We start from the raw sequence: 50,161 nt of genomic DNA, 5'->3' as shown, positions 1-50,161 counted from the left end.
CACCTCCGAGTTGAAGACGGCGTTCCAGATCGGCTTCCTGATCTTCCTGCCCTTCCTCGTGATCGATCTGGTGGTGGCGACGACCTTGATGTCGCTTGGCATGATGATGCTGTCGCCGACGATTATCTCCATGCCGTTCAAGCTGTTGCTGTTCGTTCTTGTGGACGGGTGGGCGCTCACCATGGGCAGCCTCGCGTCGAGCTTCGGATAGCGCCATGGAGCCCGCCGTCGGCACCGACTATTTCATCGGGGTCACGCAGCAGGCGCTGTGGGTGCTGGCGCTCGCCTCCGCGCCGATCCTGATCCCGGCGCTGGTGGCGGGGCTGATCCTCGGCATGGTGCAGGCGGCGACCTCGATCAACGAGCAGACGCTCGCCTTCGTGCCCAAGCTGCTGATCGTGGCGATCTGCATCGCGCTGTTCGGCGGCGCGATCCTGACGCTCCTCGCCGACTTCACGCGCGAGATGTACCACCGCATCCCGGACCTCTTGCAGTAGCCATGTTCCCGACCGGCCTCGTCGGACTGGAAGCGCAGCTCTGGGTCTTCATGATCGCGATGATCCGGCCGGGCGCGGCCTTCCTCGCGGCGCCGGTGTTCGGCGCGCAGAACACGCCCGTGCAGGTGCGCATCATCATCTCGCTGGCGATCGGCATCCCAGCGATCCAACAGGTGCCCTTCGACCTTCCGGCGGGCGGCATCGCAAGCTTCGCGGGCGTGTTCCTGGTGGCGGGCGAGGTGATTGCCGGCCTCGCGCTCGGCTTCGCGGTGCAGCTCGGCTATGCCGCCGCGATGATGGCGGGGGAGGTGATCGGCAACTCGATGGGCCTCGGCTTCGCGCAGATGGTCGATCCGCAGTCGGGTGCATCCTCGCCCGCGCTGGGGCAATTCCTGTCGATCCTCGGCACCTTCCTCTTTCTCGCCATGAACGGCCATCTCGCGCTCGCCAGCGTGGTGGTGGACAGCTATCGCGCGCTGCCGCCGGGGCAGGCGTGGCTCGGGCAGGGGAGTTTGAACGATGTCGTGATGTTCGGCGGCGACATGTTCGCGGCGGGCGTCGCGATCGCGCTGCCGGTGGGTTTCGCGCTGATCCTCGTGCAGGTGGTGATGGCGATGCTGGCGCGCTCGGCGCCCGCGATGAACCTGTTTTCGGTGGGGATGCCCGCCGCCATCCTCGCGGGCGTGATCCTGATGGCGGTGGCGGCGCCGGCCATCGGCGACGGGATCACCAGCTCGATCCAGCGCGGCCTCGATCTCTCCCGCCAGCTCGCGCTCGGGAGGGGCTGAGATGGCCGAGGGCGAAGGCGGCGAAAAGACAGAAGAACCGACCCAGAAACGCCTGAAGGAGTCGGCGGAGAAGGGCGACGTCCTCCAGTCCAGGGAGCTGGGTACGGCGCTCGTCATGATCGTCGGCGCCGGCTGGATCGCATTGGGCGGGCCACTGCTAGTGCAGGGACTGGCGGAGCTGCTTCGCGGCTCGCTGAGCTTCGGGCGCGGTGCGGTCGACGATTTCGAGCCCGGCGCGACCCTCGCCGCCCAGCTCGGCCGGATCGCGCTGCCGCTGGGGCTGCTGTTCGCCGCGACGATCGTGGCGGCGGTGGGGGCTCCGGCGCTGCTGGGGGCGTTCGGCTTCCGCTGGGGCGCGATCAGTTTCAAGCCGGACAAGCTCAATCCTTTGAACGGGTTGAAGCGCATCTTTGGTGCGCAGGGTTTGATCGAGCTGCTCAAGTCGCTGGCCAAGGTGACGGTGATGGGCGGCATCGGCTGGTGGCTGCTTTCCTCGCGCCTCAAGGGGCTGACCACGCTCGGGCGCGGCGACATCCGCGGCACGATGATCGAGCTGGGGCACAGCTTCGTCTTCGCGGTGATCGTGATGGCGATGGGGCTGGTGCTGATCGCCGGCATCGACGTGCCCGCGCAGATGATCCGCCGGACCTCCCGCCTGCGCATGACCAAGCAGGAGGTGAAGGACGAGCACAAGCAGAGCGAAGGTTCGCCCGAGTTGAAGGGCGCGATCCGCCGGCGGCAGATGGAGGCCTCACGCCGCTCGGCCCGCTCGGCGGTGATGGAGGCGAGCGTGGTGCTCACCAACCCGACCCACTTCGCGGTCGCGCTGCGCTACCGCCCCGGTCAGGATGCCGCGCCCATCGTGGTGGCGCGGGGGCGAGGTGCGACGGCGGACGCGATCCGCTCGCTGGCCGAGGAGGCGAAGGTGCCGATGCTGCGTTATCCGCAGCTTGCCCGCGCCATCTATTTCACCACGCGCTCCGGCCACATGATCCGGGAAGATCTCTACATCGCGGTGGCGACGGTGCTGGCCTTCGTCTTCAACATCGATCGCGCCATGGCGGACGGCATCACCCAGCCCGTGGTCGAGGTGCCCACCGAAGCCCGCTTCGACGAGAATGGCCGCCCCGACGCCTAATTCGCGTGTCGGGCCTCAAGAAAAGCGGATCGCTGCCGTTCTAGCCCTTGGGACAGCCCGAGGGAGCGTGCAGGCGATGATCGAAGGGGTCGAGGCGATCGGTGCGGTGGAGCCGGTGGCGCTCTCCGTGGCGAGCGCGCTCTCCACCCGGCAGGGCGTGGTGCGGCGGGAGCGCCGGCTGCGCTGGCTGAAGTCGCTGCACGCCGCGCAGGGCGGGCCGGCGCTTGTCGACGAGGAAAGTGCCGCCGAGCTGGAGCGCGAGGAGGAGGAGCGCAGGCTCTCCGACATGCGCGCGCGGCTCGCCACGGCGGTCTCGCTGGTCGAGGCGATGGGCAGCCTGTCGCGCGGGCCGGGAGAAGCCATGGCTGAATCGCGCGACACGATCACGGCCACTGAACTGGCGCAGCGGATCGGTGCGGCGGGCGATCAGTCGCTCCGCGCGCAGGCCCGGCTGGGCTCGGCCGCGGTTCGCCAGCTCGTCGGCTGGGTGCGGTGAACGGCCTGTAAAGATTTTCGCGGCATGGTCGTTCTGGGATCCGAAGGGACAAGGGCATGACGACGACTTCAGCAACAAGCGGCAGCACGGCGGCGTCGACTTCGACGACCTCGTCGTCGTCGTCGACCTCCACCAACGCGTCGCTTGGCCAGTCCATCCTGAGCGGGCTCAACGCCGGCGCGGGCATCGATACCGACAATATCATCACCAGCCTGACCGCCGCGCAGAAGGCATCGCTGGAAGACGGCATCACCGCGAAGCAGGCGACGAACACCGCGCAGCTTTCGGCGGAGGGCTCGATCGCCAGCGATCTCCTCACCTTCTCGCAGTCGCTCCAGACGCTGATCAACGGCGGCTCGCTCCAGGTGCAGCCGGTGTCGTCCAACGCCAATGTGATGAAGGTGACGGCCAAGGCGGGCGTGCCGCTGGGTGACCTCACCTCGACCATCCACGTCGATGCGCTCGCCCAGGCGCAATCGATCAAGTCGACCACCTTCGCGTCGGGCCAGACCTTCAACACCGGCACGCTGACCCTGACGGTCTCGGGTGGCTCCCCGATCACGATCAACGTCGACAGCAGCAACAACACGGTCGCCGGCATCGCTCAGGCGATCAACGCGCAGGGCGGCGGCGTCACCGCCAACGTCGTGACGGCGGCGGACGGCAGCAGCACGCTCGTCCTCAAGGGCAAGACGGGCGCCGCGCAGGCCTTCACCGTCTCGGGCAGCGACACGGGCACGGGCGGCCAGTCGCTCTCCAGCCTTTCCTATGGCGGCGGCGCGACCGGCGGCATGACCCTCACCACCGCCGCGCAGGACGCGAGCATCACGGTCGACGGCGTCACCGTCACGCGTCCGAGCAACAGCTTCGACGACGTGATCCCGGGCGTCTCCATGACGCTCACGGGCACGGGCGACGTGAGCCTCAGCTCCTCGGTGCCGACCGACGCGATCAACGAGGCGGTCAACGACTTCGTGACGGCCTACAACAGCCTGATGGGCGAGATCACCACCGCGACGGCGGCGGCTTCGAGCACGGGCGCTGCGGGGGCGCTGTACGGCAACACCTCGATGCGCCAGTTGAAGGACCAGCTCTCCAAGCTGACGACGACCGCGCTCACCGCCACGGGTTCGGTCCGCACGCTGGCGGAGCTGGGCGTCGGCACCAACCTCGACGGCACGCTGACGGTCGACCAGACCAAGCTGTCGAAGATGCTGACCAGCTATCCGAACGACGTCGCCGCGATGTTCCAGACCTCCCAGTCGAGCAGCTCGGGGCAGGTGCTGATCACCAACGCCGCCGGCGCAGCGGCCTCGGGCGTCTATACCATCTCGGGCATCACGCCCGCCCTGAACGGCGGCAACGCCACGGGTTCGGTGAACGGCAAGCCGATGAACGCATCGAGCTGGAACCTGACGGCGCCCGTCGGCAGCGGTGCGGACGGCCTCGCGCTCCAGATCCTGTCCGGCGCGCCGGGCACCGTGACGATCACGGTCAACCAGGGGCTGGGCGGTGTGCTCCAGACCCTCGCCAATGCGATGACCAATAGCTCCAACGGCGTGCTCACGGCGCTGAACAAGAGCCTGACCACGCAGAAGAGCAGCCTCGCCGACGCGCTCGCCAAGGCGGACACGCAGGTGCAGGTCTATCATGACCGGCTGGTCTCGCAGTTCACGACGATGAACACGCTGGTCTCGGGCTACAAGGCGACCCAGAGCTATCTCACGCAACAGGTTGATCTCTGGACGAAATCGACGAGCTGACCCGGTGCTGACCGGCCCCGGAAACGACAGGATTTAGAGGAAGAAGACGATGTTCGCGACAGCGGGATACGCCGCCGCCAAGGCGCGCTACAGCACGATCGATATCGCCAGCAAGGTGGAGGGCGCGACGCCTCACCAGCTCATCGCGGTGCTGTACGAGGAACTCATCAAGTCGCTCGACACGCTGGTGGTCGGCCTGTCCGCGAACGGCACGCTGACCCGCGCGGGCGCGATCCAGCGCAAGGCGCGGGCGAACGCGATCCTGTTCGGGCTGGAGGGCTGCCTCGATCATCAGCAGGGCGGCGAGCTGGCGCGGGGCCTGTCCGCCATCTATCGCGAGGCGCGCCGGCTGCTGGAGCAGGGCGTCGGCGGGCACGATCCCAAGCCCGTGATCCAGACGCGCGAGATGATCTCGGAGATCGCTTCCGCCTGGGCCAGGATCGGCTGATGCCCGGGGGCGATCGGGATCGCTCCGTTTTGGATTTGTTTCCGGGATGACCTATCTCCGTTCTGGTGCAATACCGGAACGGAGATGGAACGGAGGTCTCCCGATGAACGCCCAGCCCGCTGACATTCTCTATGACCGGTCGTGCGCGCCGGCCGTGCTGTTGTTCGGGGACGATGCGGCGCGGCGTGCGCGTCTGGCGGATCGCATCATCCTGTCGGGGGGCAGGGTGTCGGCAAGCGAGCCGATCGACACGGCCGCCGACCGGCTCGACAGTCAGTCAGGCGCGCGGATCGTGGTCGATCTGCGGGAGGATGGCGGCGCGGCGCTGGACGGGCTGCTGATGTGGCTCGATGCGCAGGCCGGGCGGGTGGGGAGCCTCTCCACACTGATCCTGACGCCGCCGGGGCTCATCGACGTGGTGACGGCGCGGATCGCGGATATCGGCGTGCGCATCCTCGTCGATCCCGAGCCCGGCGAACTGGAGGCCGCGCTGGAGGATCTCTTATCACCGCCCCCGCCGCTCACGTCGGACAGCTCGCGGGAGGAGGATCAGCGGCTGAGCGACGAAGTGGGGCTGATCGCGCGCCGCCTGCCGCCGTCGGCGCAGGAGGTGGAGCCGATGGTCGAAGGCTCGGCGGCGGATGCGCGGCTGGTGCAGGCGATGCTGCGACTGCGCCGCTTGCGTGGGCAACATTTCGTGCCGTCGCTGTTTGCCGATCCGGCGTGGGACATCCTGCTCGACCTGATGGGCGCGCGACTCGGGCGGCGCTCGGTGTCGGCGTCGAGCTTGTGCATCGCGGCGGCGGTGCCGGCGACGACGGCGCTGCGCTGGATCGCGCATATGACGAAGCAGGAGCTTCTCGTCCGCCGCCCCGATCCACGCGACGGGCGCCGGGTGTTCATCGCGCTTTCCGAGCAGGCGGCGGCGGTGATGCACAATTATCTGGCGGCTGCCCGGCGGATCGTGGCGCCGGCCGGCTGACCGGCGGCATGGCGAAACAGGCTTGCCGGAATGCCAAAGCCCGCTAAGAGGCGGCTTCCGGCGCATGTGGGCGGTTAGCTCAGCGGTAGAGCGGCTCGTTTACACTGTCGCTGTGTTCAACGATCATCACGTTGAAATCACTTCCCTTTTTTGACCGACTTAGCCGGGACTTCGGGAATAGTCCGGGACTCTGATGCATCGAGCGCCCGGCGGATGTCGTCATCGCTCGCATGGGCATAGCGCAGCGTCGTCTTGATCGACCGATGCTTGAGCGCCTCCTTGGCAGCCGCCAGATTGCCCGTCGCCCGCAGGATGCGCGTGCCTCGCGTATGGCGGAGGTCGTGAAACCGGAAATTCTCCACCTCGGCGGCCTTTTTCGCGGCGGCCCAAGGGCGCCTGAGCACCTGCTCGGTCATGGGATAACGCTCTCCCCTCCGCCTCACTGGGTGCACGCGGCCGAGCTTGTCGGTGAAGCCGGGCTTGGTGCGCTGAGCGACATAGGTGAAGACGAAGCCGGCGGCCGGCAGCTCGGTCGCACGAGGCTGGTTCGCTATCGTGACAACCATCTCTTGGGTGAGCGGCCGCTTCACGACGTCCCCGCCTTTGATGCGGGTGGTGGCGATCGCCGCGTTCATGTCGACATCGGACCAGCGCAGCCCCATCACCTCGCTCATCCGCCATCCGGTCTTCAAGGCGAACAGACAGAAATCGTAGAGGTCCGGCCGCAGATCATCGATCTGCTCGAACAGTGCAGTTTCTTCGGTCGCGCTCAGCTCGCGCGGGTCATTGTTGGGCACGTGGAGGCGCAGGGCGCCCCAATCCGGCATCTCGCCTACATCGAAGCGGCTCTTCTGCGCGTGGCGCCAGATCGCACGCCAGTCGTCGATTTCGCGGTTGACGGAGGCATTCTCCCGTCCGTCGCGGCGACGCGCCACCAGGCCGAGAAGGTCGCGCTGCGAGATCTCCGACAACAGCGTCGCCGGGGCGAACTCGGCGAGTAGCACCTTGATGCGGGTTTCGACGTTTCGCCAGGACGGCTTGGCACCCACCTTGTCTTCATAGAGCCCGGACGCTTCGTCGAGGGTGATCGGCGGGCGCTCCTTCCCGCCGTTTACCGCCTTCGCGCGTTCCTTTTCCTCATAACTCAGCGCAGAGCGTTTGGTCTTGAGCCCCGTCGAGCCGTGAAAGCGACGACCTTTCCAGACGAAGTCGAAGTGGAAATACGGCGAGTTTTTCGGCTTGTAGACGGACATTCTGGAGCCTTCCGGGCGCGGCTGGCGACAAATTCGTCACAGTCCTCGGGCCGGTATCTGATTTTTCGGTCGGTGATGGCAACATAGCGGATGGACCCTTCGCGCCTGAGCTGGCGAAGGGTCTTCGTACAGACATGGAGCCGCTTGGCCGCCTGTTGGGGAGTGAGAAGCTCCATCAGGCATTCACCGCGAAGCGGTCGACGTCGTTGCCCCAGACGTCCCAGCCTGGACGCCGCTGGCGGCCGAACAGCTCAGCATAGGGGCCGGGATAGAGGCGCTCGACGTCTCCATGGAGCTGATCGGGCTTCCGGCTGTGCTCGCGCACGGGCGCCACGATCAGGTTGCGGATCGATCGAGACTGGACGCGAGGGCGACCCCGCGTGCCGAGAAGGTAGAACTCGGCCGCCGATCGGAAACAATATCCTGTGCCGAACGCCCAGGCGGCGCCAGTCGACGACTGCTTCGCCCATGATCCCGCGCTCTTGAAGGCGAAGCCCCATGCGTCGAGAAGCTCGAACGCCTGGTCGAGCATCGGTGCCGTCGCCCACATGAACAGGGCGCAGTCCGGCGCGGCGAGTTCGGCGACCGGTAGCTCGCGGAGGTCCGCCGTCGGCATGCACGGATAGTGATCGATCGCGTTCTTCTTCGATCCCGCAACAGACCAGTTGTCGTAACGCCAAGGCGGATCGGCGATGATCGCACCGTAGCGGCGTCGTCCGAGACCGTGAAACGGCCATGAGGGCGGCGCAGCCAACGCGAGGTCGGGGAAGAGATCGTCCTGCCCGACGAGCATGGTCGGCGCGCTCCTGCGGCAGCGATCGCTCATGCGACGGCCCTCACGTCGAGAAGCTGGCCCCACTGGTCCGCCAGTGCGTCAGCGAGGCCCGGATAGGTTTCGCTCCGCTTGCGTGCGCGATCCTGCGCATGACGCCCCCAGCCACTATGCCGATGCACGCGGCTCCATGCCTTATGCTCGGAAGTGCCGGGCTTTGGTGGTGTCAGGCGCTTGGTAGGCACCAGCTTGGTGAGGTTGATCAACTCGAAACCGGTCGCCTTAAATGCCGGCTCGCCGAACCACCACGGCTGAACGAACTGCGTAATGCCTCGTTTGGTCAGCTCGATCGCATGGCCATGCATAATCGGGTTCTCGATGGCACGGCGCGCGATCTGGCGCGCGTCGCGCAGGTGACGATAGAACGCCGCTGCCTGACGCAGCTCATGCCAGCGATCAGGATCTGGCCCGTTGACCTTCTTTCCCCCGATGTAGAGCCACTTCGCGCCGGAGTTGCACAGCACCGTGCAGGGAGGGTGCATCACCGCGAGCAGATCCCAGCCGTCGTCGAGATGGTCGCGAAGATCGCCGCGAATATGGCGGTTGCTGCGATCGTCCGCCGGCGCCAAGTCGCAGGACCATGCATCATAGCCCCGAGCCTCGAAGGCGCGCCGAACGACACCCGAGCGCTCGCAGCCTACAAGTACGCGCGCGTTCATTGGCCAACCGCCTCCGCACGAATGTAGGCGGCATCCTGCGCGCGCATAACAATCTCGACGGCCTTCTCGATCGTCTCGATCCGGACGCCGCCGTACCGGGCGCCATCGAGGAGGCCGGCGGCGTAGCGCGCAGCTTGATCTCCGGAGAAGGCGGTGATGGCCTCTACCGCCTGAGTGGCGGCCGCATAGATGGCGGTCTCGAAGTCGGCGCCCGTCACGCGGCGCCTCCCACCACCCGCCATTCGGTGTGGCAGCCCGGTCCCCAATTCTTGCTGGCGACGATGCCGGTCGCTTCGAGGCGGAGCAGCCGCCGGCGTACGGACGCCGTCGTGATTCCGAGACACCCGTGTTCCAGTTCGAGGATGTTCTTGATCACATAGGTAAAGATGCCAGCGGGCCGCGCACGCATGGCTATCAGGATCTGTTCGTCAGTGGGCCTCACGCCTGATCTCCGGTGATCCGGTCCGCGAGCGCGGCCGGGCTGTTCTGGAAATGGAATTTTCGGGCTTCGAGGACGTTGGTCGACCACGGGCCGAGCCCGTCCTCCCGGCGACGCGCCCATGTGTCGGTGATCGCCTCGCGCAGCGGTTTCGGCGTCGCGAACCAATGAGCGCGGCACATCAGCATGCCGCGCCTAATCGGGACGTCGCAGCCGGTGACGGCGCAGGCGTTCGGCTCGGCTGCGCGCTTCATGCCGCCACCTCGAACAGGTCGGGTTGCGCCATCGCAGCTTGAGCAGCTGGATTGATCCAGAGCACCTCGGTGCGTTCTCGAGCTCCGTCGGCGAACGCGGCACGCTCGATGCGACGCCATCCGATTAGCTGCTCGTCATAGAGGTTGGACGGATATCCCGAGAGCACCACCATGCCTTCGAGGCCAGCAAGGGCTGCAAGGAGCGGCAGATGCTCCTCGGTGCTCATGTCGTGGACGTAGACGTGATATCCTTGTCCGCGACGCCGGTTCCCGCTCGATCGCGTTTCTGGGAGATAGGGCGGATCGACATAATGAAGGGTGGTGGGTCCATCGTGCGCCCGCATTACCTCCACCGCGTCGCGGTTTTCGATGACGACGCCCGCGAGCCTGTCGACTAGATCTCGCAGGGCGCTCGGATAATTCACCCATTCGTGCGCCGGCGTGCTCCCCGAGCGGTTAGAGTTGGCGCGAAAGCCCGTCCGATAGACACCATTCGTGCCGTCGCTGCCGAAGCCCATGAAGCTCCGCACGATAGTGCGACGTGCATCCTCCACCGGATCGCCGGCGGGCTGATATGCTTCGAGGAACTCGTCGCGCGCGAACGGAGTGAGCTCGAGCGACTGAATAAGCCGAGAGGCCGCCTCGCTGTCCCTAAGCACGCGGAACAGATTAACGAGCGTCGCGTCGAGATCGTTGTAGATCTCCGCATAAGTGCGGGGCTTGCGAAGCAGGACGGATGCGGCACCACCAAACGGCTCAACATAGCAGCGGTGAGGGGGCAGATGCTCGATGATCCAGGGCGCGAGCCGCCACTTGCCGCCATGCCACCGCAGAAGGGGCCGCTTCAGATCGTCTTCGCGCTTGGTGGGAGGGGCGGCGATCACGCATTGCCTCCCAACTCGTCGACGATCGCGATCGTCGCGCGAAGCCCGTTCGCGTTGCCCTGCTGGCGGCGGCCGGAACCGGGCTTGCGGCCGTCGCGCTTCAGCCCGAGTTCGGTCGCTGCCGCGTAGATCGCCGTCTTGCTGCGACGGCGCAGCAGCGGAAGGCACGCCCTCACGCCGCCGGCCGGATAGTGTTGCGCGAGAATGCGCAGTTCGGGATAGGTCCAGAAGGCCCGAGGGGTCACAGGGCGCCTCCCACGAAGGCGACGATCGAGGACCAGTTGTCGGCGATGCCGACGAACAGGCACAGGGCGATGCCGAGCCAGAGGCCGACCTTGAGGGCCATGAAATCGCCGGGTTCCGCCGCGTCGGCGAAGCGTTGGCCGAGCGAGCGCGTCTCCGGGTGGCAGCACTTGCACCAGGCGGGATGGACGGAGGCGGAGGGGAAGCGTTCGTGGCGCATTACATCCTCCCCCCGTTCGCGAGATCCGTCTCGCAGCGGGTGCAGAAGGCCGGCTGCTCTTCCGACCAGCGCAGGTCGTTGCCCTGCCTGTCGAAGCCGCCGGCCCACTCGTCCCAGCCGCAGCGCCGGCACAGGCGCGGGTGCTGCTCGGCCGGATCGTCGGCGAGCTGGGTGTAGATCCCCGGATCGAAGGGGAAGGCGCGGACGAGATCGAGGTCGCGCACCCGCTTGATGCGGACTCCGGGCCGCTCGAACATGCGCAGGTTGTTCTCGACATCCTCGCGATGATCGTGGTGCTGGTAGAAGGGCTTGGCGGCCTCCGCGATCGTCAGGCCGGCCGAACGCCGGCGCATGCGGACATATTCCCATGGGCGGATCGGCGCGGCGGGCTGCTCCGGCACGCGCTGAACGACGGCATGCTTCATGCTCATTCTCCTTCGATGAGACGGATGGTTCGGCGCGCGGCGAGCTGGCGCAGCTCGGCGCGGTCGAAGGGGACGGCCTGTTGCAGGCGGTCCAGAAAGGCGGGGGTGGGGACGTGCTTGTCCTGCTCGATCAGGTCGATCAGCGTGTGGTTGAACCGCACCCAGCTCTCGTTGAGCGAGATCGCGCGGGCGACATCGAGGGCGCGGAGTCCGGCGGCTTCGCGGCAGCGGCGGAAATAGTCGCCGGGCGTCGCCGGAGGCGCGAGGACGATGCGGGAGGCCATCAGTTGAGCCCCAGCGCCGTCTTGTAGGTGTCGAGGATCGCCTCCTCTTCGTCGCGGAGATTCTTTTCCTTCTTCAGCAGCGCGATGATCGCCTGCATGCCCTTCTTGTCGTAGCCCTGCGACTTCGCCTCGAGGAACACGTCGCTGACGTCCGCCTGCATCTCGGCGATCTCGTCCTGAAGGCGCATGATGCGTTCGATGAACAGCTTCAGCGCCTGGGCGGCGGCCTCGGGGTTGGCGTGGATCGGATCGGGCGCCGGGCGCGCCTTGCGCTTGACCTTCCGCGCCGGCGCGGCGCTGACGGGAACCATCTTGTGGACGACACCGCCCTTGCCATCGGGAACGGCGGCCATTCGCATCGGAACGGCGGGCGAGTTGGGGTGTGGCTGCATGGCTGCGCTCTCGGAAATCAGTCGTTGAGGAGGTGGGCCGGGCGTTCGAAGCACCAGCAGTTGACGGTCTTGTTCGTGCGGGAATTGACCGGCTTGTTGTCGATGAACTTGCGGGTGCGGCTTCCCTTGAGGAGCCGCTTCAGCTCGGTCATTCCGCCCTGACCGGGGAGGCGGAGATTGTTCGCGGCGACGCGCTGCTCGAACTGGACGAGGTTGATGGCGATGATCGTCCGCACGCGGCTATGGTCGAGCGGCATCGCCGTCTCGGCCGTCTCCATCGCGAGGAGATGGTCGAACAGCTCCCAGAACTGATCGACGTGCGGATGGTCATGCTCGACCAGGCGCTGCCGGGTGGAGAGCATGTCGCGGATGAAGGCGTGGGTGGCATCCGCCGCCGCGTCCGGGATGTTGGTCACCACCAGCCGCATCGCGTCGAACATCGCGGCGAGCTGCGCGTGGTTCTTCGCCAGACGATCGTTGCGCACGCCCTTCTGGACGAGCATCTCGGCATAGTGGTGGCGGAAGCGCGTGGTGTAGCGCTCCAGCACCTCGGCCTCGCGGCGGACGGCGTGGACGATGAAGCCCGACACGTCGTCGCGCTCGAACCGCGTGATCTGCTCGGCCGCCGTGCGGGTGTTCGGCCCCCAGCCGGCCTTGTCGAAATGCACGCCCATGATGCGCTCGCGCATCGCGTCGGAGGCATCGACCGGATGATTCTGCACGATGGCGATCGCGCCCCGGAAGGGTGGCTCGAACGTCTCCATGCCGCCGTTGGCGATGGCCCGCGTGCGCACGGCGCGGCCGTTATAGGCGGTCTTCAGCTCGTCCCACTCGAACCGGCGGCTATGCGGCGCGTCCTGATTGCGATCGCCCTCGATCAGCACGACGGGCAGGTTGCCGACCTGCCCCAGCGTGCGGGCGATACCGGCGTTCGTCGCCTTGGTGGGGTCGAAGCCCTCATAGTTGCCGACGCGGCCGAGCAGCTTCCAGAGGAAGGCGATCAGCGTGGTCTTGCCGGTGCCCGGCGGGCCGGTGACTTCGAGGAACCCGAGGCTCTCCTGCGCCGCGCGGATCTGCTCGGCGAACAGGGAGGCGAAGTAGAAGGCGGTGACGACGAGGCCCTTCGGCCCCCAGGCATCGATCAGCGGAGCGACCCAACCGAGATTGAGCTTGTCGGGATCATAGGCGATGCGGAGCAGGCGATCGGCGGTGCGCAGCTTCACCGCCTGTTTCCCGAAGACGAAATAATCGTCCTCGTTGAGCTTCGCGACCTTGCCGTTCGACACGCCGACGTCGCCGAGCAGATAGGCCTTGTGCTCGATCGAATAGCCGGTGAACTGGATGGCCTCGACCATGCGGATGGTCGCCCACTGGCGCTGCATCAGCTTGTCGAGCTGGCCTGTCGAGCCGGTCCACTGCGCACCGGGGGCGACCGACGACAGGCGCTTCTTGAACTCGGCGCCGGCCGAGCAGGCGGCGCCCGAGAAGGTCGCCTTCACGGCATCGCGGCGCGGCCGCCCGGCCTCGCGCGGGAAATCGACGCGGAAGAAGTACGCGCCCTCGTCCATGTTGGCGTCGCGCTGGAAATAGAGGGTGCGGAAGGTGCAGTTCGCCAGCTCGGAGATGTCGGCCGCCTGACGCGCGGCGGCGTCCCACTGCTCCTCGTAGGACAGGGCCGCGAAGTCGGCGCTGGTGTCGACGAGGCCTTCGCGAACCTGCTCGATCCGCTCCAGCGAGAAGGTCGCCCACAGCTGCCGCTGGTTGTAGATCAGCGGGAAAGAGGCGGTCTTGTGCCGCTTGTAGATGAGGAACGCCTTCTCGTCGGCCGATGCCGCGATGGTGACGTCGCCGTTCCAGCGATATTCCTCGAGCTGGTCGGCGCCGAGCCGGCCGGCGAGATGGAGATCGTTCCAGTCGCGCTTGTCCCCCTCGCCATCGGGGCGGACCTGCGCCGCGCCGGCGGTCCAGCCATCGGCGCGCGCCTGCTTCACGAACTTGCGCGTGAACTCGACGCCGGCGGCGCCCTGGTCGAACGCGAAGATCAGCTTCGGCCCGGCGCCGCCGGCGTCGGCGACGGCCTTGCGCAGCTCGGCGAGGCTCGCGGCCGGATAATTGTTGCAGGACATCGCCGAGACGGCGAGCACGCCGGCCTCGTGCAGCCCGATCGCGTCGAAGATGCCCTCCGCGATCCAGATCTCGGACGCGGCGGCGAGCTGGGCCATGCTGACGGCCGGGTGCTGCCACCAATGGCCGGCGAAGCTCTTGCCGTAGGCGAAGGTGGCCTTCTTGTCGCCGAACCGGCCGGGCTGGTCGATCAGGCGTTGCCACCATCCGCCGCCGGGGAGCGGAAAGCGGACGGTCGCCGAGCCGATCCGGAGATCCGGATCGCGATAATATTCCTGCGTGTAGGAGCCCTTCAGCGGCGCGATGTTGAAGCCGCGGGCGCTGCGCAGATAGGCGTCGGCGGCGGCATTCGGTTCGCGCTCGGTCTGCTTGTGGCGCTTGGACCAGTCGTCGAAGATGTCCGGGTAGAGCTTCTTCGTCTCGCCTTCCCAGGCGCATTTCTCGATCCGGCCGCAGCGCAGCACCCACGGATGGGACGCCGGGGTGAAAAGCGAATCCTTCGCCTTGCACTCCGGGCAGCGGCCCTTGCGGAGATACTGGCCCTGCTCCTTCAGGCCGTAATCCCGCTTCAGCCGGGCTGTCACTTCGTTGAGGAGATCGTCGCGCAACGGGCACACTTTCGTCAGGCAAGGCGGGGGCGTTCCCGGCAGCGGGGGTGCTGCTGCCGGGCGGGGCGTTCAGTCGTGGGGTCCGGTCAGTGCCGGCGGGGATCAGCCGGCTTCGGTCGATCCGGGGCTATGGCCCGCGTCGTTCGCCGCCGCCGGCACGTCCGGCACGGCCGGATCGTTGGCCGGCGCCGGCGTCTTCACGCGGGGGCTGAGGGGCAGGTTGAGGTCGGCGCGCGGCATGGCGCTGGGCGAGATCGTATGCACGAAGCACAAGCCGGCCTTCCAAGTATGGCCGCACAGGATGTTCGTGCACTGGAAGTAAAGCTCGTCGTAGACGGGCTCGATGGTCTTGCGGTCTTCGAGGCGGGCAGTGCTTCTGCAATGCGGGCATCGGGACCGGAGGCGGCGGACGCGGGAACTGGACTCGGACATCAAAGCGGACCCCCAAAGGACACGTCGCTCCTCCGCCCACTACGGAGGGTGGCGATCGTGTTGGTGAGGGCGTCAACGGCTTCGACGGCTTCCTTCTCGGCGATGGCGCGGTCGGCTTCTGTTGCACCCGGTCTCGTTGCGGCGACGAGGGCGGCATGCGCCTCCCCGCCTTCCCTGATGGCGATGACGGTCTTGCGCGCCAGCTCCTCCGTGGAGGCCAGCGCGGCGATGTTGTCCGCCTGAAGGCGGAGCGCGTAGCAAGACAGGAAGGGGGCGCCATCGCCGCCGGCCTTCGCATAGGCGGTATCCAGCGCGAGCGCGGCGTACATGCTGATCGCGGCGGGAATTTCCACCTCGCTCCAGGCGCGCACCGTGCGCTGCGAGCGGCCGCAGATCCGCGCGACGGATCGCCAGCCGATATGGCCGGCGACCTTGGCGATCGCCGCCTCGAAGGAGAGGGTGGGGCGGGGCTTGGTCATGCGTAGACCTCGCTCGATCCGTCGTCGATCTCGCCGCGCTGGACGATCGGCGCGTTGCCTATCAGCGCGCTCACGAAGCGGAGCCGACTCCGAATGTCGTCGACAGCCTCAGCAGGCGAGAGTTCACCCGCCGTGCCGAACACCGGCTCGCGAGCGGAGGTCGGCGTCCCGGCTTGGTAGAGCACCATCATCAAGGTGAAGGACGAGCCTACGACCGAGGGCGTTTCGACCAGGCGATAATGCCAGCCGTCTGAGACCGGAGCGCGGCTCATTGATCGTTGTCCGGCTGCAAAATGTCCGGCCGATCGCAGGGGACGGAGTTCGGCTGTTCCGCTACCGAAATAACCGAGGCAACGGGAGCAGATTCACGTGGGTAGAGGTCGGGACGGAGATCGTGGCGCGAGACACCTGTCGCTGCTTCGACAGTGAACACATCCTCCGCCCAAAGAGCGAGGCCGCTGCGCAGGCGATCGGAAATCGTTGATTGTCGGCGGCCGATCAGCCTGCCGAGGGCAGACTGTCCACCGGCAGCTTTGATTGCGAGGGTGAGCCCCCGATCACGATGTTCTCGTTCCATGCCGCCTTCTAACGAGAAGTCGTTAGATCGTGCAAGCGAAAACTACGAGGTGCGCTCTAACGATTATCCGTTAGGTATTCAGTTGTGAGCTTAGGGGATCGTATCGAGCGGCGTCGCATTGAGTTGGGCCTTTCGCAAAGCGAGGTCGCCCGGCGGGCGGGGCTGCGTCAATCGACGTTTGCATCAATCCTGAAGAGCCCCTCCCAGACCTCGAAGCATATCCATGCCATCGCGCAGGCCCTGCAAACGAGCACCACATTTTTGGCGGGCGAAACTGACGATCCGAGCTTTGGCGCATTGCCCGCGCCGACGGCCGATATGGTCGCTGAGCAGCTCGACGCCGTGCGGGTTCCGCATTTGTCGCTGTCCTACGCGATGGGCGGCGGGGTGCTGATTGAGGAGCCAGTCGTGCTCGGTCACTTCGCCGTGCCGCGCGAGTGGCTGCGCGGCCGCATCGCCGGGCGTATCGAGGATGTCGCGTTCATTATGGGCGAGGGGGAGTCGATGTTCCCCACCATCAAGGATGGCGACATGCTGATGATCGACCGAGCCCAGCGCACAGTGCGCCAGCAGGATCAGATTTTCGCGCTCGTCAAGCACGACGTCGGCATGGTGAAGCGTCTCCGTCGCACCCGCGACGGCTATGAAATCCTCTCCGATAATCCGTCCGTTCCGCCGGATCGCGCCGACGACGGCGAGATGACGATCGTCGGCCGGGTCATCTGGGTGGGTAGTTGGAAGTAAAGGCTGGGTCCGGCCTGTAGGGGGTGTTGTTTATGCACGACGTTACGACGCCGGCGCGCAGGGCTGCGCGCGGCGCTATTCTTGTTGCCGGCTGGATTTGGTGCGGGTGCCTCGCCCTCATCGCGATCGCAGCCTGTACGAGCGGATCTTGGAAGCCGCCGGTCCTGATCGCACTGGCTTCCGTTCTAGCCGCTCCGCCGATCGGCGCGCGTCTCGCGGCAAAAGGGGTCGCGGGCTGGATGCGGATTGTCGCGTCGATCGTGCTGATGATCGTTGGTATCGTGCTTGCTCCGGATTTCGGAAAAACGCCGGAGAAAGCCAAGTCCGACAACGCCCCGGCGTCCGCGCCCGCCCCGGTCGCGCGATCCTCCGCGGATGATAAGAAGCTGCTCACGGCGCAGACCATCCATCTCTATCGGGATTTCATCGACCAAGCATCGCAGTGCGACAAGGCGTGGGGAGTCGCCTCGGACGCGCTTCAGGGTGGGAACCCCTATAGCGCCTATGCTCCGGTGAAGGAGGCAAAGGAGACCTGTTCTTCGGCGAGTGATGCCATCGGCCGCATGTCCCCGCCGGAAGCAAGCAGCGGGAAAGCGCGGGATGAGTTCGCGAAGGCACTGAAAAGCTGCTCCGATGCCTACATGGTCGGCAGCATGGCGTTCGATAAAACGCTCGGTGTCTTGGACGGCAATGGCAAGCCTTCGGCTGTCAACGACGTGACCGAGACAATGAAGGCGGCCTTCGGAGGCAAGCTGATGTGCATCACCAGTTTCATGGGCGCGGCCGGCGACGCTGGCGTGCCGCTCGATACGCTGGTGAAAGCGAAATAGCGCGTAATGCCAATCAGCGGCGGGGCCAGCGCACTGCGAAGCCCTGCCGCACCTGCTCCTCGCCCAGATCGATGCCGTTGACCGTGCAGCGGACGACGGACCGGCCATAGCGGTCGGTCGACTGGAAGCCGGGAATGCGGGGATCGGCGTCGACCACTCCGCACCGCACCGGCCCGAGCGACACCAGGCGCCGGAGATTGTCCCGTGCCGCGATCGCGCGGCCTTCGTCGCAATCCGCATAGACTCTGGCGGCACCCCGGCAGCGAGGCGATCCCGACAGCTCCGGCGCGTCGATCCGGGCGAGGCGCATCGCCTTCATGCCCTCGCATCGGATGTAATCGCCGTCGTGGACGAACGGGGCGGGGCAGGCGAAGGCCGGGGGAGGAGCCGCGATCATGCCGTGGCGAGCGCCGCCAGTTCGCGTCGCGCAGCCGCCGCAAGAAAACCGGAACGATTGCCGGTCACGCGGTCGATCGCGGCCACCAGCCCGTCATCCATCGTCACCTGAATGCGAACCGACTTGCCCGGCCGATCGGCACGAACGAGGATGCGGGCGACCTCGTCCACCTCGGGATCGCGCTCGATCGCATCGAGGGAAGACGGGTCGGCGATGGGATCGCCATGCTCGGCCGACACCGCGAGATGGCCGGCGATGGCCTCCTCGGCGTTGAGAGCGGCTTCCTGCACGGTCGCGCCGGCGGAGGTGCAGCCGGGCAGATCGGGGAAGAAGACGCTGAAGCCATCGGCGGCACGCTCGATGATCGCGGGATAGTGAACGGTCGACACATTGCCCTCCATGGCGTGTGTGGTCAGGGCGCTCCGGCTTACCGGAGCTTTACCCCACTTTGCTTCTCGATGCTTTTCAGCGTTCCGATGGCCATCTCCGCCTTGGGGTGGGGGACGGTGACGGTGCCGGGCCGCGTCGGGTGGCGGAACTGTTTGTGGCTGCCGCTCTGCCGCACCTCGGTCCACCAGGCCTTTTCCAGCTTCTTGATGACTTCGGCACTGCGCATCGGTTGCTCCGCTCTTATGTGTGTATCAATACACACTGACGAACCGGCTTGCAAGTGGCGATGTGTATCGGTGTGTATTATTTAGTCTCAAGGCGGAGGGAGGTTTCCAGCCCGGCGTCAGCGCTCATGGTGTGGGTCGCCTCGACGATCAGCCACTTCCGGGACTGAATGGGGGGCGGGAAGCCGACCAGCTCGGCCGTGCGGTCGGGGAAGATTTCCGGGCGGCCGAGTGCGAGCGCGAGATCGAGCGACGCCGCGCCGCGCTGGATGCGGTTCCATTCCGAGGAGACGGCGGCCTTGGCGTCGGCCTTGGTCGCGAAGGTGCGATGGAGCCGCTTGTGGGTGCCGTCCGCCTTGCCGGCCGTCACGGTCTGCCGCTTGGCGCCGTCCTGATCGTGCCACGCGGCCGCGACGCCGTCATAGGCATCGCGGTTCACCTCGCCCATCCGGTAGCGGTCCTGATCGCTGGCGGCGATGGTGACGGCGGTGATCGGCTTGCCGCCGGCGGTGGTGCCCGCGCCGATCGGCGCGAAGATCAGCTTCCCCGCCTTGACCGTCGCGACCGCGTCGTATCGCCGCCCCAGCTCGCGGACGAGCGCCATGTCGCTCTTCGCCGTCTGGCCCAGCACCGGCACGGGGATCGACGCCAGCTCCGGGGTGATGCTGGGCGCGAGCTTGTTGGCGGCGGCCACCTTGCGCACCACCTCGCCGAGGGTGGTGTCGTGATAGGCGGCATCCTTGCGGACGCGGAACGCCGACGACATGTCGGCCGAGCGCGCGCGCACCGTCAGCACGTCTGGCGGCCCTTCGAGCGAGACCTCGTCGACCTTGAAGCTACCCTTGTCGACCATGCCGACGCGCACGTCACGCCCCTGCGCCCAGCCGAGCTGGACGGTCAGCAGCCTGCCGGCCTTCGGCCATGCGATGCGGCCGTCCGCGTTGTCGATCTCCAGCTCCAGCTCGTCGGCCTCGCCGCCGCGCTTCTCGGTGAGACGGAGCAAATTGAGCCGTGGCTGGATACGATCGGTGAGATCGGTGCCGTCCAGCGTCACCCGCATCTGGGCGATATTGGCGATGTCGGTCACGGCACGATCATCAGATCGATGGCGAAGTCGATCTTGCGGGGCAGGCCGATGTCGATCAGTTCCGACTTGCGCTGCTGAAGGCGCAGGATCTTGTAGTCGCCGCGCACTCGGCCGGTGCCCTCGACCAGCGCATAGGCCTCGCCGGTGTCGGCCATCTGCTTCAGCAGGTCGATCGACGAATAGGAGCCGGCGATCTCCGGCACGAGCGCGCCCATGATGCTCAGATCGGCCTGCCCGATGCCGAGGAACTGCGAGGCGGGGCGCGCGCGGAAGCGCGGAGTCGACGAGTGGCGCCACTCGTCGCGCTCCTCGATCTCCGCGAACGGCAGCGTGGTCATGTCGAACACGAAAAGGCCGAGGGCGGCGAGCATCAATCATCGTCCCGATAGGAGGAGCGGCGATCGGCTGCTGCGAGCCGCTGAAGCTCCTGATGGAGACGGCGGGCATCGCCGCGCGGATCTTTGTCGCCGGGCGCCGCGTGATAGTGGAGTTCGATCGGCCGCATCGCGTGGCCGGGGCTTGCCGGCGAGCCTTGGGCGGACCGTGCGGCGGCGGCCGGGGACACCAGCGGCTGCACCGGCGCGATCGTGGCGACGGCGGCCGTCGCGACGGCGCCGGCGACGCGACCGATCGCGCGGACGGGATGCGCGGCCGTGCGATCGATCCCCTGCGCGAGACCGGCGGTGAGGAAGCCGCCGGCCTCGGCGAAGACGCGGCTGGGCGAATGGATGCCCAGCTTCGCACGGAACCAGCCGATCACCTTGTCGCCGAGACCCATGATGCTGGCCTTGATCTGGGCGATACGACTCAGGATGCCGCCGGTGAGGCCATCGACGAGATGGCCGCCGATCGCCTTGAACTCGGTCCCCAGCCCGGAAATATAGGCGACGGCGCTGCCAATGGCGGCCTTGATGGTGCTCCAGTGCTTCACCGTCAGATAGGCGGCGACGCCGACCGCCGCGCCGATCGCGACGAAGGCGAGAACGAGCGGGTTGGCGAGGAGCATCAGGCCCGCCTGAAGCGCTCCCCGCGCCAGAAACAGCATGGCGACGCGCACGGCGCCGAAGATCTGCGGCAGGACGCGGAGGATGCCGAGCTTGTCGGCGGCGAACCGGAGATAACCCCAGCCCTTCACCACCTGACCGCCGACCAGGCCGAGACCGCCGAGCGTGACGAGGAGGCCGGCGCCGGCCGCGCTCACGCTGGCGATGCCCGCCGTGAGCTTGGGATGGGTCTGGGCGAGGATGGCGGCCTTGTCCGCCCAGCCGGCGAGCTTGTCCATCACCGCGCCCGTCGTCGGGAGCAGCGCGTTGCCGAGCGCGTGCGCGAGCGTCTGCGTCGTGGCGGCGAGGTGCGCCGCCTTGGCGTTGGCGTCGCCCATCCGCTGCGCGAAGTCGCGTTCCACCTCGCCGTTGGCGCGCAGCGCGTCGGCGCGGATCTGGCGATAGAGCGGCAGATTCTGGATCACCGACCGGAGCGCGCTCTGCGCCTGCTGATCCTCGAACAGGAAGCCCAGCTTCGCCGTGTCGCCCTTCGTCGCCTTGTTCGCCAGCTCCGCGATCGCCTCGATCGGCGACTCGCCGCGGGCGATCCCGGCCTTGATGGCGGCGGGCAGATCGACGCCGAATTTCTGGAATTTCTTGATCGTCTCCGGGCTGTTGATCTTGGCGAGGAGGTTCTGGACGTTGGTGGCGGCTTCGCTGCTCGTGCCGGCGCCCTTGCGCGCGACTTCGAGGGCGGCCGCGAGATCCGCGACGCCGGCGACGCCCTTCTGCCCCAGCGCCTGCGCCTGCGCGGTGAGCTGGGGGAAATACTGGGCCATGTCCTTCAGCTCGAAGGCGCCCGCCTTGCCCGCGACGGCCATGATGTCGAGCACCTTGCCCGTCTGCCCGATCGGCACCTTCAGATTGTCGAAGGCCGCGAAGGTGGACGAGGAGAGATCGTGGACGTCGGCCTTGTAGGCGGTCGCCGCCTTGCCGATCGGCTCCAGCATCTTGATCGCGATGCGGGGGTCGAGGCCCTTGCCCGCCAGATCGTCGAGGCCTTCCGCGAGGGCAGTCGGAGTCTGGGCCACCTTCGGGCCGAGCGCGTCGAGCTGCTCGCCGAGTTTGGTCCCGGCCTCCCGCGTCAGGTTCACCTTCTGCGCGATGTCCGTCATGCGCGACTGGAAATCCGCCGCGCTCTTCGTCGACGCCACCAGCGGCGCGCCCACGGCGGTTCCGGTCGCCAGCGCGGCGGTGCCGGCGTCGGTCATCTTCTGCCCGAGGGCCTGCGTCTGCTGGAACTTGGCCTGACGGTCGGCCGCCCGCTCCAGCCGGACCTCCTGCTCCCGGAGGCGCTGGTTCGCCTCGTAGGTGGCATGGGCGAGGCGATCCTCGCTGCGCGCGACGTCGGCAAGGTCGACGCCGGCGCGCTCCAGCTTGCCGCCGAGCGTCCCGATCTGGGTGCTCGTCCCGGACAGGCGCTGCTGGAGGCGATCGGCGGCCTTCTCGGCATTGGCCAGCGCCTTTTCCATGTTGCCGGTCGGCCCGTCGGTCGATGCGATGGCCTGCTTGAGGCGATCGATCTCCGCGCGCTCCTTGGCCATGGCGGCGGTGTCGGCCGAGAAGCGCTGCTCCAGCGCCTTCAGCTTTCCGATCTGGCTCTGCGTCGCGGTGAGTTTCGCCAGCTCGGATTTCGTCCTGGCGACGTCCGTGCCGAGATCCCGCGCGCCCATGCGCAGCGCGCGAAAAGGCGCGAGCGCCTTGTCGAGCACCGCGAACTTGATGAGCAGCGAGAGATTGCGGTCGGCCATGGCCTAGCTTTCCTTGGGGCCGTGCCGGGCGATGGCCTTGTCATGCCAGCGCATGAGCTCGGCGATCGACATCGCGGCGCAGGTGTCCGGCGTCCAGCCGGGGAAGATGACGAACAGGTTCGCCTGCACGTCCTCTACATCGACTGGGAGAGCTGCTTCCTCATCGCCGCCACGGCATCGCGCCGCGCTTTCGTCAGCAAAAAATCCGTCACCACGTCGAAGATGGTGTCGAGGTCGGGCAGCTCGATCGAGGCGATCTCGTCGGGATCGAGCAGCGGGGTGGCGATGCGGGGCAGGAGGCGGCTGAGATCGTCGACGTCGAACATCTGGAGCTTGGCGAGGCTGATGCCGCCGCGCAGATCGCCGGTGACGGGCTTGCGGATCTGGAGGCTGGTCACAGCCGGCTTGTCGCCGACCTGAATGGGGGTTTCCAGTTCGACGGTGCGGACGGTGGGCATGGTCACGGTGGTGGGCTCCCGAAAGGGTGATGGTCGGCCGGCCTCGACGGGCCGGCCGGGGATCAGGCGAGGAGGAGGGCTTCGCGCAGCTCGGCCGCGCGATCGACGCCGTCGATGATGCAGATCGTCGCGAGGAAATCGATCTCGACCAGCACGCGGCGGTTCACGGACAACCTGTAATAGGAGCAGCTGGTCTTCACCGTCTGCTTGGTGTCGTCGCCGGCCTTGGCGTCGCCCATGTCGATTTCCTCGTGGCGGCCGCGCACGAGGATCTCGACTGAGTCATATCCGCCGGCGGTGTCGGACTGGTAGGCGCCGATGAAGCGGACCATCTCGCTATCGACGGTCGGCGATCCGAACCCCGAGAACAGCGCGGGGACGAAGCCGCCATATTCATGCTCGAGGTCGATGGCCTTCATGCCCTTGTCCCATTTGACGGGACCGAGCAGCCCGCCCCCCTTATATTCCTCCATATCGCGGGAGAGGACGGGGAGCTTCACCGTGCTGGCTTCGCCCGCGAAGGGCTGGCCATTCACGCCGACGAGCATTTTCTTGAGCTTGGAGGGGAGGGTGGCCATGGCCAATTCCTTTCGATGCGGGGCGGACTAGCGGGGAGGCGGCGATCAGCCGGAGATGCCGGTGCCGATCGTGGCGAGATATTTGTCGGTGATCCGCTGGTTGAGCAGGATCGCCTCGGCCGGGGGGCACGGGGTGTAGTCATAGTCGATCACCAGCTTCCCGGCCGCGAGCTGGGCCGCCGGATTGCTCGCCTCGTCGAACCAGGCGTTGGCGCCGATCAGCCGGCCGTCGCGGGTCAGGCTGCGGAAATCCGCGTTGATCGTGTCCACCACGTCGCGGATGAGCATTTTGCTCTCCGGCTTATCGACCGCCCAGGCGACGCCTTCGGCGATCGAGTCCATGAGTGCCTGCGCGGTGCGGACGGCGCTCTCGAACGCGAAGAGCGGATCGTCGGAGGTCGTGCGGTTGCCCCAGAAGCGATAGCCGTCGCGGCGGACGATGGTGGTGATCGGCGCGCTGTTGAGCAGGCCGGCGTCGTTGTCCGAGCTTTGCAGGTCGAAGAAGACGTCCTTCGACAGGCCGGTGACGCCGGCGATGCCGGTGTTCGACAGCGTCTTGTGCCAGCCCACCTGCTCGTCGATCGCGGCGCGCAGGCCGAGCGCGCGGGCGATCGCGTCCCCGGCGGCGGCGGACGTGTCCGGCCAGATGAGCATCAGCTCGCGGGCGGAGAACTCGTCGCGATAGGTGATCGCTGAGGCGACATCCTCGCCCTGCGCCGCGCAATAGGCGAAGCCGCGCAGCTTCTGGCCGAGGATCGCCAGCTCGGCGGCGACCGCCTGGACGTCGAGGCCGGGCGCGCCGAGGATGCGCGGACGGACACCAAGCTGCGCCTCGGCCGAGAGGAGGGCCTTGGCGCCGGTGTAGTTGCCGCCGGCGACACCGCCGACGACGTTGGTGGTGGTCTCCTCCGGCGTCTCGCCCTCCGGCACGCGCACGGCGACGATGATCGGCGAGACCTGATCGGAGATCGCTTCGAGCGAGCGGGCGAGCGTCCCGGTGTCGCCGGCCTTGCCGAGCGCAGAACGCACGTCGTCGATCAGCACCGCCTTGTTCGGCGGGAAGGTGTCGACGTCGGCGTCCGCGCCGGTCGCGAGCAGGCCGATGACGTTCGAGGAGATCTGCTGGATCGCACGAACGCCGGTGTTGACCTCGTTGACGCGGACGCCGTGGGTGATGGTGGTGGTGACGGGCATGGTGCCGGGCTTCCTTTCAGGCGGGCGCGGACAGGCGCAGGGGCAGGGTGAGGCGGGTGAGGCTGTTGCCGGCGGTGCGGTCGGTGCGCGTGCCTTCCAGCGACACGATGAAGGCGCCCGGCACATCGCCGAGGGCGATGGATATGCGGGTGAGGGCGAGGCGGGGCTCCCAGCGCTTCAGCGCGGTCGCCGTCGCCGCGTACATCCTGAGCTGGGTTGCTGGATTGAAGGGGGCGTCCGCCAGCTTGAACAGCGCGGAGCCATAGTCGCGGCGCATGACGCGCGTGCCGATCGGCGTCGACAGGATGTCGAAGATCGACTGGGCGAGATGCGCGTCGCCATCGAGCGGCTTGCCGGTATGACGGTCGACGCCGCTCATCGCAGGTCCATCAGGATCAGCAGGGCGGCCGCGCGCGCCGCCAGCACCTCGACGACAAAGAGCACCGCGCCGCTCGCGAGAGCGGCAGCGGTGCCCAGGACGAAGGTGCGGGTGGTGGAGTGGTGCCGCATGGCGCCGCACCGTGGCGCGACGATCGCCCGCGCGCGTGGGGGATGCGTCGGAGAGCTGGGCTTCCCGACGCGGCGTCGCCGGTCCTTTATTTAAGGGCGAAGGCCACCATATTCTGGGCGCCGGAATTATCGGGCCGGCCAGTAGGGGGTAATATGAGGCTGAACGTCGAAGGAGCGACCATCATCCGTCACGCTGATACGGATGTGGACCACAGCATTGTGTCAGAAGATCTCGATTGGCAGTGCGAGTCTGACGAGCGGGGTATGGGGCAGGAAAATCACTACATGGCAACCATGCTGCATCCGCAACTGGGATCGCTTTCATGGAGTGTCTACGAATATCCGATCGGCGTGCTTAATCTATACACCAAGGAGTTGGGCGGCCATTCGCTCGTTCAAGACTTTTCTGTGTCGCTTGAGCATGAAGAGGATGAACCGTGGGAGTGACCCGCTAGTCGCTATGGGAGGGGCGGGCCGGAATTATCCGTTCCCGCCTTTACCTGCTTGTGAAGGTGGTCGGCGAGGCTGATGCCCTTGCTCACAACGTCGCCATCGGCCGCTACGTCCTGCGACACGGCGAGGCGGCCGGTGATCTCGACATCGCCTTCGATGCGGACTCCGCCGTCAGCGACCAGGCGCGCGGTTGCACCAGCTGGCAGCACGACGTCGAGCGCATGCGCTTGCGGATCGTAGGCGACGACGGCGCCATCATCGAACTCGATCAGCTCGCGCAGGCTGTCGCCGGCGGCCGGATAGGCGGACGATCGGATTCCGCGCAGCGCGACGCCGGCGGCGAGTTCGCCGTCCGCGCAGATGAGCAGCACCTGCTCGTCCTTGCTGGGCGGCGACCATGTGCGCGTGCGGCCGGCGCGCATCTCGATCCAGCGGATCGGGCCGGAGGTGAGATCACCGGCCGTCACCGTGCAGGTCGCGGCGGCGAGATCCACGGAAGCGATGGTGCCCCAGCGGATGAGGTCGCCAAGGCCGCGCGGATCGTCGCCGCGATCCATCAGACGGCGGCCTCGGCCGAGATCGCGCCGGCGAGCTGGAGCGAGGCCTCGATACGGTCGACGCGGATGATGACGCGCCGGCAGTGGTCCGGGCGGCCGCCCAGCCTGACCGCGAGCCAGTCGATGATGGCTTCAGCGATGATCGCCCAGCGATGGCCCTTGATCGCCATGCGCCCGGTCTTGCTGGAGATCGTCTCGTACTGGCTGGGCGGAGGCCCGCCGAGCAGAAGATATTTCGGCGCGGCGAGCGTGACATAGGCCCACTGATCGAACGCGATCAGCCAGGCGTGGGCGAGGAGGCGGGGACGGTCGAACCATCGGCCGAGCACGAGGAGCAGCACGATGGCCATCGGCGGCGCCAGCAGCAGCGCGAGCAGGAGGGCGAGGGGGGACATGACTTCTCCTTGGCGGTGGGGGAAGGGGTCAGGCCGGCCAGCCGGCGGTGATGTCGATGGCGCGCAGCGAGGCGATGTCCGGGGCGGCGATGAGCTGGTCGCTCAAGGCCTTCTCGCGGTCGAAACAGCCCTGCATATGGTCGCCGATCGCGATGCCGTAGGCGATGATCGCGGTGGTGGTCAGCGTGGTCCACACGCCGTCCGCGATCTTCCAGTTGCGCGGTGCGTCGAGATCGATGCCTTTGTTGCGCGCATAGGCCTCAGCGGCGGTGCAGCGGCCGACCGTGGTGTCGTCCGCCGGCATCACCGTGTCGTCGAAGGTCAGCCACTGCTGGCGATCCCAGCGGAGCGCCGCCAGCTCGGCGAGGCGAGCAGCGCGCGCCGCTTCGAGCCGGGCCGTGATCTCCTCGGCCGGGAAGGGCGTCACCAGCCATGCGCCATCCGTCCAGGCCAGCAAGGTTGCGTCCTGATCGAAGGCCGGCGCATCGGGCGCTTCAACCCAGCCGCAAGCCGCCCGGCCGGCCTCGTTGTTGGCCAGATCGGACCACAGATTGCCAAGCTCATCGCTGTCGGAGAGAGGCAACGCCTGCGGCTCGGCACCTCGTTTGGAGAACAGGGTCATCCGAAACACTCCAGATAGAGGACCCCATCCCCGCCCTTGCCGCCGGTTGTAGTGGTGCCCCCTTGAACTCCGCCGTTTCCGCCGGCTCCCAATGTCCCAGCCGCCCCTTGTGATTCGGTGCCGTTTGTCGTGGTATTGCCCCCACCGAGGCGTCCGTTCCCATTCAGGCCGTTATATGATCCGGAGCCGAGTGGAACTTCAGCGCCATCATCACCGGCAGCACCGACACCAGGCTGACCGCCGGACACGCCGTTGACGCCATGTTTTCCACCTTGAGCCGTGAATCCGAGAAAGGTTGAATTGCCTCCATCAGAAGGCTGCACCGCAATTGAAATTCCCCCTGTGCCTCCGGGGCCAATCACCAGCACGGCCGAGGAACCCGACACCGGGATGAGGCGCCGCTGGAGGCCGCCCTGACCGCCTCCGGTTCCGCCATTGCCGTTACCGGGAGCAAGGCCACCACCACCACCACCGCCACGAAGCTGGAAGCGAACGAGCTTGGTCCCGATCGGGAAAGGAACCGTGAACATACCGGCGGTCGTGTATGTCGCCGTGCCGAGCGATCTGATCTTGCCGAGGCTACTCGACGACGAGGGGCTAGGAACGCCGGCGGTCACGGCGTCACCTTCTTCGGGGCAACCTTCTTCGTGCCGCTATAGCTGGCATCCACATAGCCTGCGCTGGACTGATCCCACAGTTCATAACCCGCCTTCAGCTTCAGATCGGTCTCGATGTTGAAGGGGCTGTCATTGAGCGGCACGGATTTGTTGCGCGCGCGGAAGCACGAATTGCTGCCGTCGCTTTTCCGCACGCGCATGTGGAACACGTCATCCGCCGATCCGCTGTTGCAGAGGCGAACGTGAACGCTCCACTCCTCGCCATCCGGGACTGGCCCGAACGCCTTCGTCAGCACCGTCGTGGTGGTGTGGTTGACGAGATCAAGAACGGACTCGATCGGGGTATCAGTCATCAGATATCATCCGAAAAACCAGCGATCGGCCTCGGCCTGCTGGCGGGTGTAGGGATTGGCCCAGACGTTCGGCTGCTCGGGATCGCCGCTCGATGTCAGCATCAAGCCGGCCGTGTCCGTTTCCGGAACGGACGCCACGAGCGTGTCTGTCAGCGCCTGGATCTTCGGGAGCAGCTCATCCTCGACCGCTTCCTTCAGATCTTCGAGCGCATTGCTGTCCTCCCATTGCTTCAGGAGCTGGGCGAGCGCTGCCGCGTCCGCCTGCCCCTGCAACAGAAGCGGCGACAGAATCTGGTTCAGCCGATCGAGGCCGAGCGACATCAACTGGTCGATCGCCGCCTGATAGTCCGGCTTGAGCGCCAGAACCGTGCGGACCTGCCCCATGAGGTAGGTCATCGCTCGGTTCATGCGTTCCGGGCTGGCGTCGTCGTCCGCCTGGAAGTCGATCTCGGACGGGAGCTGATCAGGCGTGCTCGACACTGTCGATCACCCCCGCCGCCTTCATCTCGTCGTACAGTCCCTGATCCACGACGATGGCGTCATGACTGGGGCGGTAGAGATATTCCTCGTGCTCGAACTTGCGCGCGAGCGTCACGCGATAATATCCCGATTTGCTCTTCTTCTCGGTAGCCAATGTCGCCTCCTTAGAGCGCGTAGAACTTGGTGTAGGCGACGTGCCACGGCCGCCCGATCGCGTCGGTGGTGCCGTCCGTCCGCAGGCGGAAGTCGGTGACGGCCGCGCCCAGGTTGAAGATGTAGGTCCGCACGATCGCGCCATCGTTCGGATCGATCTGGTCGGTGTAGGAGTTGGGCGCGGTCTGCGTCGCGTAGCCGGGGCCGGTGAGCAGCTTGACCGTCGCCGTGTTGTGGGCCGGGTCGAAATACTCATAGCGCTGGATCACGCGGATTTGCGCGGAGCCGGCGCCGGGCAGCGTGTGCGTGTCCCAGATATGGGTGAAGGCGAGCTTCGGCCGGGTCAGCTCGCAATCCGAGCCGGCGAGCTTCAGCCCCGGCTGGACGTCGTTGGTGCCGGAGAAGACCGCCTGCAACGGGACGAGCGGCGGCGACGCGCCGCCAGCCGACAGGATCGACTGGCTGTTGCGGTCGAGCGGATACCACTGCCCCGCGATCTGCACCTGATAGGTGAGTTCCGCGCCCGAGGGCGAGATCGTGTCGGCGAGGATGTCGATCGACGCGATGCCGCCCTGAAGCTGGAGCGCGTTCACGTTCTTCCATCCAAGGTCGACGACGGTGCGCGCCGACTTGAACTTCAGCATGTAGGGCGTGAAGACCAGATCCTTGGTGCCGTCCTCCTGCTGATACGCCCCGTCGAGCCGGGTGAAGAGCGTGCCGCCGGGGAAGTTCGTGCCCTGCGTAACAGCGAGATAGTGAGCGGCTGCGGTGATGACGATCACCGCATAGCGCTTGCCGCCCGAGAGCCAGACCGGCGCGATCGCCAGCTTGTTCGCGCCAGTGGCGAGCTGCGCCTTCGTGAAGGTGGTCATGCTGATCACGGCCGTCTGATCGGGCACACCGCTACGATCGCACTCGACGATGGCGATGCTCACATTGCCGTCGGTCGCGAGCTTGGTGAATTCCAGCCCGACGGCGCCGAGCCATCCGTCGGTCGGCTGCACCCACGTCTCGGAGATCTGCGCGCCGTTGACCTGATGCTGGGTGGTGACGGCCGTCCAGTACGGCTCCTCATAGGTGTCCACCCAATATTCCTGCACGCGGACCCAGCCGTGCGTCGGGCCGTCCCAGTCGACGTCGAGCGTCTGGAACTGCTCGCCGTCGTGGCTAAAGGTCTCGGGGACATACTGGCTGGTGATCGCGCCCCACCAACCGGCGTTGGTGCAGACGGTGAAAGGCGTCCCGTAGCGGATGCGCTCGCGCGTCATCATCTTCTGGACCATGTCGGTCGTTTGGTAGCTGAAGGACGAGGCCGACAGCTCGCCCGTCTTCGGGCCTGTGGTGAAGAGCGGCACGAGATCGTAGGCCGGCAGCAGCAGACCGTTGGTCAGCACGACGGCCGGGTTGAGCGGGTTCGCGAGCGTCAGCTCGCCGGTGTCCTTCGCGTCATCCGGAAAGCGGACACCCTCGTAGACCCGGCAGCTCGACGAGGCGTCGGTGAGCAGCGAGCTGGTCGTTTCAAGGAAATAATCGGCGGCCGAGCTGGCGGCGGTCGACGGGATGTTGAGCTTCGACTCGACGTCGGCGAGGCGGACCAGGGCGCGGCCGAGCGCATCCTGCGACACGGTGCCGGCGAGACGGGCGGCGAAGCCCGACACGGTGCCGTCGATCGCGGCGACCTTCGACGTGGTGGAGCTGGTCGCGTCCTTCAGGTTGGCGACATCGGCGGCGACCGACTTCACCGACTTCTGCCGATTCTCCTCGACCATCACGACGGTGTCGATGCCGGTCGGCGACATGACGACGCGCGCGACGGCGAGGTAGCCGGCCGGGAAGATCGGGTCGACCGGATCGGGCGCCTCGATGCCGGCGTCGACATTGACCGTGGCCGTGCGCGACCGGGTCATCGCGGCGGGCTTGCCGACCGCCGTCATCGTCTTTTCGTCGACGAGATAATCGCGCTCTTCGACGTCGATCTCCTCGGTGGTGCCGGCGACCAGCACGAGGACATTCTTGCGGCCGGTCATGGGCAGCGCGTTGGTCAGATCGAAATCGATCGACGTGCCATGGACGTAGACGAGGCCGTTCGAGAACAGGCGCCCGGCGCCGACCGTCACCCGAGTCGGGCTGGCGCGAACCGCATCGAAGCCGGCGAAGCCAACGCCGTCACCGATCGCATCGCGCACGACGTCATCCAGCGAGGCCTGAGTGAAGGCCTGCATATTGTTGAAATCGTCGGGCGTGACGTCCTGATCCTGCCGGAAGATGACCTGCTTTTCCACGATCAATAGACCTTTCGATATTCGCCGAAGCGGAACTGGCCGAACCGGAGACCGCCGCTGAAGCGGACGCGCCGATGGGTCTCGGTGTCGATGAGGATGGTGTCGCGCGCGGCCTTGGAGACGCGGATCGCCTCGATCGCGCGTTCCAGCGTCGTGTTGTCGGTGTTGCGGAGATAGCCCCGGCCGTAGCGGAGCTGGCGCAGCGGCGAGCGATGGCGCGGCACGGAGACGAGCAGCTCGGCCTGATAGGGGATGTAGCCCAGCCGCGCGTGGCCGAGGAAAACCCGGCCCGAGTGGTGCGCGGCCGTTCGCGTCCGGTCGCTCAGCGAGACGCGGTCATAGACCGACTGGGCGCCCTTGCTCGCGCAGAGATAGCGGCGGCCGAGCATGTTGCCGAGGAAAGCCTGGGCGCGGGAGGCGACCCTCGTCGCCTCGACACGGGTGGGCTCGATCGACACCGGCGTGAGGCCGGCCGCGACAGCGAAGCCGCCAAGATCGCCCGACACGCGGAGGTTGTAGACGTTGGCGGGCGCGGCCGAAGCCTGCGCGTAGAAGTGCCGCAGATAGCCATGGCCGAGGAAACGGCGCGTGCTGGGGCGCGGCACGGCGAGGCGGACGACATCGATACCCACCTGCTCGAAGGCGATCTCGGTTTCGACGCCGTTTTCCCAATAGGTCGCACGGCGTCCGCTGTGCTCGGGGCCGCGCGAGCTTCGGGGATAGCAGCGGACGAGCCAGCGCTTGCCCGTGGCGCCGGCGGCGAACACGCTGGTGGAGGCGGCCTCGCGCTGCTGGAAGGTGTAGAGGCGGAGTTGGGGCAGGGACTGGAGCCACGCCTCCCGCTGCTCGGCCGTCATGCCGCCGCGCAGGAACAGCTTGGACGGCGGCCGGACCACCTTGACCACCTCGGCATCGACAAGGGCGACGTGGGCCTTGATGCCGGCCAGAGTCGTCTTCTTGCGATGGAGGTCGTAGGCGTCGCGGATCACCTGCCGCTTGCGGGCCTCGGGCCAGTCATCGAACCACAGGTCGATCGAGTAGGCCGCCGCGAGATAGCCGAGCAGATCGGTCGGGCAGGTGTCGGGGTTCCACGTCGCGCTGATCAGGTCGGTGGGCAGCGGGAAGCGCGTGGCAACCGTCGCGTCGACGGCGCGCTCCAGCGCCGTGGCGTTGGGCGGCATCAGCACGGTCACGCGATGACCTCGACGTCGACGGAGAGCGTTTCCAGCCACGCGGCGCCGCGCGGCCCCGGATCGACATCGCCGATATCGATCGAGGCGCGCTCGATGCCGCCGACCGAAGCGGCCGCCGCGCGCAGCATGTCCGCATAGACGGCCCGGCCGATCATGTGGCGGCCGGCAGCATAGGCGCGGGCGGCCGTCATCGCCGCCGCCTGGACGACGATGGGGGCCGGGCCGGGCCTGATCCAGAGCGTGAGCGTTGCTGAATAAGGCAGGATCGTTGCGGCGCTGACGGTGACGATGTCGGTGAGCTGGGTAGCGTCTTCGCCGGCGAACGCCGCCGCGACCATGCCGACCGTTTCGGGCGGCACCGTCCCGTCACCATCGCGGCCGAGCAGCACGATGCTGATGCCGCCGCCTCCGGTATTGATGACGGATACGTCCTTCACGGACGGGGCGACCGTGCGGACACGCGCCTCGTAGCCGCCGGCGGTCATTCCGATCGCCATCAGCTCGGGCGACAGGAGGTAACGACGCAGCAGATCTTCGTCGCGCTCCATCACCGCGGGCGCGGCGTCGGTCGCCGGCGTGACCACGAGGCGGGTCAGACCGAGGCGCGCAACGATCTGGTCGAGGTTCGCGCCCTTGGCGAATGCCGGCATCACGCTGCGCGCCTGGTCGTTGGCATCGGCGCGGGTCAGCAGCTCGCGATAGGCGAACGCCTCCATGAGCTTGGAAATCGGGTCCGACTCCAGCAGCGCATCGAAATCGGGGAGGCGGGTGCGGAAGTCCGCGATCAGGTTCGCGAGGATCGCCTCGAACGACAGCGGCGCGACCACCGTGGGAGGCGGCAGGCTGGACAGGTCCACGGTGGGCGCGCTGGCGGGGATGTCGGACACCCGGCGGGTGTCGCGCGAGCCGTGCGCTTCATTCTATCGGCAGGCGTCGGGGAGCCCGACTCCCCGACGCATCCCTCTCCATCAGCCACCCAGCAGGGACGCCACGACATCGAGGGCGCGCTGGCGATCGTCGCCGGTCAGGCCGAGGATTCGACGGATGGGATAGGTCGCCTCGGCCGAGCTGCGCTTCGCGTCGACCTTGTCGCGCAGGCCCTCCTGGTGGACGCGCGCGATCTGGGCGGCGCGGCCGGCGAACCCCACCTCGACGGAGTCCGCGTCGCTGCGCGCCTTCAGAAAGCGCGACGTGCGGAGCTTGGCGAACATCGCCTTGCGGGAGACCGAGGCGCGCGCCCGTGCCGCCGCGCGGCCGCCGACGCCTTTTTTCCGGGGCTTGCGCGGTTCGAATGGCGATCCGTCCGGGTTGAGCTGGGCGGCGATGCGATCGGACTGGCTGCGGCGCAGCTCGGCCGCGATCATCCGGGTCGCACGCCTGCGTTGTCCGGGGGCGAGGCCGTCGATCATCGTCTGAAGAACCTTCTCCAGTTCGGCGAGATCGGCTTCCATCGTCGCTAGGGCACCAGCCGCTCAGGCGTGCCGGGCGGCGCCTCTCCGAAGATCTCGCGGAGCAGAAGCTCGGAGCCATCGGCCGCCCGGATGGGCTCGTTGAGGTCGCCCGGCTCGTCGAGGTGGGTGAGGGTGGTTCCGCCCTTGCCGTCGCTTTCCGCCATCACGCTCTCCGACATCTGGATCGTGATCGAGATGTTGCAACGCCCCTGCGTGAGCAGGTCGACGTCGAAGCGGACGGCCTGCTCGCGAAGCTGGTCGTTCTCGAACTGCTCCGGCTGGTTGACGATCATCCACTGGACCAACGGATAGAAAATCGCGTCGGGATGGCCGGAATAGTCGATGATGTAGAGTTCCGCCTCGTAGCGACACTCGAACGACGAGCCGTTCCCGGCGCGCGCGAGCAGCCGACCGTTCGACACATAGGCCTGAAATCGGTCCGGGGCGTCCGAGAAATCGGGCACCGCGCGCGCGAGCGCCTGGCTGAGAGATTGCAGCTTGAGCATCAGCGCGTCGGTCGCCCGGGCTTCGCTTCCCGATCCCGCACGCAGCCTGAGCAGGGGCAATCATCGATCATCCATGCTATCTTCGCGCTGGCCCAGATCGCATGATCATCGTGAAATTCGGCGTAATGGCGTGCGGATTGCGGCATGTTGGCGATGTTCGCCTTATCCTCATCCGAGAGCACGACCATGATCGGCTGGTTGATATCGGCGCCGAACCACTGGTCACCCACCTTAACGATCATGGCCTACCTCCATCGCGCCGGTCGCGGAGCACGCGCCGGGGCTGTTCCACTCGATCAGGCGGACGAGCTGCGCGGTGACGGCGCCGAGCGTCGTCATGATCCGCACGGCCGCCTCGCGGACGGACGCGGGCACGGTCGCCGCCTGATCCTCGGGGAAGCCGGCGGGTGCGGCCGGGCAGACCAGAAGATCGGAGGGCAGTGCGTCCTTCACCGCCACGGCGGCCGGGCTGCGCGGCGGGGCCTCAGCGGGCCGGTGCGCGCAACCCGCCAACGCGGTTGAGAGCAGCAAACCAGTCGCCGCCCACGCGATCATCCGAACCGATCGAGCCATTCGCCTTCTCCATAGCTTCTGCGGCGGCGCGGGTGTCGGCCGCCGTGGCGCGGGCGCGATCGGCATCGCGCGCCGCCTTCTCTTCCCGGTCCTTCGCCGCCTGGGCGAGGATCTGCGCGCTCTCGGCCGTCGTGTCGTGCTCGTACCGGGCGAGATCCGCGACACGGGCGCGGCAGGCCTCGCCGCGCTTGCCGTTGGGCGGATCGAGCTGGGCACCGGCCGAGGCGCAGACGGCATCGCCCCATGCGAGCAGGCCGTCGCGATCGGCGCGGATCGAGGCGGCCCATGCCCAGAGTCCGGCCGCGACGATCGCCAGCACGATGAAGGTGATGTAGCTGCGATGCTGATCGAGCCAGGCGATCGGGTTGATGCCGCGCACGACGAGGGCCGCGATGCCGCCGACGCCGGGAATGGCGCTGAGCGCGATCGGCAGCAGATGCGCGGTGATCCAGGCGAGAAGAGCCGTCATGCCGAAGCGCTCCTGTCCATGACGCGGTTGCGGATCTGGCCGAAGACGAAGGTGCGCTGTTTCGCATCGCCCTCGACGATCTCGGCGTAGCGGGTGCCCTGAAAGCTGTTGAGCAGCTCGACCAGCACGGCTTCGCCGTCCTGTGCCGTGCGCGCCGCCATATAGGCGTCGAGGGCCTTCAACGTGGCGCCGCCCGGCGAAATGGCGCCGTCGACAACCAGGCCGTCGCCATGGAGCACGTTCAGCGCGCGCTGGAGGAGCTTGGCGGCGGCCTTCGTGCCCATGTTCACGCCGGTGTCGAACATCTCGCCGGCGACGTGCGGCGCGCGGATCGACACAAGGTCGAGGTGCGGCGCGAACCAGTAGCGCTGGGTATAGATCCTGCGCGCAAGCTCGATGGGGAGGTCGCGCATGTCCCCCTTGTAGCCGTTGGCCCGCGCCTCCGCCTCGGTGATGCCGAAGCGGGTCGGGCCGCCGCGATCGGCGTGGTTGTCGACGAAATCGCCCTCGACCGCGATCAGGCCGGCGATGCGCTGGTCGAGCGTCTTCATGCGCCGTCTCCCCGGCCGGGCGCGACGCGGTCGAGGAACCGGCCGGGGATGGTGGACGCGGCCGCGACGAAGCCGGCGATGAAGGCCGGCGTCGCGCGGAAGGCGACCATGGCGAGGACGAAACCGATCGCCTGGGCGATGAAGCGGTCGAGGTGCAGCCACGAGCTGACGCCGCCGGTGACGTAATAGGACACGCAGATCCCAACGCCCCACTGCACCAGGCGCTGGCTCCAGCTCAGCCCCTTCTCCCATGCCTGGGCGACGGCCGCGCCGATGGCCGCCGGCGCGATGGCGCTGAGGCCGGCGCCGATCACTTCGAAAATATCGTCGAGGGGCTTGCTCATCGGGTCAGTCCCACAGGTTGATTTCAGGAAGGGTGTCGGTGGTCGGCGCCGAGGCGGGGACGGTCACCGGATGGTTTTCGGGAAGGCCGCCGGCGAGCGCGCGGGCGGCGAGGCCGGGGTTGGTGTCGAGCACGCCCTCGACCAGGCCGACGTTCGAGCCGATGGCCCGCCACGTCAGCTCGTCGAGCCCTTCGCCGGAGAGAGCGGTGATGACCGTGTCGGCCATCAGATGACCCGGACCTTGGATCGGCGCTTGCCCTTGATGTCGCGGATCGCGTGGAGCGCGTTGCGAAGGTGCGCGTCGACCGGCAACGCATTCTCCGCTGCCCGGTGCAGCCCTTCGTTCGTGGCCGAGATCTCCGCGCTCATCTCGCTGAGATCAGCGGCGGCATAGCTCATCACGGCGCGGCGCCACGCCTGCACCCGGCTGGAGACACCGTCGATCTCCGGCGCCGCGATGTCCGAAAGGCGGGCGACGCCGGCGGCCTGCTGACAGGCCTGCCAGTCGGCGAGGTCGGTCAGCGCGGATGCCATGCCGTTGACGATCGCGACGCGGAGTCGCGCGGCGGGGATGGTCTCGGGCAGTTTCATCAGCGCGCGCACGTCGGCCGGCGCGATCTCGGGCCACCAGTCGCCGGCGGAGACGGGCGCGCCATCGGCGGCGCTGGCGGCGGCGGGGATCGAGACGACGAGGGCCATGGGATGCGTGTCCGATGCGGCTCGCCCCGAGCAGTCGGGGGTGAGGATAGCGACCGGGTCGGGTGGGCCGAGGCCTCCTCACCGTTCACGTCCGCCCCCGAGCGCTCGGGGGGCGAGCTTGTGGCCGCGCTAGTCGCGGCGAGGCTTGTTGCGGGCGAGCCGGCGAAACCGGGACGCGATGAACGGGTACGCATCCCAGCACATCGCCGAGATCACGAAGACGATCGCGGCCACGCCCACGAGATGATCGCCGCCCCGGACCGCGCCGGATGCCACGACGGCGTGGATCGCCATCACGCGCCCTGCCCCTCGCTTTTCGCGGCATCGGCGAGGCGCTTGGCCTCGCGCTTCAGCGCGTCGATTTCCTTCTTCACGCCGACCTTCGGGTTGAGCTGGAGCGCGCGCTCCAGGCGGGCGATCGCCGCCTCGATCGCGGCGCGCTTGCCGCCCGCCGGGCCATCCGCCGCATCGTCGGCGGAGGTGGCCTGCCGCGCGAGGGCGCGGCCGATCGCGGCGTTCATCTTCGCGCGGACCTGATCCGGCATGTCGTAGCCGGCGACCAGATGGTCGACCGCCTGCAACACGCCGACATCGAAGTCCCCGCCCTGACCGAGCGCCTTGTTCGCCTCGTCCGCGACTTCCTCACAGATCAGCGTGGCGGGTGTGCGATCGAAGCGCTCGGGCAGGGGGAGCTGGAAGCGGAGCATCGCGGCGGCGAGGGGCATGGCGCCCATAAAATCGCCGACGTCGATGCGCCAGATCATGACATGGGGGAGGATGACGTCGGTGACGGCCTGGCCGGACGCGACCATCCCCTTCAATGCGCCGTCCACCCAGTCGGCATATTCAGGCAGGATTTCGCGCTTGATCGCGATCTTGCCTTCGAGCGACTGGGTGTCGTGCAGCCGGCGCAGATCGTTACCGAGACGCGCCTTCATCAGCGCATACTCGGTCGCCGCCGATCCGGTGTGAGTGGCCGGTGCCGGCCCGATCGCGCCGCCCGCCGCCTTGGCGGCGAGCACGCGCGCGCGATGGCGCTGACCGGGCGTCATTCGCCGGCTCCAGCGTCATCGGCCTCGACGAACTCGATGTTCTCGGCGAGCGCCGCGAGTTCGAAATCCTCGACGATATAGTCGTCGTTCGAGCTTTCGAAATTCTCGATGCGCTTGCGGCGGGCATTGTCCTCCACCTTGCGCCGGCGCGACTGCTCCTGGACGTAGATCGACAGATTGTCGAGCGTGGTCACGAGCATCGCGTTGTCGGGGAAGAAGGGCACGCGCACCGCCGGGTGGCCGCCGATCCGCTTCTGGCTGACGACGATGTCGGAAGCCAGCGTCTCCGTCGGCTTGTTGGTCTGGTTGACCACCGGGAAATACTTGTCGTGCAGCAGCTTGCGGCCGCAGATGACGACGAGATCGGTGCGTTCGCGGTGCCACGGTGCGAGATACTCGGTCAGGTCCATCGCGACGGCGTCGAGGTTCTTGTATTCCTCGTTCGGGCCGACCTTGATCGGATCGGGCGTCGTGACACCGGCGACGGCGTCCGATGCCCCCGCTACGGTGGTCGAACCCATCACCTGCTCCGGCGCTTCGAGCCGCATCGACTGGAGCCAGCCGATATTGAGATCCTGCAGGAGCGGGTTGGCGACCTTGTCGGATTCCGGCGCGACGTGCGTGCCGTTCCAGCCGATCATGATGCGGTCCAGCGCCTGCTGGTTGATGATGACGTCGCGGATGCGGGTCTCGAAGTCGGGGAACTTCGCCCACATGTCGAGCTTCGCCCACTTGATGTGGGTGTTGTAGTCGGTCTCCTCGCACTTGTAGCGGCGCGAGGTCTCGCCGGTCGCGTCGGCGGTCTGGCGGTCCTTGGTGTCGGTGTTGGTGCGGCTGGCGATCGGGCCGGTGCTGACGACGCCGACCGTATCGCCGATCAGTTCCGTCACCGGATAGATGTTGATCTTGCCCAGGAAGTCGCTCGACTCCTGCATCTTGGTCTCGATGACCTGAGCAATCGACGGATCGACGGAGAAGGACTCGGTCGCCTTGGACACGCCGTTCAGTTCGGCGATGCCGCTGAGATAGATGTTGAAGAGTTCGCGGGTTACGTTGCGCATGGGCAGATCCTTGTGGCGTGTTCGTTCTGGCGGGGCGGGCGGACGATCAGCAGTCGGTGCGAACTCGATCGCCCTTGCCGCCGGTCGCCGCCGGGCGGGCCGTGAAGTTGCCGGGCGTCCCCTCCAGCTCGGCCTTGAGCGCATTGTGGTCGGCGCGCAGGGCGCCAAGGCCAGACTTCAGATCCTTGCCCATCGCCTCGATGCCGGCCGCCATCTTCGTGATCGCGTTGCCGAGCGCGGCGAAGCGCGGATCATTGTCGTTCGCGGGCGGGTTCGGAGCCGGGGCGGGCGGCGCGGGCTGTGGCGCGGGATCGTCCTTCTTGCCGCTCAGGCTGGCGAGGAACGCTCGGCACTCGGCGAAGAAGCCCTGCGCCTCGGTCTGGGGCGCCGTTTCGCCCTCGGCGAGCGCGAAGCTCGTCTCCATGCCGAGGGAGAAGACGTTGCCGGCCTCCTTCGGACGCGGCATGTGCGGGTGCAGGCCGGGATGCTTGACGGCGAAGCTCAGCACCTCGGTGCCGAGCGAGGCGGGGATATCGGTGACCGCGAGGCCGACGAGATAGGCCTTGCCGGTGTTGGCGAAGTTGGGCGCCACCTCGATCGAGGTGTAGATCTTCTGCTTGTCCTCGACGAGGGCGACCAGCTCGTCGGTCGCCTCGATCTCGGCGTTGAGAGCGAGCTTCTTCACCTTCTTGCCGCCCAGATCCAGTTCGACCTCCTCGGTCGAGACCGACAGCACGTCGCCATAGGCCTTGAACGGCTCGGTGCCGGTGACGCCGACGATGTGCTCCTTGTTTACGCGGGCGCCGTAGGTCACGCGATTGTAGGTCGCGGCGATGTCCGTAAGCCACTTCCGATCGATCTTGCGACCGTCGACGGTGTCGCCCTCGACGGCGACGCGGAAGGATTTCGTCTTGGGCATGGGGCGGCTCGCCTATCCTCTGATCCGGGCGCGCGACGCAGGGCCGCGCTGACCGGGGCAACAGGAAGAGAAGCGCGCGCGACCGCAACGCAGGTGCGTCGGAGAGCCCGGCTCCCCGACGCCCGGCCGCCGCGCGACGGGATCGGGCGCGGCAAGGTCCGCGCCGATGATCGGCACCATCCCCTTCGACGCCAGGCGCAAGGCCCGCCACCTCTATTGGGCGGGCTACGACTGCGCGCAGGTCGCCGAGGTGCTGGAGCTCAACGAGAACACGGTTCGGAGCTGGAAGCAGCGCGACGCCTGGGATCTGACCTCGCCCATGTCACGCGTCGATCAGTCGGTCGAAGCGCGGATGCAGCTTCTGATCTGGAAGGAGCACCACACCGGCCACGATCTGAAGGTGATGGACGCGCTCAGCCGCATCCTCGAACGGACGGCGCGGGTCCGCAAATATGGGGAGCCGGGCGGCAACGAGACCGACCTCAACCCCAACGTCTCGAAGCGCAATGCCGGCCCGAAGAAGCTGCCGAAGCGCAATTTCCTGACGCCCGAGCACATCGAGGCGCTGAAGGAGGACTTCTTCTCCAGCATTTTCGGCTATCAGCGGGAATGGTGGGAGGCCGGGCTCAGCCAGAAGACCCGCTTCATCCTGAAGAGCCGCCAGATCGGCGCGACGTGGTATTTCGCCCGCGAGGCGTTCATCGACGCGCTGGAGACCGGCCGGAACCAGATCTTCCTGTCCGCCTCGCGTAATCAGGCAAACCTGTTCCGCGGCTACATCGTCAAATGGGTGTTCCAGATCACGGGCGTCCAGCTCACCGGCGAGAGCCTGACGATCGACCGGGGCGAGGACGAGGACGGCGCGCAGCTCGAACAGCCGACGCTCTACTTCCTCGGGACCAACTATCACACGGCGCAGGGCTACAGCGGCAACTTCTATTTCGACGAATGCTTCTGGGTTCATGGCTTCGAGCAGATCGAGGCGGTCGCGTCGGGCGTCGCCTCGCAGAAGCGGTATCGCGAGACCTACTTCTCGACCCCCAGCTCGATCACGCACGAGGCCTATGCCAAGTGGACGGGCAAGAGCTGGGCGGATGGGCGGCCCAAGAATGAGCGCGTCTCGATCGACGTCACGCACAAGGCGCTCAGGCATGGGGCGCTCGGCGCCGATCTCGTCTGGCGCCAGATCGTCACGATCGAGGATGCGGAGGCATCGGGCTGCGACCTGTTCGATCTGAACCATCTGCGCGCGACCAAGGCGCCCGACGTCTTCGACAATCTCTACATGTGCAATTTCGTCGATGACGCCGTGTCGATGTTTCCTTTCCTCATGCTCAGGCGGTCGATGGTCGACAGCTTCGATGCCTGGAAGGACTTCAATCCCTATTTCCAGCGCCCGTTCGGCGATGGCGAGGTGTGGATCGGCTACGACCCGCAGGAGAGCGCGAACGGCGACGATGCGGCGTGCGTCGTCGTCGCGCCGCCGGCCGGGCCGAAGGGCAAGTTCCGCATCCTCGAAAAGCATCGCTGGCGCGGCAAGGACTTCGCCGTCCAGGCGGAGGAGATCCGCAAGCTCACCGAGCGCTACAACGTCACGCACATCGCGATCGACACCACCGGCGCCGGCGCGGCGGTCTGGCAGTGCGTCGTCAAGTTCTTCCCGCTGGCGAAGCGGATCGATTACAGCCTGCAGGTCAAGACGGCCATGGTCTACAAGGCCAAGCACGTCTTCAGCTCGGGCCGGATCGAGTTCGACGCCGGCTGGGCGGACGTCGCGGCGAGCTTCATGGCGATCCGCCCGAAGCTCACCAAGGGCGGCGCCCAGATCACCTATGTCGCCCAGCGCAGCGACGCGATCGGCCACGCCGATCTCGCCTGGGCGATCATGCACGCCCTCTTCAACGAACCGATGGACGCGGACGACGGTCGCCCGCGCAAGAGCAGACTGAGGATCAATCGGAATGGCGGAGACCAGCCAGCAGCAGCTTCCGGCCGTCGCCGACGCCGTGCCCGCGACGAAGCGGAAGGGCGCTGGCGCTCGCATGTTCACGTTCGGCGACCCGGAGCCCGTCCTCGACCGGCGCGGCCTGTTCGGCATGCTGGAATGCACCCGCACCACCCGCTGGTACGAGCCGCCGCTCCCCATGCACGGGCTCGCGCGGGCCTATCGTATCGCGCCGCATCATAGCTCCGCGATCCTCGTCAAGCGGAACCTGCTGCTCAAGACGTTCGTGCCGTCGAGGCTGCTGTCGTCGTCGGCCTTCAGCCGCTGGGCGCTCGATTATCTGGTGCTGGGCAACGGCTATCTCGAACGGCGCGACAATGTCCTCGGCCGATCGATGGCCATGTTGCCGTCGCTGGGCGTCCATACCCGCGTCGGGATCGAGCCCGATACCTTCTGGTTTCTGGGCGAGCCCCGCAAGCCGCACCAATTTGCCGCTGGCACGGTCTTCCATCTTGCAGAGCCGGACCTCGCGCAGGAGATCTATGGCGTGCCGGAATATCTGTCGGCGATCCAGAGTTCGCTGCTCAACGAGGCGGCGACGCTGTTCCGTCGGCGCTATTACCAGAACGGGAGCCATGCCGGCTTCATCCTCTATTCGACCGACGTCGGCCTCGCCGACGAGGATGCGGACGAGCTGGAGGAGATGCTGGCCGAGACGAAGGGCGTCGGCAATTTCCGGAACGTCTTCCTGCATGTGCCGGGCGGCCATAAGGACGGCCTGCAGCTCATCCCGATCGCCGAGGTGGCGGCGAAGGACGAGTTCCTCGGCATCAAGAACACGACGCGCGACGACATGCTCGCCGCGCACCGCGTGCCGCCCCAGCTCCTCGGCGTGGTGCCGGCGAACGCCGGCGGCTTCGGCGACGTCGAGAAAGCGGCTGATGTCTTCTTCAGCAACGAGATCGAGCCGCTCCAGGCGCGCTTCCTCGAACTGAACGAATGGCTGGGCGAGGAGGCCGTCGCCTTCAAGCCCTACGATCTGCTGTCGGCCCCGAAGGCGGCCTGATCCTTTCGCCCGCGCCGGCGCGGCCGGTGCGGGGGGAACCGCGCGCCAACGCGGTTCGCCGGCGAGATCTGCTCCTCGCCACCCGGCGGCCGACCGCCGCCAAGCCCCGTGCCTGGTCGCCCAGGCCGGGGCACCCAGAAGAGCAGGAAATCCTACAATGCAATCCCTCAGCGACGTTCGCCCCGTGATGCCGGCCGCCGGCTATATCGGCGGCAAGCGCAACCTCTCCCGGCGTCTCGTCACCTTGATCGACCGCGTCGATTGCGACGCCTATGCCGAGCCGTTCGTCGGCATGGGCGGCATCTTCCTCCGGCGCACCCGCCACCCGGCGGCCGAGTTCATCAACGATGCGTCGGGCGATGTCGCCACCTTCTTCCGCGTGCTTCAGGAGCATTACGCCTATTTCCTCGACATGCTCCGCTGGCGGATCGCCAGCCGCGCCGAGTTCGAGCGACTCCGCGCGCTGCCGCCCGAGCGGCTGACCGACCTTCAGCGCGCGGCGCGGTTCCTCTATTTGCAGCGCCTGTCGTTCGGTGGGCGTGTCGAGGGCCGGACGTTCGGCGTCTCGGCGTCGCAGGGTGCGCGGTTCAACATCACCAAGCTGGAGCCGATGCTGGCGGATCTGCATGAGCGGCTCGCCGGCGTCGTCATCGAGCGGCTCGACTATGCCGACTTCATCCGGCGCTACGACCGGGCGGGGACGCTGTTCTATCTCGATCCGCCCTATTGGGGTTGCGAGCGGGATTACGGCCAGGACGTGTTCGGGCCGGGCGACTTCGGCGAGCTTGCCGAGCTGCTGGGCCGCATCAAGGGCCGGTTCGTGCTGTCGATCAACGACCGGCCGGAGGTTCGCGAGATCTTCGGTCGGTTCCGCATGGCCGAGGTCGACACGACCTATCAGATCGGCGCGGCGCCGAGGCCCGCGCGCGAGCTGATCCTGTCCAATTTCGACCCGGCATGAGGATGGGGAGGCGGCGCGATCGTCGCCTCCCTCTTTCAGCCTCGGCCGTGCCAGCTTCCGGCCGATCGGGCGGAGCGGCCGTCGTTCGCCGCGATGGACGTCAGCTCGATCCCGGCGGAGCGGCCCGATAGATCCGCGATCTCCCGGAGTCCGATGGGCGCGATCTCCGGCGGCGATGCTGGCGTCGGCCGCGCGCGGCGCGTCTGTATCCAGGCGCTGATATCCAGATAGGTCACCGTCGACCAAGGCTGTCGACTTCCCAGCCGCCGCGCGATCGCATCGTCGTAGACATCCTGACGCGTCGCCCGCCATGGACCCACCGGCCGATCGAATACCATCAGCCGATAGCGCTCGCCGCTTCCACCCATATGCACTCCCTGCACGCGACGTGCCTGTAAACGGCCGGAGAGCCCCGCTGAGCGCATAGGCTCGCCGAGGGCACTCAGAGGCGGGGCGGCACGCCATGGCCCCGCACGGCCGCCCGGCGCGCGACTGGGGAGGCCTTTGGACCCTGCCACCCCCGTCGCGATGCCGGAAAATTAACCACCTCGACCCGACGCGCCGCGCAAGGCCCCCCGCCTCGCCTCCCCGCTTTTGGAGCGGGAAGTGATGCAGATCAGCCTGCTTCGTTGACCCTCGGAAGGGTCAAATTTGCCGGCGCTGGGCGGTTTAGAGAGGGAAAATGAGCCGGCCCCGCGAAATGGGGGCCAATGCAATTCGATGCACGCTCGTGGCGCTCTTCGCGGGCCGTCTGATTGATGCCGTCGAACGATGACGACGGATGATCGGCCAAGCTGGAGAGGAGGGGGGTGTCGGGAAAACCATAATCTCCGCAACAGGCTCGCTTAAAATGCCTGAAAGGCGCGGAAAACCGCCATTCTTGAGATTATGGCCGCGACATAACTTTCGCCAACCTGAAGGGGAGCGAAAACATAATCCCATTGATTTTAGGGCGTTTTTTCTTCGCGTCATATCGTCTTCAAGACCCATAATCAGGTTATATGGAAATTACTGATAATGTTATGGTGTAAGCCGTTGAGATCGTTGGCTTGTTATGGATGTTATGGTTTTCCCGACCCATCCCTAGCTACTAATGGGGCTCTCCCCTTCTAGGGACGGCGTGGGACTATCGTCTGCCACTGGCACGCGGTCAGCGCGCAGAAGCATGCGCTCAGCTTTCGGCAGGCGTGCTTGCCGGAGGGACAAGAAGAAGCCGGGGGAGAAGTCCCTGTGTCCGACCGATCGGGCGATACCGCCCATGCAGGAGCGCAGATATGTGCTCCGTCGATATGCGGCACCCTCGCGGGAAAAGGCCTCGGCGAAGGGCTCGCGCATATTCCGGTAGAAGTCATCATAGATGCCGCGATCGCCGTCGCTGATCGAGTAGAGCCAGGCCAGGACGAACCGCACAGCATGGCTGGGCTCCATTGGCGCCTCACCGGCCTGATTGTGCACCTCGTCCAGGGCGACCAGCGCCTTGAAGATCAGGTGATCGCGCTCGAAATGCATCGGATCACAGCAGCGCGAGCTGCTCGGCCGAGCGCGAAAAGACAGGGCGCACGCGCTGCGCCGCTTCGACGGCCTGACGATAGTGGACGGTCTGGAGGCGCTCGGCCTCCTCGAAGCTCACCGGCGTCCATTCGTCGCCTGGATAAACGGCATCGTAGATCAGGCTCACGGCTTCGCGCAGCTGCAAGTCATGTCGCAGGGCCTGCGCCATGGGGTGCTCCATTCATGTCCGACTCGCCGCCTCGGCGGCAGAGTTCGAATTAGAACAAAAATGGAACAAATGGCAAGGCGGCGGAAAATCGGCGGGGAGGTTATTGGCGACGGCCCGGCAGGAAGCCGTTCGGGAATAGTTCGGGACTCGTGGTTCCCTCTGTTCCCCTTCCGGTCCCTTTCCTTCCACGAGTTCGGGGCTTGCAGCCGCAAAAAATCCCGGTAAGAGGCGGCTTCCGGCGCATGTGGGCGGTTAGCTCAGCGGTAGAGCGGCTCGTTTACACCGAGCGGGTCGGGAGTTCGATCCTCTCACCGCCCACCATATGTCCGTGTCGAGGATGATGAGATGCCGCGCCGGCCTTGGGTCCGGTGGTCTTCTGATCGAAGGGGCCTTCGGCGTGCTTCTCCGCCACCATGGTATGAGCATTCACCTGCCGGGAGGCTGACGCGGGGCTCGGAACAAGACGCTGATCAACGACTGGTTTCGAGGCTGGAGCCGCATGGTCTGGCCGCCGGCCTGGGCGAAGCACAGCGTCTCGGCTATGGCCTGAACATTCCATAGCGTGAGGACCATGCCGCGACTTCCTCGCTCAGCTCTGCGGGGGGTGTTTCGCCCGAGATCACATAATGCGCGACATCGCTTTCGGGGTGGACCAACACCTTTCTCGCGCCGTCGTTCAGCCAGACGGGCACGAGTTGATCGCATAGCGCGTCGAGAATGCGCTCGGCCATGTCGCTCTCGAATGCCGTTCTTCCGGCGAGCGAGCGGATCATGATCGAGATGCCTTCGAGGCAGTTGCGCGGCTCCCGGTTGAAATCCAGCGACACCATCAGGCCGCTGAGGTCTGGCCGCGCTCCATTAGGCAGCGTCTTGATCCTGCGCCAGCCGCAGAACCATGTCCGACAGACATCCGGGCGTGCCGCATGGATGGCGCAGCCATGAGCCGAGAGATGGGGGCAAGCCGTACCGGCCGGCTTCCGGAAGTCGGGCGTCTCGATTTTCAGGGCTTCGCAGCAGGCGGTGCAATCGCCGCACTCACGGCCGCTCACCAGCGGGCCGAGCAGCGTGGCTTCCAGGTCCATGATTTCCGGCATCATTGGCGTCTCTGACAAACGACCTTCCATATCCGGCGGATCGCGGCCTCCAACCCCTATCGCCGCCAACGCCCCGTCTCGCTCCACGCGAGGATGCGGCGCAGCGGCAATATCCAGATCCACGCCAGCCCGGCGATCACATAGAAGACGCCCTGCGCCAGCGCAGGCCAGCGGCTCACCGGATCGGAGAAATGCACCACCAGCCCCGCCCACAGCGCGATCAGCGCGAGGATCAGGAAAGCGCCCGCCGTGCGGCGCCAACTCGGCTGATACGGGTCCGGCGTCATGGCGCGATCCACTCCTTCTCGGTGACGATCGCGTGGAGCGGCATGTCCCACGGATCGGGCGCGATGGGCGTTGTCTCCTGCAGGCTCCATGCGATGCCGATACGCATAGCGGCCGGGTGTGCCTCGAACCAGCGGTCATAGAAGCCGCCGCCCTGTCCGATCCGGTTGCCGGCGCGATCGAAGCCGACCAGCGGCACCAGCAGCATGTCGGGCACCAGCGCCTCGCCTATCGCATCGGGCTGGGGAATGCCGGCCAGCCCCGGCGTCAGCGTCGCGTCGGGATGCCAGGGGGTGAAGCGCATGGAGGGGCTCCCTTGCGCGACATGGGGCAGCGCCACCGTGCGGCCGAGATGGAAGGCGCCGAGAAGGAAGGGCAGGATATCGACCTCGCCGCGATGCGCGACATAGCCCGCGATGCTGCCGGGCCGGGCGAGAAGCGGCGCGAGGCGATCATGGACGGCGGCCAGCGCTTCCGCTCGCGCCGTCGCGTCCAGTCCCGCGACGAACGCCTGCCGCGCGGCGCGCAGGTGCCGGCGGAGGTCCGCCTTGTCGCTCGATGGGGGGAGGGGTGGTGGGACCGCCATGGCCGTTTGCCGGAATATCCTCTGACGCCGTCAACGTCAGGTGGGAGCCATGTGACACGGACCAGGGTCCGGCCAGGGACGACCCCCATGGATGTGGAATCGCCTCAGGGATGTTCGCAAAAGCTCGTACCGGGCAGTGCCCACCGCCAACCTACTTAGGAGGCCGGGCGCGGCTTCTCAAGCCTCGAAGCGAGGCTTTCGAGCCGTTCCGCGCAGCGCTCCATCGCAGTCATGCGCTGGACCTCCTCGGTGCGGGCATTGGCGGCGGCGCTGCGCGCCTCGTCCAGCTCGTCGGCGAGGAGGAGGGCGGTGAGCAGCAGCTCGCGCGGCTCGTTGCCCCGACCGATCGAGCGGATGACGTCCGACGCGCGACTGTCGACGAGACGGGCGAGCATCTTCAGCCGCTCCTCCTCGCCGTCGCGGCACATCACCTCATATTGCCGGCCGCCGACCTCGAGCTTCACCTGCGCCATCGCTCAGCCCTCCTTCGGCGCGCCCGAGGCGCTGTCGATCAGCCGGTCGAGCCGGGCCAGCGCATCGCTCGTGCCGTCGCGCAGCCGCTGGTGGCGTGCTTCCAGCTCGGCGAGGCGCGTGTCGACGGCGCTGGAGGCGGTGGCGGGGCCAGCCTGCTCCAGCCGCTCGATGGCGGCTTCGATGCGGCCGAGGGCCTTGTTGAAACGCTCATTGTCCATGGTGACAAAACGCATAGCAGGTGGGCGCGACGCGACAAGCCGCCGTCCGGGGTATCCGGCGCGGTTGACGATCGGTCGGGCGCGGGACAAAGAACCCGCGACCGGGCCGGAATCGCTGGCCCGCCATCATCGGAGGGCTGCAGAACCGATCGCCCATCACCCGGCCTTCCCCGGCCGAGGGCTCGCGTGACCGCGCTCTCTTCCTATTTAGGCCCCCGAACGCTCGCTTTGAGGAGAAACAGAATGGCGGTGAAAGTTGCGATCAATGGCTTCGGCCGCATTGGCCGGCTGGTCGCGCGCGCGATCCTGGAGCGGCCCGATTGCGGGCTCGATCTGGTGTCGATCAACGATCTGGGCGACGCGAAGGCCAACGCCCGTCTGTTCAAGCGTGATTCGGTCCACGGCACCTGGAAGGGCACGGTCGAGGCCGACGGCAACTATATGGTCGTCGACGGCAAGCGCATCCTCGTGACCGCCGAGCGCGATCCGGCGAACCTGCCGCACGCCGCGAACGGCGTCGACATCGCGCTGGAGTGCACCGGTTTCTTCACCGACCGCGATTCGGCCGGCAAGCATCTGACGGCGGGCGCCAAGCGCGTGCTGATCTCGGCGCCGGGCAAGAACGTCGACCTGACGGTCGTCTTCGGCGTGAACCACGACAAGATCACCGCCGAGCACACCATCGTGTCCAACGCATCGTGCACCACCAATTGCCTCGCGCCGGTGGCCAAGGTGCTGAACGACGCGATCGGCATCGAGCGTGGCCTGATGACCACGATCCACGCCTACACCAACGACCAGAAGATCCTCGACCAGATCCACTCCGACCCGCGCCGCGCGCGCGCCGCCGGCATGTCGATCATCCCGACCACGACGGGCGCCGCCCGCGCGGTGGGCGAGGTTCTCCCCGAGCTGAAGGGCCGGCTCGACGGTTCGGCCGTGCGCGTGCCGACCCCGAACGTCAGCCTCGTCGACCTCACCTTCACGCCGAAGCGCGACACCAGCAAGGAGGAGGTGAACTCCATCCTGAAGGCGGCCGCCGAGGGCGCTCTCAAGGGCGTGCTCGATTACACCGACGAGCCGCTGGTCTCGATCGATCTCAACGGCGCGCCGGTCTCCTCGACCGTCGACAGCCTTGAGACGGCGGTGCTGGAAGGCAAGCTGGTCCGCGTCGTGTCGTGGTACGACAATGAGTGGGGCTTCTCGAACCGCATGGTCGACACGGCCGGCGCGATCGCGAAGACGCTCTGATCGGGGCGGGGCGGCCTTCCGGCATCGCCGTGAGGGCCGCCCACCGATCCGGTATTTCGAATTTCAGGAGGCGGTATGACGGCGTTTCGGACTCTCGACGACATTGGTGACGTTTCGGGCAAGCGGGTGCTGGTGCGCGAGGATCTGAACGTGCCGATGGACGGCGATCGCGTCACCGACGACACGCGCCTGCGCGCGGCGGCGCCGACGGTCGCCGAACTGGCGGACAAGGGCGCCAAGGTGCTCGTCCTCGCCCATTTCGGCCGCCCCAAGGGCGAGCGGAACCCCGAGATGAGCCTCGCCAAGGTGGTGAAGGCCTTCTCCGAGGTGCTCGGCCGCGAGGTGCGCTTCATCGACGATTGCCAGGGCGCGGACGCGGCCAACGCGGTTGCCGCGATGGCGCCGGGC

76 protein-coding genes, 1 tRNA gene, 1 other RNA gene and 1 pseudogene (2 of these 79 cut by a window edge) are annotated in these 50,161 nt (G+C 67.1%); 17 read left to right on the top strand and 62 right to left on the bottom strand.

Annotated elements, in window-relative coordinates:
* The 8 genes from fliP to ST3T6A_RS21875 all read left to right on the top strand — a co-directional run.
* Positions 1 to 211, top strand: partial view of a flagellar type III secretion system pore protein FliP gene (gene fliP, locus ST3T6A_RS0115255; RefSeq protein WP_037538827.1) — the final stretch only. 593 nt of this gene lie to the left of the window's left edge; 211 of the gene's 804 nt are visible here — the last part of the coding sequence; its start codon lies off the left edge, out of view; its stop codon occupies positions 209 to 211.
* A 4-nt stretch (positions 212 to 215) separates the two neighbouring features.
* The gene (fliQ, locus tag ST3T6A_RS0115250) at positions 216 to 497 is read left to right on the top strand and encodes a flagellar biosynthesis protein FliQ (RefSeq protein ID WP_019833815.1); all 282 of its coding nucleotides are present in this window, start codon (positions 216 to 218) and stop codon (positions 495 to 497) included.
* Between the two features lie 2 nt (positions 498 to 499).
* Positions 500 to 1,285, top strand: coding sequence for a flagellar biosynthetic protein FliR (fliR, locus tag ST3T6A_RS0115245; RefSeq protein WP_019833814.1), 786 nt, complete (start codon positions 500 to 502; stop codon positions 1,283 to 1,285).
* A 1-nt stretch (position 1,286) separates the two neighbouring features.
* Positions 1,287 to 2,423, top strand: coding sequence for an EscU/YscU/HrcU family type III secretion system export apparatus switch protein (locus tag ST3T6A_RS0115240; RefSeq protein ID WP_019833813.1), 1,137 nt, complete (start codon positions 1,287 to 1,289; stop codon positions 2,421 to 2,423).
* A gap of 76 nt (positions 2,424 to 2,499) precedes the next feature.
* Entirely contained in the window at positions 2,500 to 2,919 is a 420-nt protein-coding gene (locus ST3T6A_RS0115235) for a hypothetical protein (protein WP_019833812.1), read from the top strand.
* A 56-nt stretch (positions 2,920 to 2,975) separates the two neighbouring features.
* A complete protein-coding gene (gene fliD / locus ST3T6A_RS0115230) occupies positions 2,976 to 4,682 on the top strand; it encodes a flagellar filament capping protein FliD (protein ID WP_019833811.1) in 1,707 nt (568 codons plus the stop codon).
* Between the two features lie 49 nt (positions 4,683 to 4,731).
* Positions 4,732 to 5,130, top strand: a complete 399-nt coding sequence (locus ST3T6A_RS0115225; RefSeq protein WP_019833810.1) for a flagellar export chaperone FliS — start codon at positions 4,732 to 4,734, stop codon at positions 5,128 to 5,130.
* A gap of 103 nt (positions 5,131 to 5,233) precedes the next feature.
* Entirely contained in the window at positions 5,234 to 6,112 is an 879-nt protein-coding gene (locus ST3T6A_RS21875) for a winged helix DNA-binding protein (RefSeq protein WP_019833809.1), read from the top strand.
* A 137-nt stretch (positions 6,113 to 6,249) separates the two neighbouring features.
* Here ST3T6A_RS21875 and ST3T6A_RS0115215 read toward each other — a convergent pair whose 3' ends face one another.
* The 18 genes from ST3T6A_RS0115215 to ST3T6A_RS21235 all read right to left on the bottom strand — a co-directional run bounded on the left by ST3T6A_RS0115215 (position 6,250) and on the right by ST3T6A_RS21235 (position 16,217).
* Positions 6,250 to 7,365 carry a tyrosine-type recombinase/integrase gene (locus ST3T6A_RS0115215; RefSeq protein WP_019833808.1) on the bottom strand — a complete coding sequence of 372 codons (1,116 nt, stop codon included), beginning with the start codon at positions 7,363 to 7,365 and terminating at the stop codon, positions 6,250 to 6,252.
* Positions 7,257 to 7,541, bottom strand: coding sequence for a helix-turn-helix domain-containing protein (locus ST3T6A_RS22270; RefSeq protein ID WP_083937517.1), 285 nt, complete (start codon positions 7,539 to 7,541; stop codon positions 7,257 to 7,259). The genes ST3T6A_RS0115215 and ST3T6A_RS22270 overlap by 109 nt, the downstream gene beginning before the upstream one ends.
* On the bottom strand, positions 7,541 to 8,191 hold the full coding sequence (locus ST3T6A_RS0115210; RefSeq protein WP_157602892.1) for an MT-A70 family methyltransferase: 651 nt from the start codon (positions 8,189 to 8,191) through the stop codon (positions 7,541 to 7,543). The genes ST3T6A_RS22270 and ST3T6A_RS0115210 overlap by 1 nt, the downstream gene beginning before the upstream one ends.
* The gene (locus tag ST3T6A_RS0115205; RefSeq protein ID WP_019833806.1) at positions 8,188 to 8,856 is read right to left on the bottom strand and encodes a hypothetical protein; all 669 of its coding nucleotides are present in this window, start codon (positions 8,854 to 8,856) and stop codon (positions 8,188 to 8,190) included. The genes ST3T6A_RS0115210 and ST3T6A_RS0115205 overlap by 4 nt, the downstream gene beginning before the upstream one ends.
* Positions 8,853 to 9,074 (bottom strand): hypothetical protein, encoded by a 222-nt coding sequence (locus tag ST3T6A_RS0115200; RefSeq protein WP_019833805.1) that lies wholly within the window; start codon positions 9,072 to 9,074, stop codon positions 8,853 to 8,855. Before ST3T6A_RS0115200 ends, ST3T6A_RS0115205 begins: the two co-directional genes overlap by 4 nt.
* Positions 9,071 to 9,298 carry a hypothetical protein gene (locus ST3T6A_RS0115195; RefSeq protein ID WP_157602890.1) on the bottom strand — a complete coding sequence of 76 codons (228 nt, stop codon included), beginning with the start codon at positions 9,296 to 9,298 and terminating at the stop codon, positions 9,071 to 9,073. Before ST3T6A_RS0115195 ends, ST3T6A_RS0115200 begins: the two co-directional genes overlap by 4 nt.
* Positions 9,295 to 9,549, bottom strand: a complete 255-nt coding sequence (locus tag ST3T6A_RS0115190; RefSeq protein ID WP_019833803.1) for a hypothetical protein — start codon at positions 9,547 to 9,549, stop codon at positions 9,295 to 9,297. The genes ST3T6A_RS0115195 and ST3T6A_RS0115190 overlap by 4 nt, the downstream gene beginning before the upstream one ends.
* Positions 9,546 to 10,433 (bottom strand): DNA adenine methylase, encoded by an 888-nt coding sequence (locus tag ST3T6A_RS0115185; RefSeq protein ID WP_019833802.1) that lies wholly within the window; start codon positions 10,431 to 10,433, stop codon positions 9,546 to 9,548. The genes ST3T6A_RS0115190 and ST3T6A_RS0115185 overlap by 4 nt, the downstream gene beginning before the upstream one ends.
* Positions 10,430 to 10,678 (bottom strand): hypothetical protein, encoded by a 249-nt coding sequence (locus ST3T6A_RS0115180; RefSeq protein WP_019833801.1) that lies wholly within the window; start codon positions 10,676 to 10,678, stop codon positions 10,430 to 10,432. Before ST3T6A_RS0115180 ends, ST3T6A_RS0115185 begins: the two co-directional genes overlap by 4 nt.
* Positions 10,675 to 10,896 carry a hypothetical protein gene (locus ST3T6A_RS0115175; RefSeq protein ID WP_019833800.1) on the bottom strand — a complete coding sequence of 74 codons (222 nt, stop codon included), beginning with the start codon at positions 10,894 to 10,896 and terminating at the stop codon, positions 10,675 to 10,677. The genes ST3T6A_RS0115180 and ST3T6A_RS0115175 overlap by 4 nt, the downstream gene beginning before the upstream one ends.
* A complete protein-coding gene (locus tag ST3T6A_RS0115170) occupies positions 10,896 to 11,321 on the bottom strand; it encodes a hypothetical protein (RefSeq protein ID WP_019833799.1) in 426 nt (141 codons plus the stop codon). Before ST3T6A_RS0115170 ends, ST3T6A_RS0115175 begins: the two co-directional genes overlap by 1 nt.
* Before the next feature lie 2 nt (positions 11,322 to 11,323).
* Positions 11,324 to 11,605 carry a helix-turn-helix domain-containing protein gene (locus ST3T6A_RS0115165; protein WP_019833798.1) on the bottom strand — a complete coding sequence of 94 codons (282 nt, stop codon included), beginning with the start codon at positions 11,603 to 11,605 and terminating at the stop codon, positions 11,324 to 11,326.
* Complete coding sequence (locus ST3T6A_RS22065; RefSeq protein WP_019833797.1) at positions 11,605 to 11,958, bottom strand: GapR family DNA-binding domain-containing protein; 354 nt, start codon at positions 11,956 to 11,958, stop codon at positions 11,605 to 11,607. Before ST3T6A_RS22065 ends, ST3T6A_RS0115165 begins: the two co-directional genes overlap by 1 nt.
* A gap of 56 nt (positions 11,959 to 12,014) precedes the next feature.
* Complete coding sequence (locus ST3T6A_RS0115155; protein WP_443024273.1) at positions 12,015 to 14,738, bottom strand: toprim domain-containing protein; 2,724 nt, start codon at positions 14,736 to 14,738, stop codon at positions 12,015 to 12,017.
* A 93-nt stretch (positions 14,739 to 14,831) separates the two neighbouring features.
* Positions 14,832 to 15,161, bottom strand: a complete 330-nt coding sequence (locus ST3T6A_RS20350) for an ogr/Delta-like zinc finger family protein (protein WP_019833795.1) — start codon at positions 15,159 to 15,161, stop codon at positions 14,832 to 14,834.
* Positions 15,161 to 15,640 (bottom strand): hypothetical protein, encoded by a 480-nt coding sequence (locus tag ST3T6A_RS0115145; protein ID WP_019833794.1) that lies wholly within the window; start codon positions 15,638 to 15,640, stop codon positions 15,161 to 15,163. The genes ST3T6A_RS20350 and ST3T6A_RS0115145 overlap by 1 nt, the downstream gene beginning before the upstream one ends.
* Positions 15,637 to 15,912, bottom strand: coding sequence for a hypothetical protein (locus tag ST3T6A_RS0115140; protein ID WP_019833793.1), 276 nt, complete (start codon positions 15,910 to 15,912; stop codon positions 15,637 to 15,639). The genes ST3T6A_RS0115145 and ST3T6A_RS0115140 overlap by 4 nt, the downstream gene beginning before the upstream one ends.
* Entirely contained in the window at positions 15,909 to 16,217 is a 309-nt protein-coding gene (locus ST3T6A_RS21235) for a transcriptional regulator (RefSeq protein WP_083937514.1), read from the bottom strand. Before ST3T6A_RS21235 ends, ST3T6A_RS0115140 begins: the two co-directional genes overlap by 4 nt.
* A gap of 84 nt (positions 16,218 to 16,301) precedes the next feature.
* Here ST3T6A_RS21235 and ST3T6A_RS0115130 point away from each other — a divergent pair, with 84 nt between their 5' ends.
* Both ST3T6A_RS0115130 and ST3T6A_RS0115125 read left to right on the top strand, forming a co-directional pair.
* Complete coding sequence (locus ST3T6A_RS0115130; protein WP_083937513.1) at positions 16,302 to 16,961, top strand: XRE family transcriptional regulator; 660 nt, start codon at positions 16,302 to 16,304, stop codon at positions 16,959 to 16,961.
* A gap of 32 nt (positions 16,962 to 16,993) precedes the next feature.
* On the top strand, positions 16,994 to 17,791 hold the full coding sequence (locus ST3T6A_RS0115125) for a hypothetical protein (protein WP_157602888.1): 798 nt from the start codon (positions 16,994 to 16,996) through the stop codon (positions 17,789 to 17,791).
* A gap of 13 nt (positions 17,792 to 17,804) precedes the next feature.
* On the opposite strand, the gene ST3T6A_RS0115120 is transcribed toward ST3T6A_RS0115125, so the two are convergent.
* From ST3T6A_RS0115120 to ST3T6A_RS22170, 12 genes are all read right to left on the bottom strand, one after another.
* Entirely contained in the window at positions 17,805 to 18,110 is a 306-nt protein-coding gene (locus ST3T6A_RS0115120) for a thermonuclease family protein (RefSeq protein WP_235785804.1), read from the bottom strand.
* 74 nt (positions 18,111 to 18,184) lie between these two features.
* A complete protein-coding gene (locus ST3T6A_RS0115115; RefSeq protein WP_026359750.1) occupies positions 18,185 to 18,577 on the bottom strand; it encodes a type II toxin-antitoxin system HicB family antitoxin in 393 nt (130 codons plus the stop codon).
* A gap of 38 nt (positions 18,578 to 18,615) precedes the next feature.
* Entirely contained in the window at positions 18,616 to 18,804 is a 189-nt protein-coding gene (locus tag ST3T6A_RS0115110; protein ID WP_019833787.1) for a type II toxin-antitoxin system HicA family toxin, read from the bottom strand.
* A 77-nt stretch (positions 18,805 to 18,881) separates the two neighbouring features.
* A complete protein-coding gene (locus ST3T6A_RS0115105; RefSeq protein ID WP_019833786.1) occupies positions 18,882 to 19,889 on the bottom strand; it encodes a contractile injection system protein, VgrG/Pvc8 family in 1,008 nt (335 codons plus the stop codon).
* On the bottom strand, positions 19,886 to 20,260 hold the full coding sequence (locus tag ST3T6A_RS0115100; protein WP_019833785.1) for a phage tail protein: 375 nt from the start codon (positions 20,258 to 20,260) through the stop codon (positions 19,886 to 19,888). The genes ST3T6A_RS0115105 and ST3T6A_RS0115100 overlap by 4 nt, the downstream gene beginning before the upstream one ends.
* Entirely contained in the window at positions 20,260 to 22,683 is a 2,424-nt protein-coding gene (locus ST3T6A_RS20345) for a phage tail tape measure protein (protein WP_019833784.1), read from the bottom strand. The genes ST3T6A_RS0115100 and ST3T6A_RS20345 overlap by 1 nt, the downstream gene beginning before the upstream one ends.
* 3 nt (positions 22,684 to 22,686) lie before the next feature.
* The gene (locus ST3T6A_RS21230) at positions 22,687 to 22,812 is read right to left on the bottom strand and encodes a GpE family phage tail protein (RefSeq protein ID WP_019833783.1); all 126 of its coding nucleotides are present in this window, start codon (positions 22,810 to 22,812) and stop codon (positions 22,687 to 22,689) included.
* A gap of 5 nt (positions 22,813 to 22,817) precedes the next feature.
* Positions 22,818 to 23,141: a phage tail assembly protein gene (locus ST3T6A_RS20340; RefSeq protein ID WP_019833782.1), complete on the bottom strand. Its 324-nt coding sequence runs from the start codon at positions 23,139 to 23,141 to the stop codon at positions 22,818 to 22,820.
* 62 nt (positions 23,142 to 23,203) lie between these two features.
* A complete protein-coding gene (locus tag ST3T6A_RS0115080; protein WP_019833781.1) occupies positions 23,204 to 23,719 on the bottom strand; it encodes a phage major tail tube protein in 516 nt (171 codons plus the stop codon).
* Between the two features lie 45 nt (positions 23,720 to 23,764).
* The gene (locus ST3T6A_RS0115075) at positions 23,765 to 24,913 is read right to left on the bottom strand and encodes a phage tail sheath subtilisin-like domain-containing protein (protein ID WP_019833780.1); all 1,149 of its coding nucleotides are present in this window, start codon (positions 24,911 to 24,913) and stop codon (positions 23,765 to 23,767) included.
* Between the two features lie 16 nt (positions 24,914 to 24,929).
* Complete coding sequence (locus tag ST3T6A_RS0115070; protein ID WP_019833779.1) at positions 24,930 to 25,292, bottom strand: GPW/gp25 family protein; 363 nt, start codon at positions 25,290 to 25,292, stop codon at positions 24,930 to 24,932.
* Positions 25,289 to 25,423, bottom strand: a complete 135-nt coding sequence (locus ST3T6A_RS22170) for a hypothetical protein (protein WP_019833778.1) — start codon at positions 25,421 to 25,423, stop codon at positions 25,289 to 25,291. Before ST3T6A_RS22170 ends, ST3T6A_RS0115070 begins: the two co-directional genes overlap by 4 nt.
* A 153-nt stretch (positions 25,424 to 25,576) precedes the next feature.
* Here ST3T6A_RS22170 and ST3T6A_RS0115060 point away from each other — a divergent pair, with 153 nt between their 5' ends.
* On the top strand, positions 25,577 to 25,870 hold the full coding sequence (locus ST3T6A_RS0115060) for a hypothetical protein (RefSeq protein ID WP_019833777.1): 294 nt from the start codon (positions 25,577 to 25,579) through the stop codon (positions 25,868 to 25,870).
* A gap of 11 nt (positions 25,871 to 25,881) precedes the next feature.
* On the opposite strand, the gene ST3T6A_RS0115055 is transcribed toward ST3T6A_RS0115060, so the two are convergent.
* The 23 genes from ST3T6A_RS0115055 to ST3T6A_RS0114945 all read right to left on the bottom strand — a co-directional run bounded on the left by ST3T6A_RS0115055 (position 25,882) and on the right by ST3T6A_RS0114945 (position 40,153).
* Positions 25,882 to 26,433 (bottom strand): phage baseplate assembly protein V, encoded by a 552-nt coding sequence (locus ST3T6A_RS0115055; RefSeq protein ID WP_019833776.1) that lies wholly within the window; start codon positions 26,431 to 26,433, stop codon positions 25,882 to 25,884.
* Positions 26,433 to 26,828, bottom strand: coding sequence for a hypothetical protein (locus ST3T6A_RS21815; protein ID WP_019833775.1), 396 nt, complete (start codon positions 26,826 to 26,828; stop codon positions 26,433 to 26,435). The genes ST3T6A_RS0115055 and ST3T6A_RS21815 overlap by 1 nt, the downstream gene beginning before the upstream one ends.
* A gap of 28 nt (positions 26,829 to 26,856) precedes the next feature.
* On the bottom strand, positions 26,857 to 27,450 hold the full coding sequence (locus ST3T6A_RS0115045) for a DUF4376 domain-containing protein (protein ID WP_019833774.1): 594 nt from the start codon (positions 27,448 to 27,450) through the stop codon (positions 26,857 to 26,859).
* Positions 27,447 to 27,980: a glycine-rich domain-containing protein gene (locus ST3T6A_RS22265; protein ID WP_443024280.1), complete on the bottom strand. Its 534-nt coding sequence runs from the start codon at positions 27,978 to 27,980 to the stop codon at positions 27,447 to 27,449. The genes ST3T6A_RS0115045 and ST3T6A_RS22265 overlap by 4 nt, the downstream gene beginning before the upstream one ends.
* Before the next feature lie 83 nt (positions 27,981 to 28,063).
* Positions 28,064 to 28,420, bottom strand: a complete 357-nt coding sequence (locus ST3T6A_RS0115035) for a hypothetical protein (protein ID WP_019833772.1) — start codon at positions 28,418 to 28,420, stop codon at positions 28,064 to 28,066.
* 6 nt (positions 28,421 to 28,426) lie between these two features.
* Positions 28,427 to 28,900 (bottom strand): hypothetical protein, encoded by a 474-nt coding sequence (locus tag ST3T6A_RS0115030; protein WP_019833771.1) that lies wholly within the window; start codon positions 28,898 to 28,900, stop codon positions 28,427 to 28,429.
* Entirely contained in the window at positions 28,884 to 29,054 is a 171-nt protein-coding gene (locus ST3T6A_RS21600) for a hypothetical protein (protein ID WP_019833770.1), read from the bottom strand. Before ST3T6A_RS21600 ends, ST3T6A_RS0115030 begins: the two co-directional genes overlap by 17 nt.
* A gap of 10 nt (positions 29,055 to 29,064) precedes the next feature.
* On the bottom strand, positions 29,065 to 31,335 hold the full coding sequence (locus tag ST3T6A_RS0115020) for a hypothetical protein (RefSeq protein WP_157602884.1): 2,271 nt from the start codon (positions 31,333 to 31,335) through the stop codon (positions 29,065 to 29,067).
* 2 nt (positions 31,336 to 31,337) lie between these two features.
* Positions 31,338 to 32,528, bottom strand: coding sequence for a phage tail protein I (locus ST3T6A_RS20925; RefSeq protein ID WP_019833768.1), 1,191 nt, complete (start codon positions 32,526 to 32,528; stop codon positions 31,338 to 31,340).
* Positions 32,525 to 33,415: a baseplate assembly protein gene (locus ST3T6A_RS20330; RefSeq protein ID WP_019833767.1), complete on the bottom strand. Its 891-nt coding sequence runs from the start codon at positions 33,413 to 33,415 to the stop codon at positions 32,525 to 32,527. Before ST3T6A_RS20330 ends, ST3T6A_RS20925 begins: the two co-directional genes overlap by 4 nt.
* Before the next feature lie 81 nt (positions 33,416 to 33,496).
* The gene (locus tag ST3T6A_RS0115005) at positions 33,497 to 33,979 is read right to left on the bottom strand and encodes a phage virion morphogenesis protein (protein ID WP_019833766.1); all 483 of its coding nucleotides are present in this window, start codon (positions 33,977 to 33,979) and stop codon (positions 33,497 to 33,499) included.
* 5 nt (positions 33,980 to 33,984) lie between these two features.
* Positions 33,985 to 34,485, bottom strand: a complete 501-nt coding sequence (locus ST3T6A_RS0115000; protein WP_019833765.1) for a phage tail protein — start codon at positions 34,483 to 34,485, stop codon at positions 33,985 to 33,987.
* A complete protein-coding gene (locus tag ST3T6A_RS20325; RefSeq protein WP_019833764.1) occupies positions 34,485 to 34,727 on the bottom strand; it encodes a hypothetical protein in 243 nt (80 codons plus the stop codon). Before ST3T6A_RS20325 ends, ST3T6A_RS0115000 begins: the two co-directional genes overlap by 1 nt.
* Entirely contained in the window at positions 34,717 to 34,938 is a 222-nt protein-coding gene (locus ST3T6A_RS20320; protein WP_157602882.1) for a hypothetical protein, read from the bottom strand. Before ST3T6A_RS20320 ends, ST3T6A_RS20325 begins: the two co-directional genes overlap by 11 nt.
* A 31-nt stretch (positions 34,939 to 34,969) precedes the next feature.
* Positions 34,970 to 35,527, bottom strand: coding sequence for a hypothetical protein (locus ST3T6A_RS0114985; RefSeq protein ID WP_019833762.1), 558 nt, complete (start codon positions 35,525 to 35,527; stop codon positions 34,970 to 34,972).
* The gene (locus ST3T6A_RS0114980) at positions 35,524 to 36,078 is read right to left on the bottom strand and encodes a glycoside hydrolase family 108 protein (RefSeq protein ID WP_019833761.1); all 555 of its coding nucleotides are present in this window, start codon (positions 36,076 to 36,078) and stop codon (positions 35,524 to 35,526) included. The genes ST3T6A_RS0114985 and ST3T6A_RS0114980 overlap by 4 nt, the downstream gene beginning before the upstream one ends.
* On the bottom strand, positions 36,075 to 36,422 hold the full coding sequence (locus ST3T6A_RS0114975; RefSeq protein ID WP_019833760.1) for a hypothetical protein: 348 nt from the start codon (positions 36,420 to 36,422) through the stop codon (positions 36,075 to 36,077). The genes ST3T6A_RS0114980 and ST3T6A_RS0114975 overlap by 4 nt, the downstream gene beginning before the upstream one ends.
* Before the next feature lie 4 nt (positions 36,423 to 36,426).
* Positions 36,427 to 36,648, bottom strand: a complete 222-nt coding sequence (locus ST3T6A_RS0114970; RefSeq protein WP_019833759.1) for a tail protein X — start codon at positions 36,646 to 36,648, stop codon at positions 36,427 to 36,429.
* Entirely contained in the window at positions 36,648 to 37,121 is a 474-nt protein-coding gene (locus tag ST3T6A_RS0114965; protein WP_019833758.1) for a head completion/stabilization protein, read from the bottom strand. The genes ST3T6A_RS0114970 and ST3T6A_RS0114965 overlap by 1 nt, the downstream gene beginning before the upstream one ends.
* A 129-nt stretch (positions 37,122 to 37,250) precedes the next feature.
* The gene (locus ST3T6A_RS21595; protein WP_019833757.1) at positions 37,251 to 37,415 is read right to left on the bottom strand and encodes a hypothetical protein; all 165 of its coding nucleotides are present in this window, start codon (positions 37,413 to 37,415) and stop codon (positions 37,251 to 37,253) included.
* Positions 37,415 to 38,173: a phage terminase small subunit gene (gene gpM, locus ST3T6A_RS0114955; RefSeq protein ID WP_019833756.1), complete on the bottom strand. Its 759-nt coding sequence runs from the start codon at positions 38,171 to 38,173 to the stop codon at positions 37,415 to 37,417. The genes ST3T6A_RS21595 and gpM overlap by 1 nt, the downstream gene beginning before the upstream one ends.
* The gene (locus ST3T6A_RS0114950) at positions 38,170 to 39,234 is read right to left on the bottom strand and encodes a phage major capsid protein, P2 family (protein ID WP_019833755.1); all 1,065 of its coding nucleotides are present in this window, start codon (positions 39,232 to 39,234) and stop codon (positions 38,170 to 38,172) included. Before ST3T6A_RS0114950 ends, gpM begins: the two co-directional genes overlap by 4 nt.
* A 46-nt stretch (positions 39,235 to 39,280) precedes the next feature.
* Positions 39,281 to 40,153, bottom strand: coding sequence for a GPO family capsid scaffolding protein (locus ST3T6A_RS0114945; protein WP_019833754.1), 873 nt, complete (start codon positions 40,151 to 40,153; stop codon positions 39,281 to 39,283).
* Between the two features lie 166 nt (positions 40,154 to 40,319).
* Here ST3T6A_RS0114945 and ST3T6A_RS0114940 point away from each other — a divergent pair.
* From ST3T6A_RS0114940 to ST3T6A_RS0114930, 3 genes and pseudogenes are all read left to right on the top strand, one after another.
* Positions 40,320 to 42,071: pseudogene (locus tag ST3T6A_RS0114940) on the top strand (terminase large subunit domain-containing protein); the annotation flags it as partial.
* 43 nt (positions 42,072 to 42,114) lie between these two features.
* Positions 42,115 to 43,164 carry a phage portal protein gene (locus tag ST3T6A_RS0114935; protein WP_037538471.1) on the top strand — a complete coding sequence of 350 codons (1,050 nt, stop codon included), beginning with the start codon at positions 42,115 to 42,117 and terminating at the stop codon, positions 43,162 to 43,164.
* Between the two features lie 157 nt (positions 43,165 to 43,321).
* Positions 43,322 to 44,125: a DNA adenine methylase gene (locus ST3T6A_RS0114930; RefSeq protein WP_019833751.1), complete on the top strand. Its 804-nt coding sequence runs from the start codon at positions 43,322 to 43,324 to the stop codon at positions 44,123 to 44,125.
* Positions 44,126 to 44,160: 35 nt separating this feature from the next.
* Here ST3T6A_RS0114930 and ST3T6A_RS0114925 read toward each other — a convergent pair whose 3' ends face one another.
* From ST3T6A_RS0114925 to ST3T6A_RS0114915, 3 genes are all read right to left on the bottom strand, one after another.
* Positions 44,161 to 44,493 (bottom strand): hypothetical protein, encoded by a 333-nt coding sequence (locus ST3T6A_RS0114925; protein ID WP_019833750.1) that lies wholly within the window; start codon positions 44,491 to 44,493, stop codon positions 44,161 to 44,163.
* Between the two features lie 715 nt (positions 44,494 to 45,208).
* A complete protein-coding gene (locus ST3T6A_RS0114920) occupies positions 45,209 to 45,634 on the bottom strand; it encodes a hypothetical protein (protein WP_019833749.1) in 426 nt (141 codons plus the stop codon).
* A gap of 4 nt (positions 45,635 to 45,638) precedes the next feature.
* On the bottom strand, positions 45,639 to 45,845 hold the full coding sequence (locus ST3T6A_RS0114915; RefSeq protein ID WP_019833748.1) for a hypothetical protein: 207 nt from the start codon (positions 45,843 to 45,845) through the stop codon (positions 45,639 to 45,641).
* 246 nt (positions 45,846 to 46,091) lie between these two features.
* Between ST3T6A_RS0114915 and ST3T6A_RS0114910 the strand changes: the two genes are divergently transcribed.
* A tRNA-Val gene (locus tag ST3T6A_RS0114910) sits at positions 46,092 to 46,166 on the top strand.
* Positions 46,167 to 46,384: 218 nt separating this feature from the next.
* Here ST3T6A_RS0114910 and ST3T6A_RS0114905 read toward each other — a convergent pair.
* The 6 genes from ST3T6A_RS0114905 to ST3T6A_RS0114885 all read right to left on the bottom strand — a co-directional run bounded on the left by ST3T6A_RS0114905 (position 46,385) and on the right by ST3T6A_RS0114885 (position 48,517).
* The gene (locus tag ST3T6A_RS0114905) at positions 46,385 to 46,942 is read right to left on the bottom strand and encodes a hypothetical protein (protein WP_019833746.1); all 558 of its coding nucleotides are present in this window, start codon (positions 46,940 to 46,942) and stop codon (positions 46,385 to 46,387) included.
* A gap of 53 nt (positions 46,943 to 46,995) precedes the next feature.
* Complete coding sequence (locus tag ST3T6A_RS0114900) at positions 46,996 to 47,226, bottom strand: DUF2842 domain-containing protein (RefSeq protein WP_019833745.1); 231 nt, start codon at positions 47,224 to 47,226, stop codon at positions 46,996 to 46,998.
* Positions 47,223 to 47,810, bottom strand: a complete 588-nt coding sequence (locus ST3T6A_RS0114895) for a 5-formyltetrahydrofolate cyclo-ligase (protein ID WP_019833744.1) — start codon at positions 47,808 to 47,810, stop codon at positions 47,223 to 47,225. The genes ST3T6A_RS0114900 and ST3T6A_RS0114895 overlap by 4 nt, the downstream gene beginning before the upstream one ends.
* A non-coding RNA gene (ssrS, locus tag ST3T6A_RS22260) (6S RNA) lies at positions 47,797 to 47,953 on the bottom strand. The genes ST3T6A_RS0114895 and ssrS overlap by 14 nt, the downstream gene beginning before the upstream one ends.
* A gap of 12 nt (positions 47,954 to 47,965) precedes the next feature.
* Positions 47,966 to 48,283 carry a cell division protein ZapA gene (locus ST3T6A_RS0114890; RefSeq protein ID WP_019833743.1) on the bottom strand — a complete coding sequence of 106 codons (318 nt, stop codon included), beginning with the start codon at positions 48,281 to 48,283 and terminating at the stop codon, positions 47,966 to 47,968.
* A 3-nt stretch (positions 48,284 to 48,286) separates the two neighbouring features.
* Positions 48,287 to 48,517, bottom strand: a complete 231-nt coding sequence (locus ST3T6A_RS0114885) for a hypothetical protein (RefSeq protein ID WP_019833742.1) — start codon at positions 48,515 to 48,517, stop codon at positions 48,287 to 48,289.
* A 228-nt stretch (positions 48,518 to 48,745) separates the two neighbouring features.
* Here ST3T6A_RS0114885 and gap point away from each other — a divergent pair, with 228 nt between their 5' ends.
* Positions 48,746 to 49,753: a type I glyceraldehyde-3-phosphate dehydrogenase gene (gene gap, locus ST3T6A_RS0114880; protein ID WP_019833741.1), complete on the top strand. Its 1,008-nt coding sequence runs from the start codon at positions 48,746 to 48,748 to the stop codon at positions 49,751 to 49,753.
* A 75-nt stretch (positions 49,754 to 49,828) separates the two neighbouring features.
* Positions 49,829 to 50,161, top strand: the 5' portion of a protein-coding gene (locus tag ST3T6A_RS0114875) for a phosphoglycerate kinase (RefSeq protein WP_019833740.1). The gene runs 864 nt beyond the window's last position; only the first 333 of its 1,197 coding nucleotides appear in the window; its start codon is at positions 49,829 to 49,831; its stop codon lies beyond the right edge, outside the window.

This window comes from Sphingomonas sp. PR090111-T3T-6A (assembly GCF_000383095.1).
GTDB lineage: Bacteria > Pseudomonadota > Alphaproteobacteria > Sphingomonadales > Sphingomonadaceae > Solisphingomonas.
Note: the sequence above shows the minus strand (reverse complement) of the source record. Positions and strands in the feature narration are given on the sequence as shown.

Coding starts and splice junctions, on each gene's coding strand:
- fliQ (WP_019833815.1), top strand. CDS start 216: ATGGAGCCCGCCGTCGGCACCGACTATTTCATCGGGGTCACGCAGCAG.
- fliR (WP_019833814.1), top strand. CDS start 500: ATGTTCCCGACCGGCCTCGTCGGACTGGAAGCGCAGCTCTGGGTCTTC.
- ST3T6A_RS0115240 (WP_019833813.1), top strand. CDS start 1,287: ATGGCCGAGGGCGAAGGCGGCGAAAAGACAGAAGAACCGACCCAGAAA.
- ST3T6A_RS0115235 (WP_019833812.1), top strand. CDS start 2,500: ATGATCGAAGGGGTCGAGGCGATCGGTGCGGTGGAGCCGGTGGCGCTC.
- fliD (WP_019833811.1), top strand. CDS start 2,976: ATGACGACGACTTCAGCAACAAGCGGCAGCACGGCGGCGTCGACTTCG.
- ST3T6A_RS0115225 (WP_019833810.1), top strand. CDS start 4,732: ATGTTCGCGACAGCGGGATACGCCGCCGCCAAGGCGCGCTACAGCACG.
- ST3T6A_RS21875 (WP_019833809.1), top strand. CDS start 5,234: ATGAACGCCCAGCCCGCTGACATTCTCTATGACCGGTCGTGCGCGCCG.
- ST3T6A_RS0115215 (WP_019833808.1), bottom strand. CDS start 7,365: ATGTCCGTCTACAAGCCGAAAAACTCGCCGTATTTCCACTTCGACTTC.
- ST3T6A_RS22270 (WP_083937517.1), bottom strand. CDS start 7,541: ATGGAGCTTCTCACTCCCCAACAGGCGGCCAAGCGGCTCCATGTCTGT.
- ST3T6A_RS0115210 (WP_157602892.1), bottom strand. CDS start 8,191: ATGAGCGATCGCTGCCGCAGGAGCGCGCCGACCATGCTCGTCGGGCAG.
- ST3T6A_RS0115205 (WP_019833806.1), bottom strand. CDS start 8,856: ATGAACGCGCGCGTACTTGTAGGCTGCGAGCGCTCGGGTGTCGTTCGG.
- ST3T6A_RS0115190 (WP_019833803.1), bottom strand. CDS start 9,549: ATGAAGCGCGCAGCCGAGCCGAACGCCTGCGCCGTCACCGGCTGCGAC.
- ST3T6A_RS0115175 (WP_019833800.1), bottom strand. CDS start 10,896: ATGCGCCACGAACGCTTCCCCTCCGCCTCCGTCCATCCCGCCTGGTGC.
- ST3T6A_RS0115170 (WP_019833799.1), bottom strand. CDS start 11,321: ATGAAGCATGCCGTCGTTCAGCGCGTGCCGGAGCAGCCCGCCGCGCCG.
- ST3T6A_RS0115165 (WP_019833798.1), bottom strand. CDS start 11,605: ATGGCCTCCCGCATCGTCCTCGCGCCTCCGGCGACGCCCGGCGACTAT.
- ST3T6A_RS22065 (WP_019833797.1), bottom strand. CDS start 11,958: ATGGCCGCCGTTCCCGATGGCAAGGGCGGTGTCGTCCACAAGATGGTT.
- ST3T6A_RS20350 (WP_019833795.1), bottom strand. CDS start 15,161: ATGTCCGAGTCCAGTTCCCGCGTCCGCCGCCTCCGGTCCCGATGCCCG.
- ST3T6A_RS0115145 (WP_019833794.1), bottom strand. CDS start 15,640: ATGACCAAGCCCCGCCCCACCCTCTCCTTCGAGGCGGCGATCGCCAAG.
- ST3T6A_RS0115140 (WP_019833793.1), bottom strand. CDS start 15,912: ATGAGCCGCGCTCCGGTCTCAGACGGCTGGCATTATCGCCTGGTCGAA.
- ST3T6A_RS21235 (WP_083937514.1), bottom strand. CDS start 16,217: ATGGAACGAGAACATCGTGATCGGGGGCTCACCCTCGCAATCAAAGCT.
- ST3T6A_RS0115125 (WP_157602888.1), top strand. CDS start 16,994: ATGCACGACGTTACGACGCCGGCGCGCAGGGCTGCGCGCGGCGCTATT.
- ST3T6A_RS0115120 (WP_235785804.1), bottom strand. CDS start 18,110: ATGAAGGCGATGCGCCTCGCCCGGATCGACGCGCCGGAGCTGTCGGGA.
- ST3T6A_RS0115110 (WP_019833787.1), bottom strand. CDS start 18,804: ATGCGCAGTGCCGAAGTCATCAAGAAGCTGGAAAAGGCCTGGTGGACC.
- ST3T6A_RS0115100 (WP_019833785.1), bottom strand. CDS start 20,260: ATGCTCGCCGCCCTCGGCCTTTTCGTGTTCGACATGACCACGCTGCCG.
- ST3T6A_RS20345 (WP_019833784.1), bottom strand. CDS start 22,683: ATGGCCGACCGCAATCTCTCGCTGCTCATCAAGTTCGCGGTGCTCGAC.
- ST3T6A_RS20340 (WP_019833782.1), bottom strand. CDS start 23,141: ATGCCCACCGTCCGCACCGTCGAACTGGAAACCCCCATTCAGGTCGGC.
- ST3T6A_RS0115080 (WP_019833781.1), bottom strand. CDS start 23,719: ATGGCCACCCTCCCCTCCAAGCTCAAGAAAATGCTCGTCGGCGTGAAT.
- ST3T6A_RS0115075 (WP_019833780.1), bottom strand. CDS start 24,913: ATGCCCGTCACCACCACCATCACCCACGGCGTCCGCGTCAACGAGGTC.
- ST3T6A_RS0115070 (WP_019833779.1), bottom strand. CDS start 25,292: ATGAGCGGCGTCGACCGTCATACCGGCAAGCCGCTCGATGGCGACGCG.
- ST3T6A_RS22170 (WP_019833778.1), bottom strand. CDS start 25,423: ATGCGGCACCACTCCACCACCCGCACCTTCGTCCTGGGCACCGCTGCC.
- ST3T6A_RS0115060 (WP_019833777.1), top strand. CDS start 25,577: ATGAGGCTGAACGTCGAAGGAGCGACCATCATCCGTCACGCTGATACG.
- ST3T6A_RS0115055 (WP_019833776.1), bottom strand. CDS start 26,433: ATGGATCGCGGCGACGATCCGCGCGGCCTTGGCGACCTCATCCGCTGG.
- ST3T6A_RS21815 (WP_019833775.1), bottom strand. CDS start 26,828: ATGTCCCCCCTCGCCCTCCTGCTCGCGCTGCTGCTGGCGCCGCCGATG.
- ST3T6A_RS0115045 (WP_019833774.1), bottom strand. CDS start 27,450: ATGACCCTGTTCTCCAAACGAGGTGCCGAGCCGCAGGCGTTGCCTCTC.
- ST3T6A_RS22265 (WP_443024280.1), bottom strand. CDS start 27,980: ATGTTCACGGTTCCTTTCCCGATCGGGACCAAGCTCGTTCGCTTCCAG.
- ST3T6A_RS0115035 (WP_019833772.1), bottom strand. CDS start 28,420: ATGACTGATACCCCGATCGAGTCCGTTCTTGATCTCGTCAACCACACC.
- ST3T6A_RS0115005 (WP_019833766.1), bottom strand. CDS start 33,979: ATGGAAGCCGATCTCGCCGAACTGGAGAAGGTTCTTCAGACGATGATC.
- ST3T6A_RS0115000 (WP_019833765.1), bottom strand. CDS start 34,485: ATGCTCAAGCTGCAATCTCTCAGCCAGGCGCTCGCGCGCGCGGTGCCC.
- ST3T6A_RS20325 (WP_019833764.1), bottom strand. CDS start 34,727: ATGATCGTTAAGGTGGGTGACCAGTGGTTCGGCGCCGATATCAACCAG.
- ST3T6A_RS0114985 (WP_019833762.1), bottom strand. CDS start 35,527: ATGACGGCTCTTCTCGCCTGGATCACCGCGCATCTGCTGCCGATCGCG.
- ST3T6A_RS0114980 (WP_019833761.1), bottom strand. CDS start 36,078: ATGAAGACGCTCGACCAGCGCATCGCCGGCCTGATCGCGGTCGAGGGC.
- ST3T6A_RS0114975 (WP_019833760.1), bottom strand. CDS start 36,422: ATGAGCAAGCCCCTCGACGATATTTTCGAAGTGATCGGCGCCGGCCTC.
- ST3T6A_RS0114970 (WP_019833759.1), bottom strand. CDS start 36,648: ATGGCCGACACGGTCATCACCGCTCTCTCCGGCGAAGGGCTCGACGAG.
- ST3T6A_RS0114965 (WP_019833758.1), bottom strand. CDS start 37,121: ATGGCCCTCGTCGTCTCGATCCCCGCCGCCGCCAGCGCCGCCGATGGC.
- ST3T6A_RS21595 (WP_019833757.1), bottom strand. CDS start 37,415: ATGGCGATCCACGCCGTCGTGGCATCCGGCGCGGTCCGGGGCGGCGAT.
- gpM (WP_019833756.1), bottom strand. CDS start 38,173: ATGACGCCCGGTCAGCGCCATCGCGCGCGCGTGCTCGCCGCCAAGGCG.
- ST3T6A_RS0114950 (WP_019833755.1), bottom strand. CDS start 39,234: ATGCGCAACGTAACCCGCGAACTCTTCAACATCTATCTCAGCGGCATC.
- ST3T6A_RS0114945 (WP_019833754.1), bottom strand. CDS start 40,153: ATGCCCAAGACGAAATCCTTCCGCGTCGCCGTCGAGGGCGACACCGTC.
- ST3T6A_RS0114935 (WP_037538471.1), top strand. CDS start 42,115: ATGGCGGAGACCAGCCAGCAGCAGCTTCCGGCCGTCGCCGACGCCGTG.
- ST3T6A_RS0114930 (WP_019833751.1), top strand. CDS start 43,322: ATGCAATCCCTCAGCGACGTTCGCCCCGTGATGCCGGCCGCCGGCTAT.
- ST3T6A_RS0114925 (WP_019833750.1), bottom strand. CDS start 44,493: ATGGGTGGAAGCGGCGAGCGCTATCGGCTGATGGTATTCGATCGGCCG.
- ST3T6A_RS0114920 (WP_019833749.1), bottom strand. CDS start 45,634: ATGCATTTCGAGCGCGATCACCTGATCTTCAAGGCGCTGGTCGCCCTG.
- ST3T6A_RS0114915 (WP_019833748.1), bottom strand. CDS start 45,845: ATGGCGCAGGCCCTGCGACATGACTTGCAGCTGCGCGAAGCCGTGAGC.
- ST3T6A_RS0114905 (WP_019833746.1), bottom strand. CDS start 46,942: ATGATGCCGGAAATCATGGACCTGGAAGCCACGCTGCTCGGCCCGCTG.
- ST3T6A_RS0114900 (WP_019833745.1), bottom strand. CDS start 47,226: ATGACGCCGGACCCGTATCAGCCGAGTTGGCGCCGCACGGCGGGCGCT.
- ST3T6A_RS0114895 (WP_019833744.1), bottom strand. CDS start 47,810: ATGGCGGTCCCACCACCCCTCCCCCCATCGAGCGACAAGGCGGACCTC.
- ST3T6A_RS0114890 (WP_019833743.1), bottom strand. CDS start 48,283: ATGGCGCAGGTGAAGCTCGAGGTCGGCGGCCGGCAATATGAGGTGATG.
- ST3T6A_RS0114885 (WP_019833742.1), bottom strand. CDS start 48,517: ATGCGTTTTGTCACCATGGACAATGAGCGTTTCAACAAGGCCCTCGGC.
- gap (WP_019833741.1), top strand. CDS start 48,746: ATGGCGGTGAAAGTTGCGATCAATGGCTTCGGCCGCATTGGCCGGCTG.